We start from the raw sequence: 57,671 nt of genomic DNA, 5'->3' as shown, positions 1-57,671 counted from the left end.
ATTAGGATCTCAAGATTACAGTATTCAAGCTAAGTTAAATGATAATGCTACTGCTTTTTTAGTTATTTATCAGTTGTCTGATGCGAATGCTACAGAAGTGGCTGCTGCGGTAAAAGCACAAATGGAAATTTTATCAGAGCGTTTTCCTGATGGTTTAAAATATTCAATTCCATTTGATACGACTAAATTTATAGACAGGTCCATTGAAGAAGTGATTGTAACTTTATTTCAAGCGGTTGCTTTAGTTGTTCTTGTCGTATTTTTGTTTTTACAAAATTGGCGTGCAACACTCATTCCGTCGGTTGCGATCCCCGTGTCATTAATTGGTACTTTTGCCTTTATGATGTTGATGGGGTATTCAATTAATACAATTACTTTATTTGGTTTGGTTTTAGCGATAGGTATCGTTGTTGATGATGCAATTGTTGTTATTGAAAATGTAGAGCGACTACTTAAAGAAGAAAAACTGGAAATAAAGGAAGCTGTTACTAAAGCAATGCAGCAAGTTTCAGGGCCAATCATTGCAACTACCTTAGTATTACTGGCGGTATTTATTCCTGTTGGTTTTATGCCCGGCATAACGGGAGAGCTATATAAACAATTTTCAGTGACAATTTCTTTTGCTGTGATTATTTCGTCAATTAATGCTTTAACACTGAGTCCTGCATTATGTGTATTGTTATTAAATGAAAAAGCCATGCAGCCTATAAAATGGCTAGCACCTTTAGAGCGAGCTATAAAAGGTATGACGGGAAGTTATACCAATAAAATTGATTATTTATTAAAACGTTCAGCGCGAGTGGGTGTATTAGCTTTGATCATGTTTGCTGCAACTGGATGGCTTGCCAAAGAGGTACCAACAGGTTTTGTACCAGGAGAAGATCAAGGATATTTATTTGTTAATGTGCAATTACCTGATGCGGCTGCAAATGCCCGTACTGCTCAAGTAATGCATAAAGTCAAAGAGGTTATTTTAAAAGATCCTTCCGTTACTGATTTTATTAGTGTTGCCGGTACTTCGTTATTAAGTGGTGCGGGTTCAAATAATGGATTAGGTATTATTATTTTGAAAGACTGGGAAAATAGAACGACGAAAGAGCTAGGTTTACGGAGTACGATACAGCGTTTAATGGGTCAGTTGTGGACTATGCCTGATGCTCAAGTAATGATTTTTAATCCACCCCCTATACCAGGCTTAGGGAATAGTTCAGGTTTTGAATTTAGATTGCAAGATAGTGAAGGGCGAGATCCTATGCAGTTGGCTCAAGTGATGAATGGTTTAATTTATGACGCGAATCAAAGACCTGAATTAATGCGTGTATTCAGTACTTTTAGAGCGAATGTGCCCCAATACTTTTTAGAGATAGATCGTAATAAAGTAAAAGCACAAGGCGTGTCATTAAGTGATATATTTGTCACTTTACAGGCACAATTAGGATCTATGTATATTAATGACTTTAATCAATTCGGGCGTACTTATCGTGTGATGATCCAAGCTGAATCTAAGTTTAGGAAAGACCCGTCCGATTTACGTCATTATTTTGTTCGCAACTCAAACGAAGATATGGTGCCATTAACAACACTTGCTAAATTAAAGCCAATATTAGGCCCTACGAGTATGAATCATTTTAATCTTTATCGAAGTGCTAGCATTACGGGATCAGCAGCGCCCGGTTATTCAAGTGGTGAAGCAATTAAGGTGATGGAAGAGTTGGCTCAAGATTTACCTGATGGTTACATTTATGAATGGGCAGGGCAATCTAAGCAGGAGCTTGAGGCGGGAGACTTAGCACCTATGCTGTTTGGGTTAGCAATTATTTTTGTCTATTTATTCTTAGTGGCACAATACGAAAGTTGGACAATTCCTTTTTCAGTTATTTCAGCGGTGCCTTTGGCTATATTTGGCTCTATGTTAACTTTATATACATTAGGTATGGAAAATAATATTTATGCTCAAGTAGGATTAGTATTATTAATTGGTTTATCAACTAAAACGGCGATATTAATTGTTGAATTTGCAATGGAGTTAAGAGCGAAAGGGCTGAGTATTTATGATGCTGCACTTAATGCGTCAAAATTACGTTTCAGAGCGGTATTAATGACTGCACTATCCTTCATATTAGGTGTTTTACCACTCGTTTTTTCAACGGGTGCAGGTGCAAGTAGTCGCATTTTTCTTGGGATTACTGTATTAGCAGGTATGATAACGGCAACTTTGTTTGGCACTTTGTTTATTCCAATATTTTATTCTTTGATTCAGAGGATGAGAGAAAAGTTTAAGGGTGAAAAATCGATCGCTTAACTTTTAAATAAAATTAAACAACAAAAAGCCAAGTTTTTACTTGGCTTTTTGTTTGGCAACTATTTATTTTAAGTATAATAAAGGCAATTAATAATATGAGTAAAAAATTATGACTGATTCATCACATTTGTGGACCTTAGAAGAAATTTCAGGCCAAGCTTATGAGGTTTTTTTAGAATTAGCACCTGACAACCTTAAAGCGCAAGATATTGAAAAATTTAATCAAGATCGTGAAGAACATGGCTTTATTGAAGAGGATATCGCCGATGAAAGCTGGAATACTTTTGTTGAATTTGAAATTGAGCCAGAAGACTATGCACAGGTGATAGTCGGTTTGGAATATGACAGTGTTGGTATAGAAAATAAAGATATTATTTTTGCTAAAATTTTAATTAGTAGAGATAAAGCAGCCTCATTTTGTCATATTATCTGGAAAGACTAGGAAGGATAGATGTACTACCACGTATTACTTGCTGCATTTTTTTTTGTTGGTTTTACAACACATGCTAAAAAACCTTTATTTGAAATATTATCTGATTATGATCAATTAGATACTGATGAAATTCATGATAAAAAACCTTTATTTGAAATATTATCTGATTATGGTCAATTAGATACTGATGAAATTCATGATAAAAGGCGTGGTGAGTTATTCTATGGTGATACCGAATTTGGTTTGATCGTTACCTCAGGCAATACACAATCTTCAGCTGTTAAATTTAAAGGCAGTATATTTCAAGACCTTGATAATTGGCGGAATCAATTCAAATTTGATAGCTTGCTAAAAAAAGATAAAAATACTGACACAGATGAAAAAGAAAAATCAGCGGAACGTTATTTTTTATCATTACAGGGTAATTATAAACTTGGTTCTGCAGCAGAATCATTTTTTATTTATAGTGAATACGAAAAAGATAAGTTTGGTGGTTTTAAGTATCAAACGTCACTTTCATCGGGTTATGGCAATCGCTTGTATTCGGGCCATAAAAACACGTTAGACTTTGATATGGGACCTGGAGTCAATTATCAGGTAAGTGATGATGATTTATCTGAGTCTGGATTTTTGCTGCGATTAGCTTTGCACTGGCAAAGAAATATATCGCAAAGAACTCGATTTAATCAAACTTTAAGTAGTGAAAAGTCGTTATCGGGATTAAATTCAAGGCTAAAATCTGAGACGTCTTTAGTAAGTCAAATAAATAATGACTTATCTTTAAAATTTTCATATCTATATCGTTATAACTCAAGCCCTGAAGATAACAAAACAAACTATGATGGTGAAACCAGTACCACCATAGTATATAACTTTAATTAAAGTATATTATTTCATACTTGAAATTGTAATACGCTAAAATTAATAAACCCTATAGAGAATATATTTTGACTCAAAAACTTATTTATCAACATAAACAGTTTGCTTACATCATTTTTGTATTACTAGGCTGGATAGCCTCATTTGTTATCTTGGCTTTGGTATTATTAGGACCAAACGTGCCAATTATTTTGTTTGCAATTTCACTTATTGTGATTGGGTTTATATTTCATGGTTTAACAATTAAGGTATCGGATAAAGATATTTCCTGGGGATTTGGCCCTGGTGTGTTAGGTAAAAAAATTAAACTATCAGATATTGAGCAAGTAAAGGCTGTCACAAATTCATTTCGTCATGGTATTGGGATCAGAATTACACATGATGGTTGGGTATATACAGTACATGGGTTTAGTGCTGTAGCACTTGATTTAAAAGATGGTACTTCTATTAGGTTAGGAACTAATGATCAAGAAAACTTATTAACTGCCCTAAACTCTAGGTTAGATAATAATTAACAAAAAACCCATTTATTTAATTAAGATAAGTGGGTTTTTAATTTTTCACTCTGGTGACTAATGATTACAGTTTTCGTCATGTTCGTGATGGTCATGTCCATGATCGTGACCACACCCACCTGCTCCATGAACATGTCCGTGTTGTAGCTCTTCTTCAGTGGCATCACGTACTTCTAATACTTCAACGTCAAAAGTTAAATCTATGCCTGATAATGGGTGGTTACCATCAATGACGACATCGTCACCTTGAATTTCAATAACCGTTACAGATTGTTCCCCTTGGTCTGTTGTTGCGCGAAATTGCATGCCGATTTCTACATCAATACCTTCGAACATTGACATAGGAACAGCTTGCATTAAGCCTTCATGACGTTCACCGTAGCCATCAATAGCCGCAACCTCTACAGTGAATTTATCACCAATTGTTTTATCTAAAAGTGCTTTTTCAAGACCTGGGATTAAAAAACCACTGCCAATAATCATTTCTAATGGGTCGTTATCAAAAGAGCTATCGATAGAGTTTTGATCTTTATCCATCACGCTGTAGTGCATTTTAACGACTTTATTTTTAGCTATATTCATACTTTTATTCTCGTATATTTAAATTATTCTTCAATAAGGCTATAAGGTAATGGCTTTATTTCAATTGAAATTGGGTTTTCTTGTTTTGTGCGTAGAAGTGTATCTAACGCAAGATCATTGGGCATGATAGCTAAAGCATATGCTCTGTTTGTATCAATATCAAAACTGGTTTGTATTAATTTACCTGCACGACGCCAGTTTTCCCCAAGTTGTTGTTCAACTTCTGTAGCTTCAAATGGTTTGTTAGTGTTTGCTTCAAGTATATACATTGCACGTTTGTTTTTGCCTAAAAACTTCATTCTGGCAACTGTTTCCTGACCTTTATAGCAACCTTTTTTGAAACTTATGCCACCAATTGCTTGTAAATTAACCATTTGAGGGACGTATTCAGCAATGGCTTGATTGTTGAGTTTTGGTTCACCAGCTAATATTGAAAGGCTTTGCCATTTTTGCTCACTTTCCAATAGTGTAATACAAGAAGGAAGTTGTGCTTTTTTATCTATACATAAAATAAGTCGATTATTATCGAGTTTGATTGCTTTTCCAAATTTGAAATCAATGGTGCTATTATTTTCGGTTGGTAATATGATTTCGAGCTCAGATAATACAGCAGAAAGGTCATCCCCAAAAAGTCCAACCAGCTGGTGGTTTTTATTTTGTTCAATGTCTACTTTTGCAAAGACTGCGTATTTTTTGAATTCAGCCAAAGCATTTTCAATTTCATCTTTTGATGTGATTGCAAAATAATCATCTTGGAAATTGAATAAACGCAATATAGACCAAAGTTTTCCTTTGGCGTCACATTGACCTGCCCACAAAAGAGCATCGTTAGTTAATAAGTTTACATCTTGCGTAATTTGGCCATGTAAATAAGATTTTTTATCTGGTCCGGTAAATTGGATCAATTGATCCGACAAATGGCAAGCATATATATGAGGCATGGGCATATTAAAGTCAGTGAGTTTATCTGCATATAATAACGTATTTGAAGTGCTAAACATTATAAATTTGTTAGAATAACACCAATTAAATTTAATAACTGATGGTTATAAATGGCAAATTTAGATAGTAAGGCAAAATTACGCTGGGCATGTCGTCGTGGTATGTTGGAATTAGATGTATTATTTATGCCTTTTGTTGAAGATGCATATGATGCTTTATCAGAAAAAGATAAAGGTATTTTTCAGCGTTTACTAGAGGGGGATGATCCAGATCTATTTGCTTGGTTTATGGGTCATGAAAAAAGTGATGATGAAGAACTTGATTATATGGTTCAGTTAATTTTAAATCGTGTAAAAGTATAACTCTTTGTCAGAAACTGAACTTAGCTACAAAATCACCTTTAATGAAAATAAAAAAGAAATGTGGGTAGTTGCACTCTTTTTTATTTTTGTCTCTCTTATATTATTTATTTCAAGTACAAGCATTACGAGCTATCTCACCGGTTTTATAACTTGTATTTTAAGCTATATATTTTGTCATTATAAAATAGATTCAATATGGCCTGTGTCAGGATCTCTTTTAATATTTTCAAAAGATAAAGTTCAAATCGTAATATCCAATATCAACACTTCAAATAGTTATAATGAAAAACCTGTTATAGCCAAGGTTTTATCTTCAAGTTTACATTGTGAATATTTTATTGTTTTACGGCTTAAACCTGAAATTAAAAATTTAGGTATTAAAAATAGACTTGTTTTAAAAAAGCAAAGCATGACTGCAGCTGATTTTACTCGACTGCGTCGTATGTTAGTAAATTTGAAAAATAATAAAAACTAAGACGCTTTTTTTGGTGTTAATATTGTTGGCTTTGGCTTTTTTAACAATTCGGGATGATCTAACGTATAATGCAAACCTCTACTTTCTTTTCGTGACAGTGCGCATTGAATGATAAGTTCAGCGACCTGTACTAAGTTTCTCAATTCGAGTAAGTTATTGCTTACTTTAAAGTTAGTATAATATTCTTGAATTTCTTGTTGCAATAACTCAACACGTCTTTGAGCTCGTTCAAGACGTTTTGTTGTACGCACTATGCCGACATAATCCCACATGAATAATCTTAACTCATGCCAGTTATGGGTTATAACAACCTCTTCATCTGAATCAGATACGCGACTTTCATCCCATTCAGAAATGTGTTCTTGCTGGTGTGGTATTTGATCTAATTTTTCTAAGATATCTTTAGCGGCAGCATGGGCAAAAACAATACACTCTAGAAGTGAATTACTTGCCATACGATTAGCGCCATGAAGTCCGGTATAAGCGACTTCACCTATGGCATATAAATTATCTAAATCTGTTTTACCATTAAAGTCAGTAACAACACCGCCACAGGTATAATGTGCTGCAGGCACAACGGGTAAAGCTTCTTTGGTAATATCTAATCCAATACTTAAACATTTAGCATAGATAGTAGGGAAGTGCTCAATAATAAAGTCTTTATCTTTATGGCTAATATCAAGATAAACACAGTTTGCACCTAAACGTTTCATTTCAAAATCTATGGCTCGGGCGACAATATCTCTGGGTGCAAGTTCGGCTCGTTCGTCAAAATCAGGCATAAACCGCGTACCGTCAGGGCGTTTTAAATAAGCACCTTCACCGCGCATTGCTTCTGTAATTAAAAAATTTTGTAATTCGGGGTGATATAAACTGGTCGGGTGAAATTGATTAAACTCCATGTTAGCAATACGACAACCAGCACGCCAAGCCATTGCTATACCATCACCACTGGCAATATCAGGGTTTGATGTATATAAATATACTTTACTTGCACCACCTGTTGCTAATGAAATAAATTTCGCCGAAATCGTTTCAACACGTTCTTTATTTCTATTCCAAACGTAAAGCCCTTGGCAGTTATTTTTATTTTTTTTAGAACGAACTAAATCAATTGCGTTATATTTTTCAAGTAAAGAGATATTTTTGTGCTCTTTTACACGAGAAATTAAAGTTGTTTGAACTGCTTTTCCTGTTGCATCGGCTGCATGCAAAATACGCCTATGGCTATGGCCTCCTTCTCTGGTTAAGTGATACCTTTCATTACCAGAATTATCTCGTTCCATATCAAATGGAACACCTTGTTTAATTAACCATTTCATACATGACTTAGCATTGCTAGCGGTATAATGCACTGCATCGCGGCTACATAAACCTGCACCTGCGTCTAAGGTATCTTCAACATGCGAATCTATAGTGTCATTTTTATCAAATACAGCCGCAATACCGCCTTGGGCATATAAAGTTGAGCCTTCGTTAAGAGGACCTTTGCTTACAACTAACACCTTACAATGATTCGCTAATGTTAAGGCTAAAGAAAGCCCTGCTGCACCACTGCCTATAATTACGACGTCAGTACTATAATGTGAACTTGGATGTTTTTTTTGGTTCATGTATTAGTATCACTTAGGTTACAATGCATATACTTAAACAATCTAAAGTACGAATTTTTAAATCGTTTAAGTATACTTTTCGTTTATTTTAAAAAAAATTGTGAAAGAATAGAACTTTTTATTTATATCTTGGTCTGATTATTTGAATTTAGACTTATTGTATTAAAAAACAGTAATAAAAATAACTAAAATTTTGCAAATAATAATAGGAGTACCGGCTCGAATGAGCGAGCAGGAATTAGATTTAGCGTTAATAAGAAAGGTTCAGCAAGGAGACAAAAACGCCTTCAACCTATTAGTTAGGAAGTATCAGAATAAAGTGGCGAGTTTGATTTCACGTTATGTATCAAACCATGCTGATGTATCTGATGTTGCACAAGAAGCTTTTATTAAAGCATATCGTGCATTACCTGGCTTTCGAGGTGACAGTGCGTTTTATACTTGGTTATACCGAATTGCAGTAAATTGCGCTAAAAATTATTTGGTGGCACAAAAAAGAAAGCCACCTGCAAATGATGTTGATGTTGATGATGCTGAGTTTTATGACGGTGCACATGCTTTAAAAGTAAGTGCAACACCTGAAAATTTATTGTTAAGTGATGAAGTTAAAAAAGTAATCTTTTCTACTATAGAGACATTACCTGATGACTTGAAAATGGCAATCACTTTACGAGAGCTTGAAGGGATGAGTTATGAAGATATCGCTGTAATAATGGACTGCCCAGTTGGAACAGTCAGATCTAGAATATTCAGAGCACGTGAAGCAATTGATATCAAGTTAAATCCTTTAATCGAAAACGAATAAGCGTCTATACTTAAAAGATGCAAAAACAGGCGAGTTAGAATATGACTATTAAGCAGTTAACCGAACAAGATAAAGCCGAAATTTCAGCATTTTTAGATGCTGAAGAAGGTTTGAGTGAATTTATGATTCAATCTGAAGCGGGGAAAACGCTAGAAAAATATTCTTTAATTGGCGATGTGATGCGCGCTAATGATAAAGATTTCATACATTTAGATATAGCAAGTAAAGTAGCTAGTCAATTGGAACATGAGCCTATTTTTGCTGATTTCAATAAATCAGACGTTGTATCTAATGTTCAAGTTGACGCTGAAAAAACTGACAATGTAGTGGCATTCAACTGGAAAAAACCATTCAGCCAAATTGCAATTGCAGCAAGTGTTGCAATGTTCGCGATAGTTGGTGTGCAAAATTTACCAACAGATGATGTTCAAGTAACAGAGTCTTTACCCTTGTTACAATTACAAACAACGCCCTTTGGTGGCGTGGCATCACCGGTAAGTTATTCTTCTGAAAAGCCAGCTTTACAAAATGCATCATCAAACTTGAGAAAATTACAACAACAAAGAATTGGAGCTTTAGTAATGGAGCACCAAAGACAAACACGTATTGCTACTTCTGAAAAAAAACTGCAAAGTGACGATTTAAACAAAATTAAAAATGAGGATTCCAAATAAAATAATGAGAAAATTCACCTCTTTATGTAGTATTTTTCTTTTTATTGGTAGTATTGCGCCTGCTTACAGCGACACTTCTGAGGCGCAAAACCATGAAGTTACAAGCCAATTAAACAAAGATGTTAAACCTGAATCTGCAAAATCATTGCTTATCAAAATGTCAGAAACAATTCATCATAATAACTTTAATGCTTCTTTTGCCGTTGTTAAAGGCAATAATATGGAACCTTACCGCTGGTTACATGGCATAAGTGGTAATAATGAATTAGAGCATTTAAGTTTACTTAATGGAGCCGGACTAGAAATATTCAGAATGAATGATCAAGTTACTTATTTTGAACCTCAATCTGAACCTTATACAATAATTGCTAAGCATATATCAGGTCCAATTCCTGATGTGTTTTTCCAAGATGTTACTCTATTAGAATCAGCTTATAATTTTACCTTAGGTGGTAAAGGACGTATTGCAGGGCGTGCCGCACAGCTAGTTAAAATTGAAGCAAAAGATACTTCGAAATATAATTATTGGTTATGGTTAGATTTAGAGTCGTCATTATTGCTTAAAGCTGCGTATGTAAATCAACAAGGTGCTGCGCTTGAGCAGTTACAATTGACTCATGTTAGTATGACAAAAAATATAGCGCCTGAGCTTATCAAGCTAAGTCAGGCTAAATTTCCACCAGTAAATTTAAATAATGAAAAAAGCACTCTTGATAAGCTAAAAGGTACGCAAGGGAATTGGCATATAGGCTGGTTACCGGATGGTTTCACACTATTGAAATCTGATCGACATAAGTTGAATATAAATAACGAATTAGCTGATTATTATTTATATGGTGATGGACTAATTGAAATTTCAGTTTTTGTGCAGAGACCATTACCTGGAAATAGAAGAGGTGGAGGGCTATCGTCAGGTGCAACATCTATATTTGTACATAATGCCAAAGGATTTGATGTATCTGTGGTTGGTAATATACCAGGAGATACGGCAAAAATAATAGCGCAATCTGTTCAGCGTAAATAATTTTTATTGAGTATGGTTTAAATGATAGAGCAAACGTTAACCGTAACGTCAGTTGAAGGTTTAAGAGCTTTTTTAAAAGCAGATGAAAAACCCAGTTGCGAAGGTTGTAGCGGTCAATGTGGCAGTAAAATATTTAGTAAGCTTTTTGGTGATAAGTCACCTGAGCTTGCTTTTGTTTTTGATGAAGAACTTAAAATTGGTCAAAAGGTCAAAATGGCACTTGATGACAGTCATGTTCTGAAAAGCTCATTAATGATTTACTTATTGCCGTTAATTTCGGCTATGATTTTGGCTATTTTTAGTTCCCTTTTATTGTCATTGTCTGAAGGTTGGCAAATTATTTTTGCGCTTGTTGGTGGGGTAATTGGTTTTTTATTTGCAAAAAAACAGCTGGAAAAAGTTAATTATGATATAAAACTCATAAAAATTTACCCAAATAGCCTGCCATTAACGCAAATAGATGGTGATTAGCCGCATTTAATTGTAAAATTCCTCTTTCGCGCTATTGTCGGTATTAATAGTTGTCCTTATTTTTATAGTAGTATTGAATCCAGTTTATGAAAAACATTCGTAATTTTTCGATTATCGCCCATATTGATCATGGTAAATCAACTCTTTCAGATCGTTTAATTCACTTTTGTGGTGGTTTAACTGACCGAGAAATGCAAGCACAAGTTTTGGATTCAATGGATATTGAGCGTGAACGTGGTATTACCATTAAAGCGCAAAGTGTTACTTTGGACTATAAAGCTAAAAATGGTGAAACTTACCAACTAAATTTCATTGATACTCCTGGACATGTAGATTTTTCTTATGAAGTATCACGTTCACTCGCTGCGTGTGAAGGGGCGTTGCTTGTTGTTGATGCTGGGCAAGGCGTAGAAGCTCAAACGGTCGCTAACTGTTACACTGCATTAGAAATGGGTGTGGAAGTACTACCTATTTTAAATAAAATTGATTTACCGCAAGCAGAACCTGAACGCGTTTCTGAAGAAATTGAAGATATTGTTGGCATTGAAGCAACCGATGCGGTGCAATGTTCTGCTAAAACAGGTTTAGGTATTGAAGATGTTTTAGAAACAATCGTGGAAAATATACCTTCCCCTGAAGGTGATCCAGAAGCACCTTTACAAGCTTTAATTATTGATTCATGGTTTGACCCATACCAAGGGGTTGTATCATTAGTACGTATTAAGCAAGGTGTACTAAATTCTGGTGATAAAATTAAAGTAATGTCGACTGACCAAATACATGGCGCAGATAATATTGGTATCTTCACACCAAAACAAACTGCAACTAAAGTTTTAAAAACCGGTGAAGTTGGTTTTATTATTGCTGGCATAAAAGAAATTCATGGTGCACCAGTAGGTGATACTATTACTTTAGCCCGAAAAGGGGCTGAAGAACCACTTGAAGGTTTTGAAAAAGCAAAGCCACAAGTATATGCGGGCATGTTCCCTATTTCATCTGATGATTACGAAAATTTTAGAGACGCTCTGGCAAAGTTAAGCCTAAACGATGCTTCATTGTTTTATGAACCAGAGAGTTCAACTGCTTTAGGTTTTGGGTTTCGTTGTGGTTTCCTTGGTATGTTACACATGGAAATTATTCAAGAACGCTTAGAACGTGAATATGATATGGATTTAATTACCACCGCACCTACGGTAATTTATGAAATTGAAACTAAACGTGAAACTATTCAAATTGATAATCCGTCAGAGTTACCAGCAATAAATGATATTGTTGAAATTAGAGAGCCTATAGTCGAGGCACATATATTAGTGCCAAAAGATTATTTAGGTAATGTCATTACTCTATGTATTGAAAAACGTGGTATGCAGACCAATATGTCTTATCATGGTAATCAAGTTGCGTTAACGTATGAATTACCTATGGCTGAAGTTGTAATGGACTTCTTTGATAAATTGAAATCAACTAGTCGAGGTTTTGCATCGTTAGATTATAATTTCAAACACTTCCAAGCTTCTAATATGGTACGTGTTGATATCTTAATCAATGGTGAGCGAGTTGATGCGCTGGCAATTATTGCACATCATGAGGGGGCGCAGTCTCGAGGCCGTCAGTTAGCAGAAGCATTAAAAGAGCTTATTCCACGTCAACAATTTGATATTGCGATTCAGGCTGCAATTGGCGCTCATGTTATTGCACGTACTACTATTAAGCAACTACGTAAAAACGTAATTGCCAAATGTTATGGTGGTGATGTGAGTCGTAAGAAAAAACTACTTAAAAAACAAAAAGAGGGTAAAAAACGCATGAAGCAAGTGGGTAATGTAGAAGTACCACAAGAAGCGTTTTTAGCAATCTTAAAAGTCGGTAAATAAGGAATACTTTTATTATGGCAGGATATTTTTCAACTTTTTTGGTGATTTTAACTCTAGGAAGTGGCTTAATTTGGTTAGTTGATCATTTTATGTTTGCGCCAAAAAGAAAAGAACGTATTGCATTGGCGCAAGTTTCATCAGGTGTAGAACTTGATCAAGAAGCCATTGAGAAAATAGCGCCTTTGCCTGCTATAACTGAATCTGCAATTTCTATCTTTCCTATGATTGCGGCAATCACGATATTTAGATCCTTTATATTTGAACCTTTTCAAATACCTTCAGGCTCTATGATGCCAACACTTTTGGTTGGTGATTTTATACTCGTTCAAAAATTTACTTATGGTATAAAAGACCCTGTGTGGCGCACACAACTTGTTGAAATGGATGAACCAAAACGCGGTGATATTACAGTATTTAAGTACCCTTTAGATACGAATGTTGATTTTATTAAGCGTGTAGTTGGTTTACCTGGAGATACAGTCGTTTATCGAAATAAACAGCTTTATATAAAACCAAGTTGTGAAGTTGATGAAAAACAAACTGCGGGTTTAAAGTGTGGTGAGTTTAATAAAGTCGGTTTGAGCATAGTGAATGAAGATGAATTTTCAATGCAAGGCATGCCTTTACCTCGTTTAACTGAATCACTTTCAGGAATTGAACATGATATTTTAATTAACCCTATGGCACTTGAAACTAAAGGTCGTTATTTTCAACAACCTGGGACTAAAGTTGACGAATGGCGAGTTCCAGCCGATAGTTACTTTTTAATGGGTGATAATCGTGACAATAGCGCCGATGGTCGTTTTTGGGGATTTGTTCCTAAAGAAAATTTAGTTGGTAAGGCTGTATTTATTTGGATGAGTTTTGAATTTGATAATACTCCAGATGATTTTTTACCCGGTTGGATCCCAACAGGCGTTCGTTTTAATCGCTTAGGTTCAATTCAGTAAGCCTTTTAAGTATTACAGCGTAATTTATAGATATGAAAATTAGATAATGAAAAAAGACGCAAAAGATTTATATTCTAAAATTGGGTATACCTTTATAAATCCACAATTATTAGAACAAGCTTTAACACATCGAAGTCATAAAGGTCAGCATAATGAACGGTTAGAGTTTTTAGGTGATTCAATATTAAGTTTTGTAATTGCCGATAAACTCTATGAGCAATTTCCTAAAGCCCGTGAGGGTGACTTAAGTCGTATGCGGTCAACTTTAGTGAGAGGCCAAACTTTAGCTGAATTTGGCGTTGAATTTAAACTGGGTGACTTTTTACGTTTAGGTCCGGGTGAATTGAAAAGTGGCGGTTATCGTAGAGAATCAACACTCGCTGATGCCGTAGAGGCAATTATAGGTGCTGTGTTTTTAGACTCAGGTATTGGTAATTGTCAGGAATTAATTTTAGCTTGGTATGCATCTCGTTTAAATGCGATATCTCCTGAAGTTAACCAAAAAGATCCAAAAACTTTATTACAAGAGTATTTACAAGCACGTAAATTACAATTACCTAGCTATACTGTAATAGATACTAAAGGCCAGGCACATAATCAAATGTTCACAGTTGAGTGTGCTGTAGAAGGTTTGGATAGTTTCACTTGTGTTGGAACATCTCGTCGAAAAGCTGAACAAAAGTCTGCTGAGATGGCATTGCAAAAATTAAAAAATGAAGTAAAAAAATGATACCTGAAAACGATAAATCTCAAGATGAGATATTTGAAAGCATCTTATCTGAAAGCTTAGAACTTAACCATGAAGCACCTGACACGCATTGTGGCATGATTGCAATTGTAGGGAGGCCTAATGTAGGTAAGTCTACTTTGCTAAATGAGATCATTGAACAAAAGGTAAGTATTACTTCTCGTAAACCGCAAACAACTCGTCACCGTATTATGGGTATCCACACGGAAGACAAGTACCAGGCAATTTACATTGATACTCCAGGTCTGCATATTGATGAAAAACGTGCTATAAATCGTTTAATGAACCGTGCAGCAAGTAGCTCAATTGGTGATGTAGAGCTTATTTTATTTTTAGTTGAAGGCACACATTGGACTGAAGACGATGAAATGGTACTTAACAAAGTTATGTTAAGTGGAACACCTGTTTTATTAGTTATAAATAAAGTTGATTTGGTTAAAGATAAAGAAGAATTACTACCTCACCTTGAGTTTTTATCACAAAAAGGCAAATTTCTTGATATTTTACCGGTTAGTGCAACAAAAGGTAAAAATATTGATGTGATCAAAAAGCATGTAAGAGAGCATTTAGAACCTTGTGAGTTCTATTTTCCTGAAGATTACGTGACTGACAGGTCAATGCGATTTTTAGCCGCAGAAATTATTCGTGAAAAATTAATGCGTTTTATGGGTGATGAATTACCTTATTCAATTACTGTTGAAATAGAACAATTTAAATGGCAAGACAATGGTGTTTGGCAGGTCAACGGTTTAATTTTAGTTGAACGTGAAACACAAAAACGTATGGTCATAGGTAATAAAGGCGAAAAACTTAAAACCATAGGTCGTGAAGCACGAAAAGACATGGAAACCATGTTAGATAATAAAGTCTTTTTAGAACTTTGGGTTAAAGTGAAATCTGGTTGGGCCGACGACGAACGTGCATTACGTAGCTTAGGTTACGGCAGTGAATAATCAAATGTTCATTATTAAATTGTGCAGCCAAATGGCTGCATTTTTTTGGCTTTAACATAATCATAATGAATAACCAACTTTACCAAGCATACTTATTACATAAACGTCCTTTTAGTGACTCACAAGCAATGTTAGATATCTTGGTCGATGGCGTTGGACAAATACGCATGTTAGCGCGTTTAAGTGGTAAGCATAGCGTTAAACATAAAGCGCAATTACAACCTTTCCAAAAATTATTAATCAGTTTTTCTGGCAATAAAGATTTAAAATATCTTAACCAATTTGAATTAGCTGGGCCACTTAACTTATTATCGGGTAGGGCTTTATATTGCGGGTTTTACCTAAATGAGTTGTGTCAAAGGATCGTACCGCATAATGAACCTATTGAGCAGGTATTTGTGCTTTATAATAAACATTTGATGTTATTACCGCAATCTGATGATTATGAAGCTAATTTACGTACATTTGAGTTTCAATTATTAGAATTGTTAGGCTATGGCATCGATTTTGAGTTTGATGTTGAAGGCGATAAAATACAAGAAAAATCGTTTTATCAATATCATGATGAAATGGGCTGGTTAAAACTATCTAGGCAAGAAATAAATGAATATGCAGTTAATGGTAAGCAACTGCAAAACATCCATCAATTTAATTTTATAGACTCTGCAACTAGAAATTTGGCTAAACAGCTGAGTCGTTATTTATTAAAACCTTTATTAGGTAATAAGCCTCTCAAAAGTAGAGAGCTTTTCATAAAACCCTGATTAAAATAATAAGGCATAGACAATGAAAGAAATTTTGTTAGGCATTAATGTTGATCACATTGCAACTTTACGTCAGGCTCGAGGCACAACTTATCCTGATCCAGCTCATGCGGCAAGTGTTGCAGAACATGCTGGTGCTGATGGTATTACAATTCATTTAAGAGAAGATCGTCGTCATATCCAAGATAGAGATGTGACCGTTATGAAGCAAACCATTCAGACCCGCATGAATTTAGAAATGGCAGTAACTGATGAAATGCTAGCAATTGCACTTGAAGTTAAACCTGAGTTTGTATGTTTAGTGCCAGAAAAAAGGGAAGAACTCACAACGGAAGGTGGTTTGGATGTTGCTGGCAATAAAGAAAAAGTAGCAAGTGCTGTTAAGCAACTAACAGACGCGGGCATTAAGGTGTCTTTATTTGTTGATGCTGATGAAAGTCAACTTCAAGCATGTGCTGATGTTAAATCGCCTTATATAGAAATTCATACAGGTGCTTATGCGGATGCAGAAAACGATAAAGAGCAAAAAGCAGAGCTAAAACGTATTAAAAATGGTGTTACCTTTGCTTCTGAACTTGGTTTAATTGTAAATGCTGGTCATGGTTTGAATTACCACAATGTGAAACCTATTGCTGCAATCGAGGCTATCTATGAGTTAAATATTGGTCATGCAGTTATTGCACGTGCTGCAATAGATGGTTTAGATACTGCTGTAAGAGATATGAAGCGCTTGATGCTAGAAGCGAGAACATAATTTAAGCTTGTTGTTGTATTGTCACTTACATGATTAGATCATATGAAAGTGACATTACTAAAGTCTATTATTAACAACCACTAATTTTGATTAAACAGATTTATAAATACGTTTGTTTTCTGCTTTTGTTAAAGTAACCACTTCCGTTTTTGCAATATAATCTTGCAATGCACGCTTATTTTTAAAGTCTAAAATTACAAGTAAATTACCTAAACCGAACAGTGAAGTTATAGCACGAATAAATGCTTGTATAATGGTGATTTTTGAACCATCTAAATTTTGTACTTTTAAACGCCATGAACGCATGCCAATTGTTTGACCACCTTTAGTCCAGAAATAAACAAAAAAAGCACAATTAACAATTATGAGCAGTGCAGTTCGTATGCCTTCTAGAATAGGGCTTTTTTCAATATAGTCAGAAACATCAATTGCAGAATTTAATGTTAAATAATCCAAAGAAATTAACCCTTGAACCACAAATAAGAAAATGATTGTTGTTAACATAGAAAATGCGATCACAACTAAAGCATCATAAATCCAAGATGCAAACCTACGACCAAAACCGGAGCGTGGAAATATTTCTTTTTGCAAATTATTTAACGGCTCTTTCTCTAATGTTTTTTGCACTCTATATCGCTCATACTCTAACTCAATATTTCATTTTATCAAAGTCACATCGTTCGTACTAGGAAATTTGAAAAACAGAATTTTCACAGAAGTTATATAACATTAAAATTTTATATTATTTTAAGAGAAGTATCATATGTTTTTATTAGAACTTTATTTACAGAATATACGCTAAAGTAATTGGATTGAGCAATTACCGAGCAGTTGACGCATAGTTCGCAAAAAGTACTTGCTGCGGCTAACCATCTTTGTATAATGCTTGGCATAGAGACGAGAGCAACTAATAAAAATAATTGTTATAAAGCTTGAGCTCTGAAGTGGTTTTTCTTTATTTTTTCATCTGTTTTAATATTGATTAAAGCGAGAGAGTGAAAGAAAAATTATGCCAGTATGATGGAATTGGTAGACATAGGGGATTCAAAATCCCCCGCCTTCGGGTGTGGCGGTTCGAGTCCGCCTACTGGTACCACTTTTAGACCCTTGCCTTTGGCAAGGGTTTTTTTATGCCTGAAATAAGAGTTTAAAAATGCTGCAGCTAATATCATGCGCTATTTTAAATTTTCTGACTGGACTTTCCTAAATTTACTTGACCAACTTTAACCCAGAAACATAAACTTTCAAAAATGATTAACTAATACTTCCTTTGCCAGTTGGAAGGTATTTTTACTGCGCTATAAAAGCAGTCATCTATATAGAGAGATTATAGGGAATCGCTTTTAATATCAGGCCAGACTTGTGAATCGGGTTTAGTTCGCCTATTGATAGCACTTTTGAATTTAGGCCTCTGGCAAGTTTTTTTATGCTTGAAAGAATCATTTAAACGGTTAAGCTTACCGCTGAAGCGATAATTGAAGACGCGATTGTTTCAACCATTTATTAATAGGATGAAGTTCTAGAATAGGCAGGTTAAAGATGTTTAATGGCACTATATTTAGCATATAATTTTTTAGATGAGGCTGAGTTATTAAAATTTTGTTTTTCTTTTGTTTGTTATTTATTTCTCCTTTAAAGTCAGAAACTTTAATAGTAGTTTTTGAGCATAACCCGCCATTTCAAATGATAGATGATAATGGGAAAGGTTATGGGCCTGTTTATGATTTTGCTGTTAAATTATTAAAATTTAGCCAATTGAAAGTGAAGTTCAGTGCTGAACCTTGGGCTAGGATCATGCAAAAGGAGTCTCAATTACCAAATCGTTTAATTTTGTCCATTTCAAAAACACCGCAAAGAAAAGAGCGCTTTATTTGGTTAACATCTCTATATTCAGGGCAGCAATACATATGGAAAAAAAGAGACGCTATCGATCCTACTAGAATTTTTGTCGGTATGGAAAGAAACTCTCATAAGGCGAGAAGTATTAAGGAGTACTTTAAACCTCAAAATGTATTTGAGTTTTTAAATTCAGCGAATGCGTTAGAGGCTTTAATTAAAGGACGAGTGCAGCGTTTTGTAGGCACAACTTTTGCTGTTTCTGGAAAATTAAATTCTTTAGGTTATCAAATAAATGAATTAGAGCGATTATCGTTATTTAATGAGTCAGGCTATGAAAGTCAGGGGCTGTATTTAGCTTTAACGCATGGAACGGAAAGTGAGATTAAATTTGCATTAAATAAGGCGTTAAAAACTCCTGAAATTCTTGCCGTCCAAAAAGATTTAGTTCAAAATTTTCAATTGGCAGAGATAGGGTTGTTGAATGACCAAAATTAAAGAGTTTAACTGAAAGTGCTAATTTAGCACTCTCAGTTAAATTTAATTAGGCGTCAACGGATCTTAATAAGGCATTAATACCTACTTTATCACGAGTTTGCTTATCTACTTTTTTCACTATAATTGCGGCATATAAGCTATGAGTCCCATCCTTTGATGGAATAGAGCCAGGAACAACAACTGCACCTGCTGGTACTCTGCCATAATGCGTTTCGCCAGTTTCTCTATCGAAAATACGTGTGCTTTGACTAATATAAACACCCATAGAAATCACAGCACCTTGCTCAACTACAACGCCCTCAACAATTTCAGAACGTGCGCCAATAAAACAATCATCTTCTATGATGGTGGGGTTTGCCTGTAGAGGCTCTAATACACCTCCAATGCCAACACCACCTGAAAGATGCACATTTTTACCTATTTGTGCACATGAACCTACAGTTGCCCATGTATCTACCATAGTGCCTTCATCTACGAAAGCACCTATATTGACGTAAGAAGGCATCAAAACAACATTTTTACCAATAAAACTCCCTTTACGCGCAACGGCATTGGGAACCACTCGCATGCCTTCTTGTTGAAACTGTTCAGGTGTATAATCGGTAAATTTAAGCGGTACTTTATCCCAATATTGATTTACACCATCATTTAAAACTTGATTATCATTTATTCTAAAAGAGAGTAATACAGCTTTTTTTAGCCATTGATGTACAACCCATTCATCTGATATTTTTTCTGCTACCCGTGCTTTTCCTGAATCTAGTAATGCAAGTGCAGTTAAAATTGCATTTTTTATATCCGTTTTGACCGTAGCGGGTGTGATATTATCGCGGTTATCCCACGCATTTTCTATTATGTGTTTTAAATCTGACATTATTTGTCCTTCTAATTATTCAGTTTCTTTATTTAAACTTTCTAATAATGTGTGGCTTATTTTTGCCTGTATCTCAGGAGCTAAAGCTTGATATTGTGCATCAGATACAACAAAAAAATCTTCTGCACGTTCGCCTATTGTAGTGATCCTAGCCGCATGAATATGTAATTTGGTTTTTTGAAATACATTGGCTATTTTTGTTAATAAACCTGGAATATCTACAGCTTGTATTTCAATTAATGTTCGATCTTTTCTACCGTGTGATCTGATAATAACCTGAGGTTTAATGTTAAACCCTTTAAAGCGTTTTGAGCGTGTTTTTTTTATTCTTATTTTTTTATTGGGTTCTTTAAGTGATTGTTCAATGCCACGTTTAATTGAACTTATTCGACTTGGTGATTCTATTGCTGAACCATTTTTTTCAAGTATTACAAAACTATCTATCGCGTAACCGTCTTTCGACACCATAACCTGCGCATAGTGAATATGTGTTTTTTTATTCCCTAAAAAGCTAACTAATCGCGCAAATAAATTAATTTTATCTGGGCTATATACAAAAACCTGCGTACCACCATGCATTGCTTTTTCAGAAACAATCACAACAGGTTGTGATAAATCTTTTGCTTCAAGTAAATGTTGGCTATGCCATGAAATTTGTAATGCACTAAAGCGAGTAAAATAATCGGCTTTAAAGCGATTCCATAAAAAATCAATTTGCGCTTCATTAAAGTTTAAATTTAATAGATCTTGTTTAGCTTGACGTTTTTTATCTCTAATTTGATCTCTTAAATCCATTGGATTTTCAAGACCTAATCGCAATGCTCTACGTGTAGATAAAAAAAGTTCTCGTAATAAAGTATTTTTCCAGCTATTCCAAAGGTTATCGTTGGTAGCACGAATATCAGCTAACGTAAGACAGTACAAATAGTTTAATCTTTTTTCATTTTTAACACGTTTGGCAAATTCGTTTATCACATCAGGATCTGTAATATCTTTTCGTTGTGCGGTTACTGACATTAATAGGTGGTTTTCAACTAACCAAGCAATAAACTTACCTTCAAAATCAGAAAATTGATGTAATTTTGCAAACTCTATAGTATCTAATGCACCTAATTCAGAATGATCGCCGCCTCTACCTTTAGCGATATCATGAAATATTCCCGCTAAATAGAGTAGTTCAGGTTTCTCCATTCGAACAACAATTTCACGACATAAAGGAAACTCAGTTTCACTTTGGGGTGAAAAATAATGATGAATATTTTGAATGACTTTATGTGTATGTTCATCAACTGTATAGGCATGAAATAAATCAAATTGCATTTGACCAAATATATTACGCCATTGAGGTAAATATGCCGCTAAAATACCGTGCTTATGCATTAAGGTAAATGCACGGCCCATACCATTTGGATGTTTAAGAAGCCTTAAAAAAGCAGTTCGGCATGCGGCATAATCTTGTAAATCACCTAACAAACGTCTACGAACTTGGCGCAGTGTTCTTAATGTGCTTGGATGAATGTGTGTAATTTTAGGGTTGTTGGCTATATGCTCAAATAACTCAAATATTTTCTCTCGGTTGAAGAAAACAGATGGGTCTTCTACTTTAACTTGATGATCAACTCGAACAAAATCATCATTTAATTGTTCAATTTTATGAGTATTTCTATCAGGTAAAATACTATGATCAAAATACCTTAACAGCATTTGATTTAACTCTCTGATCCGACTCATAATCCTAAAGAGTCGTTTCATCATACGCTCTACAGAGGCTTTTCCATCTGAACCAAAACCTAATAATTCAGCTGCGAGGGGTTGATGATCAAACAACAGTCTATTTTCAGCTCTTCCTGAGGCAAGATGCAGTGCGAACCTGATATTCCAAAGATTTAATAAGCACTCTAATAATTCTTGGTGTTCTTCATAGGTCAAATATCCATCAGTGATCAAATCACTTAAAGATTGGGATTTAAAATGTTTTTTTGCGACCCAAATAATCGTTTGAATATCTCTTAAACCACCTGGGTTTTCTTTTAAATTAGGTTCTAAATTATAAGTAGTTCCATGGCACTTTTTGTGGCGTAAGTCTTGCTCTTGTGTTTTTGCTAAAAAGAAGTCTTCAGAGTTCCAGGTTTTAGTTTGAATAAGCTTGGTTTGAAAGAGGTTAAAATTTTCCTCTGACCCATAAATTAAACGACTTTCTAAGAGACTAGTCGCAAAAGATACATCTTGTTTTTCATAATCAATCGTTTGTTCTAAAGTACGGACACTATGACCTATATCTAATCCTAAGTCCCATAACATAGTCACAAATTGACTTATTTTTTCGCATTCAGTTGTTGTTGGTTCTTTTTGAACCAATAATAAAAAATCGATATCAGAATAAGGGTGTAATTCCCCGCGTCCATAGCCGCCCACTGCAATTAAGGTCAAATTGTTATTATTGGCTAGCCCAAAACCTTGGAATAACTTGCAAAGTAATTGATCTATATAACAAGCGCGCGCTTTAATTAATCTTTCTACAGGTTGATATGAGAATTCTTGCTTAAGCCAAAGATAAAAATCTGCTATGGCATTTTTATAATCTTCGAGCAACTCACATTGAGCAAGTTGCTTGATTTGTATTTCGGGAACAGCCATAAGGTATTTACTAATGTTCGATAATTTTATCTATCGTATCATCAGCCCTAAGCGTTAAAATTTCAACTCCATTTTTAGTTACTAAAAGAGTATGCTCCCATTGTGCCGATAAACTTCTGTCTTTTGTGACTACAGTCCAATTGTCTTTTAATACTTTACATTGGCGTTTTCCGGCGTTAACCATAGGCTCTATTGTAAAGCACATACCTTCTTTGAGTATTTCACCTGTTCCAGGCTTTCCGTAATGCATTACTTGAGGTTCTTCATGAAACTCTGCGCCGATACCATGACCACAATATTCTCTGACGATAGAGTATTTAAAGCTTTCGGCATACTTTTGAATTGCAGAACCAATATCACCTAATCGGGCTCCTGGTTTTACCATTTTTATCGCTAGGTATAGGCTTTGTTGTGCAACTTCTGACAAGCGTTTACCTTGTATATTGGGTGTTCCAATATAAAACATCTTAGAAGTATCGCCATGGTAACCATCTTTAATTACAGTAATATCAATGTTTATAATATCGCCATCTTTTAGTGGTTTTTCATTTGGAATTCCATGACAAATAACTTGATTCACAGATGTACAAATAGATTTAGGAAAACCATGATAATTTAAAGGGGCTGGAATCGCTTTTTGTACATCAATAATATAATTGTGACAAATCGTATCTAACTCTAGCGTGGTAATCCCTTCTTTTACGTGAGGGGCTATCATTTCTAATACATCAGCAGCCAAACGGCCAGCAATGCGCATTTTTTCTATTTCAGCAGGTGTTTTTATGACTGCGCTCATTTATGCTCCGAAGCAAATTTCTATTCAAAAATTGAACAATTATTTTGAGAAAGATTGGAATTATACATGGCGTTATGGTATAAAGCGCGCGTCCTTTTTACAATTAAAATCTTCAGTTTTCGTTTTTTTAAATAAAAACGTCGTTTTAACTCATGATTTTATTGTAAATAAGAGGCACTAAACCGATATATTTTAATATATTAACTAAAAACACACACACATCGTCACATACGTTTGGGTGCATTGTTACATTAACAATGTTAGCGCTATGGGATGTGTGGAGGCTTAACCCTAAACTAAATTAAGGAATAAAAAAATGGCAAACGTTTCAATGCGCGATATGCTTCAAGCTGGTGTTCACTTTGGTCACCAAGCACGTTACTGGAATCCAAAAATGAAGCCTTTCATTTTTGGCGCTCGTAATAAAGTTCATATCATCAACTTAGAGCAAACTGTACCAATGTTTAATGATGCACTTTCTTTTATCGAGAAAACAGCTTCAAACAAAGGTAAAATTCTTTTTGTTGGTACTAAGCGCGCAGCAAGCGAAGCAGTTAAAGAAGCTGCTATTCGTTCTGACCAGTACTTTGTAAATCACCGTTGGTTAGGTGGTATGCTTACTAACTGGAAAACAGTTCGTCAGTCTATCAAGCGTTTAAAAGACCTTGAAACAATGAGCCAAGACGGTACTTTTGAAAAGCTTTCTAAGAAAGAAGTATTAATGCTTACTCGTCAAATGGAAAAGCTAGATAAGAGCCTTGGTGGTATCAAAGATATGGGCGGTTTACCTGACGCTATCTTTGTAATCGATGCTGATCACGAGCATATCGCTATTCGCGAAGCTAACAATCTTGGTATTCCAGTTGTATCTATTGTTGATACTAACTCTAACCCAGATGGCGTTGATTTCATCGTACCTGGTAACGATGATGCGATCCGTGCAGTACAACTTTATACTGGCGCAATTGCTGATGCTGTTATCGAAGGCCGTGAAAGCAACATCGTTGTTCAAGCTGAAAAAGACGACTTCGTAGAAGTTGAATAAGTATTAAATAATTATTTAATACTCAATAGGGGTTCGAGTTATAGCTGTATCGCTAAAGCTGAACCCCTGTTTATTTAATTTTAATTGTTTTAAGGAATTTAAAATGGCTGTAACTGCTGCCCTAGTTAAAGAATTACGCGAGCGCACTGGCGCTGGCATGATGGATTGTAAAAAAGCTTTAGTTAAAACTGATGGCGACATCGAGTTAGCGATTGAAGATATGCGTAAAAGTGGTGCTGCTAAAGCTGCTAAAAAAGCAGGTAACATCGCTGCTGAAGGTACAATCCTTATCAAGAAAGGCGAAGGTTTCGCTGCATTACTTGAAGTTAACTGTCAAACTGACTTTGTTGCTAAAGATGAAAGCTTCTTAGCATTTGCTAATTCAGCACTAGACGTTGCTGCAGCTTCAAAAATAGCTATCGCAGATTTACAAGCACAGTTCGAAGAAGCACGTGTTGCTTTAGTTGCTAAAATTGGTGAAAACATAAACGTACGTCGTGTTGAATACATCGACGGTGCAACACTTTCAACTTACCGCCACGGTGAGCGTATTGGTGTTGTTGTAGCTGGTGAAGCTGACGAAGAAACACTTAAGCATGTTGCAATGCACGTTGCAGCATCAAACCCAGAGTTTGTTAACCCTGAAGATGTGCCAGCTGACGTAGTTGAAAAAGAAAAAGCAGTTCAAATCGATATCGCTATGAACGAAGGCAAACCAGCTGAAATCGCAGAAAAAATGGTTGTAGGTCGTATGAAGAAATTTACTGGTGAGATCTCTCTTACTGGTCAAGCTTTCATCATGGAACCTAAGAAAACTGTTGGTGCTATTCTTAAAGAAAAAGGCGCAACTGTATCTAACTTCGTACGTTTAGAAGTTGGTGCTGGTATCGAGAAGAAAGAAGAAGATTTTGCTGCTGAAGTTGCTGCAACTGTAGCTGCTGCTAAAGCTTAATCCTATAATTTGTCTATATGTAGAGCGTTTTTGCTTTGCTTCATTAGGTAAAATTATTTAGAATAGCCGCGTTGTCATTTTTATTAATGAGCGCGGTTATTTTTTTGCCCGTTTTTATCCCTATTTCTAGTCAGGTAACTTATGAATATAAATCGAAAGCCAGTTTTTAGACGTGTTTTATTAAAACTAAGTGGTGAAGCTTTAATGGGCGATGAAGGATTTGGTATTGACCCAAAAGTACTTGATCGCATGGCTCAAGAAATTAAAGAGTTAGTAGAATTAGGAATAGAAGTTGGTTTAGTGATTGGTGGTGGTAACTTCCTTCGTGGTGGCACCTTAGCAGAAACTGGAATGAACCGTGTTGTTGGTGATCATATGGGAATGCTTGCAACAGTTATGAATGGCTTAGCAATGCGTGATGCACTTCATCGTGCGTTTGTAAATGCTCGCCTGATGTCGGCAATTCCGCTTAATGGCGTATGTGAGGCATATAACTGGTCTGAGGCTATCAGCTTGTTGAAAACTGGTCGAGTTGTAATATTTGCCGCTGGAACAGGAAACCCATTTTTTACGACAGATTCAGCTGCGTGTTTACGTGGTATTGAGATTGAAGCCGATACTGTGATCAAGGCAACAAAAGTAGATGGTGTTTATAATGATGACCCGGCTAAAAACTCAGATGCGACATTATTTAATAATTTAAGTTATGATGAAATTATTGAAAAAGAATTAAAAGTAATGGATTTAGCTGCATTTACATTGGCTCGAGATCATAATATGCCAATCAGTGTATTTAATATGAATAAACCTGGTGCACTAAAACGTGTGATCATGGGTGAAGATGAAGGTACACTTATCTCAGATAAGAGCTCAATTGAACCAGTAGAATAACTTGATTTCAGAAATAATACTCTAGTTTCAAAAAATATAGGAATAACACTGTGATTAACGAAATAAAAAGCGATGCTAAAACGCGCATGAAAAAAAGTGTTGATGCATTAGCGAATCAGTTAGCTAAAATTAGAACTGGTCGTGCACATCCAAGTCTTCTTGATAGCATTGTGGTGCCTTATTACGGCGCAGATACACCGCTAAATCAATTAGCTAATATTGTTGCTGAAGATGCGCGTACATTAGCCATAACAGTTTTTGATAAAGAGCTTACAAAAGCGGTTGATAAAGCAATTATGATGTCTGATTTGGGTTTAAACCCAATGTCTGCTGGTACCGTTATTCGTGTACCTCTACCGCCATTAACAGAAGAGCGCCGTAAAGATTTTATCAAGGTAGTGCGTGGTGAAGTTGAAGGTGGTCGAGTTGCTATTAGAAATATACGTCGAGATGCAAACAGTGATTTTAAGTCATTGTTAAAAGATAAAGAAATCTCTGAAGACGAACAACACCAAGCTGAAGATGAAATTCAAAAACTAACTAATTTGTTTATTAAAGAAATGGATGAACAATTAGCAGCCAAAGAAAAAGAATTAATGGAATTTTAATCTCAAGATACGTTTTATATAACGTAAAATATTAGAGATTAAACGTCGCCTAGGGTATACTAGTCGGCGTTTTTTTATGGAATTTATATTGTTAATGGTTCATCAATGAATGAAATAACACAGCAAACTTTACCTAAACACATTGCAATTATTATGGATGGGAATGGACGATGGGCGCAAGCTCAGGGTAAACCACGTGTTTTTGGTCATAAAAAAGGTGTTGATGCTGTTCGTAATGCGGTGACATTCTGCCAAAAACTAGAAATACAATCGCTTACGTTATTTGCATTTAGTAGTGAAAACTGGCAACGCCCAGAGCAAGAGGTTACTACCTTGATGGAGTTGTTTATGTTTGTGCTTACCAAGGAAGTTAAGAAGTTACATAAAAATAATGTAAAACTAAGGATTATGGGGGAGTTATCCCGTTTTTCTGATAAGTTACAGAAGCGCGTTATTGAGGCTGAATGTTTAACAAAAGATAATACAGGTCTTTGCCTTAATATAGCCGCTAACTATGGAGGGCGCTGGGATATTACGCAAGCAACTCAAAAAGTTGCAGCATTGGTATCTGAAGGTAAAGTAAAAAACGAAGACATTAATGAAGAACTCATTTCAAAACATATTATGATGGCTGAGCAACCCGCGTTAGATTTATTGATCCGAACCGGTGGTGACTTACGTATTAGTAACTTTTTGTTATGGCAAGCAGCCTATGCAGAACTCTATTTTACTGATACCTTATGGCCTGATTTTAATGATGAAGCATTTGCTGATTCAATTGCGTGTTATGTATCAAGAGAGCGACGTTTCGGTTGTACCGGCGAACAAATAAAACAATTACTCGCTTAATGAAATAATAAGAACTCACGCAAGTGTTCAATTTAAAAGGTAAACAGTTTGCTTAAACAAAGAATTATAACTTCAATGGTTTTAGCGCCAGCGGCTTTGGCACTTGTATTTTATACACCACTGATGATATTTAGCTATATTGCAGCACTTATTGTATTAGTTGGCGCTTGGGAATGGTCCGGCTTTATGGGACTAAAAAAAATCACATCTCGCTTTGTATATGTTACTTTCATTGCACTTATTCTTACCGTATTACATTTTCATTGGCCTATAGAATTATTATGGCAAAATAATAAACTTTTAGCTGATGCTAATTATTTATTCACTTTATCAGTTGCTTGGTGGTTAGTTGCCTCAGCTTTGGTATGGCAATATCCCTCTCTGTCTAAATCTTGGAATAAAGGTATATTAATGAGAGCTTTGGCTGGATTTTTAACCTTAGTTCCTTTGTGGTTAGCACTAAATGCGCTTAGGAGTGCGTCTTACTCTGAGTCTAGTTTACATGGTTCGATTTTAATCATGATTGTATTGGGCATAGTTTGGAGTGCGGACATTGGGGCATACTTTTCAGGTAAAAATTTTGGCAAACATAAATTAATGCCAAATGTCAGCCCAAATAAAACCATAGAAGGTTTAGCCGGTGGTGTTATAGCAAGTACGCTCTTTATTTTAATTTTTTGTTACTTTGCTGGAATAGAGCAGAATAAGTGGTTTTTATATGTATGTATCACTGTATTTATTGCTATTTTTTCTGCCGTGGGTGATTTATTAGAAAGCATGTTTAAACGTGAAGCAGGTCTTAAAGATAGTGGCCGTTGTTTACCTGGTCATGGTGGTATTTTGGATCGAATTGATAGCTTAACAGCTGCAGCACCGATATTTGTAGCGTTTTATGCTTGGACATTAAATTCATGAGTTCAGATGAGAACTTTATGACGTCAGATTTTAAAAGTGTTTATATATTGGGCTCTACAGGCTCAATAGGTGTTAGCACATTAGATGTTATCCGCCAAAATCCTATATTTAAGGTTTTTGCATTATCAGCTGGTAAAAATGACACTAAAATGCTTTCGCAGTGCATTGAATTTAAACCTAAATATGCTGTTATGTTTGATGCTGTTAAGGCTCGTAAGCTAAAAGATGCATTGCGTTCTCATAATACATCAACAATTGTTTTATCAGGCACTCAGGCTATGTGTGATTTAGCACAGGTGGATGAAGTTGATATTGTGATGTCTGCAATTGTTGGAGCCGCTGGTTTGTTGCCCACATTAGCTGCTGTTGAAGCAGGAAAAAAAGTATTGCTGGCAAATAAAGAGTCCTTAGTTATGTCTGGGCAATTATTTATTGATAAAGTTAAAAAACATAATGCGACTTTGTTACCAATAGATAGCGAGCATAATGCAATTTATCAATGTCTACCAGCAGCCATGCAAAATAATGCTCAAAACACTTCTTTAATTGAGCAGGGCATAAATAAAATTTTACTAACGGGCTCTGGTGGACCATTTTTAAATCGTGATATTAATACTTTTTCTCAGGTAAGTGTTGATGAAGCTGTAACTCATCCAAATTGGAATATGGGTAGAAAAATATCAGTAGATTCAGCGACTATGATGAATAAAGGTCTTGAATTCATTGAAGCTAAATGGCTGTTTAATGCAAGTGTTGATGACATTGATGTCGTCATACATCCACAAAGTATTATTCACTCTATGGTGCAATACAAAGACGGCTCAGTGCTTGCTCAAATGGGAAATCCTGATATGAGAACACCTATCGCACATGCGCTTGCTTATCCAAAACGTATTGAATCAGGTGTTAAAGCGTTAGACTTTACAAATATGGCTAACTTTTCTTTCACTGCGCCAGACTTTTCCCGTTACCCAAATTTAAAGCTTGCTATGGATGCGTGTCGCTTAGGTCAAGCTGCAACTACGACTATCAATGCCGCCAATGAAATTGCTGTAGGTGCTTTTTTATCAAATAATATTTCTTTTACTGATATTTATAAAATAAACTCCCAAGTGTTGAATATGATGCCAAATAATCATGCTGACTCATTAGAGGATATTTTAAATATTGATGAAATAGCGCGAAATTATGCAAATGAAATCATTAACAAGGAAATAAAAGATGTTTGATTTTATATGGAATTTAGCATCATTTGTGCTTGCTTTAGGGATTTTAGTCACAGTTCATGAATATGGTCATTTTTGGGTTGCACGAAAAGCAGGTGTAAAAGTACTTAGGTTTTCAATTGGTTTCGGTAAGCCATTAATAACTTGGAATGATAAGTTAGGCACTGAGTATGTTATTGCGGCTATTCCATTAGGTGGTTATGTCAAAATGCTTGATGAGCGTGTTGAAGCTGTTGATGAAAATGAAAAACATTTGTCATTTAATAGTAAACCCGTGCTTTCTCGTATTGCCATTGTTGCCGCGGGCCCTTTAGCTAATTTTGCTTTTGCGATTATTTTGTTGTGGACAATGTACATGATAGGTGTGCAATCAATTAAGCCTGTAATTGGTGATGTTGAGCCCGATAGTCGCGCATTTTTAGCTGGAATTAAAGCAGACCAAACCCTTATCTCTATTGCCGGTGAGACTGTTTTTGACTGGCGTGAAACCACTTTTTCGCTCATGCAAAATATGGGAGAGGAAAAAGTTGAAATTATTGTTAATGATCCCATTGAAGGTCAGATAGTAAAAAATTTAAACCTTAAAAGTTGGACGTTAGATGATAATGTAAAATCCCCCATTCATGCTATTGGCATTACGCCATATAGGCCGCTTATTACGACAGAGTTGGCGCATATTGCTGAAGATTCTGCTGCAAAAAAATATGGCTTGAAAGTGGGTGATAAAATTTATTTAATCGATGGTGAAAAAATTTCAAACTGGCCACAATTAGTTAAGCTTATACAGGCATCAGCAAATAAACCATTACTTATGACAATCAGTCGTGGTAGTGAAAAATTAAACATAAAGGTTGTACCTGATAACAAACCAACAAAGGATGGGTTTAGCCAAGGTTACTTAGGTGTGATACCTTTAGCATCAAAATGGCCTGAAAGTTATATATCAACAAGGCAATATGGCTTAATTGATGGGTTTTTTCTCGGTGTAGATAAAACTTGGCAGATGGTTTCTTTAAGTTTTGAAATGATTGGAAACTTGTTAACAGGGCAGGTTTCAGTTAAAAACTTAAGTGGTCCTATTGGTATTGCACAAGGTGCTGGTGCAAGTGTAAGTTATGGTTTAGTTGCTTTTTTGAGCTTCTTAGCCTTGATCAGCGTTAATTTAGGTGTTTTTAACTTATTGCCCTTGCCAATTCTTGATGGCGGGCATTTAATGTATTACATAATTGAACTTATCAGAAAAAAACCAGTCTCTGAAAAGACACAAGAATTTGGTTTTAGAATTGGCGCATTAGTTTTATTATTGTTGACTGGCTTTGCGTTATTCAATGATTTTATGCGGTTGTAAAGGGTAAAAGATAATAAAATGGCTATAAAAAAATATTTGGCTGCAACAAGTTTAATTGGGGCGAGTTTTACCTCGTTAGGCCAAACTGCTTTTATCGTAGACGATTTAAAAGTTGAAGGGCTGCAAAGAGTTGCCTTAGGTGCAGCATTAACACATATCCCTATTAATGTAGGCGATAATCTAGATGACTATACAATAGCAAAAACGATTAAGTCATTATACAGCTCAGGTCACTTTGATAATATCAAAGCTTATCGAGATGGTCAGACATTAATATTTAAAGTAAAAGAACGTCCGACAATTAGTTACATTGAGTTTGATGGTAATAAAGATATTAAAGATGAGCAGCTTGATGAATCTCTCGAAGGTAAAGATATTCGAAAAGGTGAACCTTTAGATAGAACCGTTATAGATAATATTGAAAAGGGTCTGGTTGAATTCTTTCATAGTATTGGTAAATACAATGCGACTGTTGATGTAAGCATAACTAATTTACCACGTAATCGCGTTAAGCTAAAATTGAAATTTGATGAAGGTGAAGCAGCTTCTGTTCGTCAAATCAATTTAGTCGGTAATCAGTTATTCTCAGATGAAGAGTTATTGCAACAAGTAGAATCACAACAAGATTTATCTTGGTGGGATTTTATGGGCAATGATCGTTACCAAAAGCAAGCAATTCAAGGCGATCTAGAAAAGATACGCAGTTATTATTTAGATCGTGGTTACTTGCAATTTAATATTGATTCCACACAAGTATCTGTCAGCCCAGATAAAGAAAATGTATATGTTTCAGTTAACCTCACCGAAGGTGAGAAATTTAAAGTGAGTGGTTTTGACTTTATAGGTGATTTGTTAGATAGAGAAGAGCTTATTCGCTCAGTCATACCTCTAAGAGCTGGCGAACTTTATAATGGCTCTGTTGTTACTTCCTCTGAAGAATTTATTAAAAGTTACTTAGCACGTTTTGGTTATGCGAATGCTGAAGTAAGAACAATTCCAGAAGTTGATGAAGAAAAAAAAGAAGTTAAGCTTACTTTATCAGTTAATCCTGGGAAACGTGTTTATGTAAGACGTATCAATGTTTCAGGCAATGCAATTACCGCAGATGAAGTGGTTCGCCGTGAAATGACTCAGTTAGAAGGTGGTTGGTTATCAAATCAATCATTAGAGCGTTCAAAAATTCAAATGCAGCGTTTGATGTATATGGAAAGCGTTGAGTTTGATGTGACACCTGTGCCTGGCTCTGATGACCAAGTTGATGTAGATTTTACAGTAAAAGAACAATCAGCTGGTAGCTTTAATGCAGGCTTAGCGTATGGCTCTTATAATGGTTTACAATTTAATATCGGCATTAGTGAATCTAACTTTTTAGGTTCCGGTAACCAAGTCGCTTTTAATATTAATACATCAACAGGTTCAGAGTCGGTTAGTTTATCTCATACGGACCCTTACTTTACACCTGATGGCGTTAGCTTAGGAAACCGTATATTTTATCGTAATTATGATGCTAGTAAGTTTAGCCTTGTTGATTATAAAAGTACGTCTTATGGTATTGGTAGTAGTTTAGGGTTCCCAATTGATGCGATTAATCGTATTAATTTTGGCGCTACTTTAAGTAAAGAAGAGTTATCTCAATTATCTGAATATGAGCAAACACGTATAATGCGTGAAACCTTCTTAGACCCTGAAGATCCTGATGCAGGCTTTGATTTTACAAAAGTAGAATTGAGTATTGGTTGGTCAAGATTAACACTCAACCGAGGTTTATTCCCAACAGCTGGTTCTCGCCAATCATTAACGCTAAAAGCAACAACACCGGGATCAGACCTTACTTATTTTAAAGTCAATTATGACTCTAAATTTTACTGGCCTATTAGTAATGATCATAAATGGTCATTTATGACACGTGCAGCATTTGGTTACGGTAATGGGTTTGGCACGACAAATGGCTATGATCAAATTTTGCCGGTTCAAGAGTTCTTTAGAATTACAGAGTCAGAATTACGTGGCTTTGATAGAAATACAATATTACCTAGAGCTGTACAGCGTAACCCAAGTCCATTACCTGGTTCGCCAACACCAGATGGCAATGCGAGTAATATTGGTGGCGATCCTGAATTTGACCAAATAGGCTTGGCTGGTCGTATTGGTGGTAATGCTAAAGCACTTGCCGGTTTAGAATTAATTGTACCAACACCTTTTTTAGATGATGAAAATACAAGTTCAGTTAGAACAAGTTTTTTTGTTGATGCTGCTAATGTTTGGGATACAGAATTTGATGTGAACCGCTTTTCTAACTTATCTGTAGATCAAAGGGCTAAACTAGATGATTTTTCTGACGCTTCGAGGTTTAGGGTAGCAACAGGTATGTCAATTCAATGGGTATCTCCAATGGGGCCTATGGTGATTAGTTTTGCTTATCCACTTAAAAAAGAAGAAGATGACAAGACTAAATCAATTAGCTTTAATATAAGTAATACTTTTTAGATAGAATTTCAAAGGAATTTATTGTGAAAAAAATAATTAAATCAAGCATATTCGCAACTATGATGTTAAGTACTTCATCAACCGTTTTAGCACACAATGTTGCTGTAATTGATATGCAAAAGATTTTTAGTCAGCTGCCTCAAATGAGCACAATCGAACAAACTTTACAAACAGAGTTTTCTGAACGTCGCCAAGAAATTGAAAAATTACAAGGTGATATCCGTTTTGAAGCTGAGAAGTTTAAGCGTGAAAGTGCAACAATGAGCAAAGCGCAAAAAACGGCTTTGACTGAGAAGTTACAAAAAATGCAACAAGATTTTGCTGCAAAAGCACGCCCTCTAGAGCAAGAAATAAAAACACGTCAAAATCAAGAGCTATCAAAAGTACAAGCTTTAGTATTAAAAGCTGTAGAGTCTGAAGCTAAAGCGAGTAAAATTGATGAAGTTAAAAGAAAAGAAGCTTTAGTATATTTTGATGCTAAAAAAATAAAAGATATATCAGCTAAAATCGTTGAAAGAGTAAGTAAACTTAAATAATGCAGCATTTTACACTTGCCTATTTGGCTGAATACTTAGGTGCTGAACTTGTTTTTAGCGAACATGAAGAAGACTCTAATAATGCAAATGTATTAGAAATAACACGTATTGCAACTTTAGAGTCAGCTCAGAGCGGACAAATTAGTTTTTTAGCCAATAAAAAATACCGAAAGCAACTTGAAACTACACAAGCAAGCGCTGTTATTTTAACGCAAGCAGATGCTAAGTATTATACTGGTAATAAATTAGTACTGGCAGATCCCTACGTGGCTTATGCAAAATTAGCACAGCTAATGGATACAACACCAAAATCGGCGAGTGGTATTCATTCATCAGCTGTTATCCATGCAGATGCGATTGTGAGCGAAAGTGCTTCAATTGGCGCTAATGCGGTTATTGAAGTAGGCGCTATTATTGGCGATGATTGCCAAATTGGCCCTGGTTGTTTTATTGGCAGAAATGCTAAATTAGGCTCAAATTGTAAAATTTGGGCAAATGCAACTATTTATCATGAAGTCGTGCTAGGTGATAACTGTATTATTCATGCTAATGCAGTTATAGGTTCTGATGGGTTTGGTTTTGCTAATGAGCAAGGTAAATGGATTAAAATTCCTCAGCTAGGCTCTGTTGTTTTAGGGTCAAATGTTGAGATAGGTGCAAGCACCACAGTTGATAGAGGGGCATTAGGTGATACTGAAATACATTCTAATGTCATTATTGATAACCAATGTCAGATTGCACATAATGTTGTTATTGGGCAAGGCACTGCTATGGCTGCGTGCTCAGTAATTGCAGGAAGTTCCAAAATTGGACAATATTGTCAAATTGCAGGCTTATGTGGCATTAATGGCCATATCGAAGTGTGTGATAAAGTCATTTTAACCGGAATGGCGATGGTAATTTCGTCAATTACGGAACCTGGAGTGTATTCTTCGGGTATTCCCCATAGTAAAAATAGAGATTGGCGTAAGCAAATGACACATTTACGTCATATTGGCGATATGAACAAAAAAATTAAAGAGCTTGAAAAACTCTCAGCTTCTTTAGTTAAAGTTGAATAAAAGGAATAATATTTTGGCTGAAGAATTAAATGGCTTAGATATCCAAGAAATTATGGCTCTATTGCCACATCGCTATCCAATGCTTTTAGTTGATAAAGTTGTCGATTTTGAAGCGGGAAAGTATTTGCATGCAATTAAAAATGTTACTGCAAATGAACCTATATTTACAGGACACTTTCCTGGACAGCCTATTTTCCCAGGTGTAATGATATTAGAAGCTTTAGCGCAAGCGACAGGACTATTAGGATTTAAAACCACAGAAGGTCGTGCTGAGAATGAACTATACTTGTTTGCAGCAATAGATAACGCTCGGTTTAAACAGCCTGTTTATCCTGGTGATACGTTACATTTACATGTAGATTTTATTAAAGAACGTCGTAATTTATGGAAGTTTTATGGTGAAGCAAAGGTAGACGGCAAGGTTGTTTGTTCTGCTGAATTAATGTGTGCAAGAAGAGAGTTATAAGCGTGATCCATCCCTCTGCGATTATTGAGCCTGGTGCTCAACTTGGTAAAAATGTAAAAGTAGGTCCTTGGACTTATATTGGCAATGATGTTGTGATTGGTGATGATTGTATTATCGAATCACATGTTGTTATAAAAGGGCCATCTGAGATAGGCTCTGGAAATCATATTTTTCAATTTGCGTCTGTAGGCGAAGCTTGCCAAGACAAAAAATATAATAATGAACCAACAAAACTGATTATTGGAAATAATAATGTCATTCGTGAGAGTGCAACAATACATCGTGGTACGATCCAAGATGAAGGTATTACAAAAATAGGCAGTAATAATCTATTTATGGCATATACCCATGTTGCACATGATTGTATTGTAGGTGATAACTGTATTCTTGCTAATAATGCGAGTCTTGCAGGACATGTACATGTTGGTAACTGGGCTATTTTAGCGGGTAATTCAGGTATACATCAATTTTGTCATATCGGAGATCATGCTTTTGTTGGCATGTATTCGGGTGTGAATAAAGATGTACCGCCATTTGTTACTACTATTGGCACACCAGCAAGAACCGTTGCAATTAATACAGAAGGCATGAAGCGCAGAGGCTTTGAATCTGATGAAGTGATGGCAACTCGTCGCGCATACAAAACATTATATCGCAAAGGTTTAACTGTTGAAGAAGCGTTGATACAAATGGCTGATGATATTAATAATTATCCAGCTGTTAAAACCTTTGCCGAGTTTGTCAAAAATTCAGAGCGTGGTGTTGTGAGATAAACCTGTTAAGTAGCTTTGCTTAAATTATTATTTTCAGGGTACTGATAAAGCTAGCCTATAAGTTTTAATTCATTATAAATGCAATAATTCACTGAAGTTATTGCATTTATAATAGCTAATGACTTCAAAAATGATGCTGTATCATTTATAAATCAGTTTAGTGCATTTAATTTGGAATACATTCATCTGGAGCATCATTACCTGTTCTAGCACTAGATAAATAACGTTCACTGCCACCACCTACTTTTGCTGTCATATCTATTGGAAATACTCTTTTGTCTTTAGATAAATTTTTAAGTTTCTTTTTATTTAGTTTTAATATCATTTTACTTCCTAATCTATATTAATACTTGAAGCTGCCAATATAGTGTAAAATTTTAATATCCGTAAATAGCTTTAAGACAGTTCATAGTTCATTTCAAGATAGACATAGTAACTTAGAAACTAATTCTCTTATTGTTAAGCATATAGCTGTAAAAAAACTTTGAATGCCAGGTTATTTATAGCAAATATGTAACGATCTTTTTTGTTAAGTCATTACCAAATAATCTTTGTTGTAACTTATGAAAATTGTATTTAATGCTTATCAGAGCAGTTCAAAAACGATAAACTATTCAAAAGTTGCTAAAGTCGTTTTACATAAAAAGCACACAGAAAAGTACAAAAGGTAAATAAAGATTGTTAGAGAATACAAATGTGAATAATAAGGTATTACGTATTGGCATCATAGCTGGAGAACATTCAGGTGATATTTTAGGTGCAGGGTTAATTAAAGCGATTAAGGCTATTAATCCTAATGTTCAATTCGAAGGCATTGCTGGACCAAGAATGAAAGCATTGGGTTGTCATTCTTATTTTGCAATGGAAGAATTGGCTGTAATGGGAATATTTGAAGTATTGCCTAAACTAAAGCGCTTACTGAATATAAAGAAAGAAATTGTTCAGCATTTTGTGAATAACCCCCCAGATGTATTTATTGGAATAGATGCGCCAGATTTTAATTTAAGAGTCGAAAAACCTTTAAAAGAAGCGGGTATAAAAACAGTACAGTATGTGAGTCCTTCAGTTTGGGCATGGCGTAAAAAACGTATTTTTAAAATAGCTGATGCAACAAATCTAGTTTTGGCTTTATTACCATTTGAAAAAGCATTTTACGATGAACATCAGGTACCTTGCAAATTTGTTGGTCATACATTAGCAGATGAACTGCCATTGGTTGTTGACCAAGATGAAGCTCGTAATAAATTAGGTTTATCTCAAACGGATAAAGTTTTAGCTTTATTACCCGGAAGTCGAGGTTCAGAAGTTAAAGTATTAAGCGAACCTTATATTCAATCTGCTAAGTTACTTAAGAAAAAAATCCCAGAATTAAAAATTGTAGTCCCTTTTGTTAATGATAAAAGAAAAACTGAATTTTGTGATTTTGCACAAAAATTAGCACCTGAACTCGATTTTATTATGTTAAATGGTCAATCTCGTGAAGCTATGCAAGCTGCAGATGCAATTTTGTTGGCATCAGGAACCGCAACTTTAGAGGCTATGTTTTTTAAAAAACCTATGGTTGTTGGTTATAGGTTGAAGCCGTTAACGTATCATTTGTTAAATACTTTTTTTACCTTTGATATTAAATATTTCTCATTACCTAATTTATTAGCTGATGATGCTTTGGTACCAGAGTTGTTTCAAGCACAATTAACCGCTGATAATTTGGTTGAAAAATTAGAGCCATACTTGCTAGAAGATCAAACAAAGTTAAAAAAGACCTTTATGAAAATGCATGAAACACTACGTTTAGACGCAAGTAATGAAGCAGCAAAAGCTGTGTTGGAATTAATTAAGCAAGGTGCGTATTAATGGAAATACACCGTCCAGATACCGATTTTATAGCTGGTGTTGATGAAGTTGGCCGAGGTCCCCTTGTTGGAGACGTGGTAACGGCTGCTGTTATTTTAGATCCTAAAAAGCCCATTGATGGTTTAGCAGATTCAAAAAAACTCACAGATAAAAAACGCCAAGCACTCGCCTTAGAAATTAAAGAAAAAGCTTTATGCTATTGTATTGCCCGAGCAAACATTGATGAAATTGATGAGCTCAATATTTTGCATGCCACTATGCTTGCAATGAAGCGCGCAGTTGAAGGTTTAGCAATACCAGCTGAGTTTGTTTTTATTGATGGTAATCGATTACCAGATATAAGTGTTCCTGCACAAGCAATAGTTAAAGGCGACAGCTTAGTTGCTGAAATAAGTGCAGCTTCTATTTTAGCAAAAGTAGCGCGTGATGATGAAATGATTCAGTTAGATAAAGTTTATCCACAATATGGATTTGCAGGACATAAAGGTTATCCTACCAAAGCACATATAGCAGCTCTTGAAGAACATGGAATAACGCAGCATCATAGAAAGAGCTTTAAACCAGTTAAAAAAATTATTGAAAGCACCTTTTCTACAAAAAATGCTAAATAGGACCTCTCAAACAATATGAATCCCCCTAATTTTGTTCATTTACGCGTCCATAGTGATTTCTCTTTAGTTGATGGGTTAGGTAAAACTAAGCCTATTGTTGCTAAAGCCGCTGAATTAAACATGCCTGCATTAGCAATTACAGATCAAATGAATTTATGTGGCTTAGTGCGTTTTTATGGTGCAGCACATGGGGCAGGTATAAAACCAATCGTTGGAGCTGATTTATGGGTGCAATCACCTGAATTTGAAGGTGAAGTGTGTCGTTTAACCGTTTTGGCAAAAAACAACGTAGGCTATAAGAATTTAACCGTATTAATTTCTAAAGCCTATCAAAGAGGCCATGTTTTAAATCGTGCTATGGTTGATAGGGAATGGTTAATTGAACATAAAGAAGGTTTAATTTTACTTTCTGGGGCAAAAGATGGTGATTTAGGTAAAGCACTACTTAAAAATCAAATTGAACAGATTGAGTCGATCACGCAATTTTATCAAACTCATTTTCCAGATCATTATTATATTGAACTAATTAGATCAGGGCGAGCAACTGAGGAAGAGTACTTACATTATGCTGTTACTCACGCCAGTCAAACTCATTTACCCGTCGTTGCGACTAATGAAGTTGTATTTATAGAGCCTTCAAAGTTTGAAGCTCATGAAATTAGGGTTGCAATCCATGATGGTTTCACTATTGATGATAAACGCCGACCAAAGCGCTTCTCCCAACAGCAATTTTTTAAATCTGCAGATGAGATGGCTGAGCTTTTTAGTGATATTCCTGAAGCACTAAAAAATACAGTTGAAATTGCAAAAAGATGTAATGTGACAGTTAAGTTAGGCGAATATTTTTTACCTGATTATCCAACTGGTGATTTAAAGATTGAAGATTTTTTGGTTCGTGTTTCAATTGATGGTTTAGAGGAACGTTTAGGTATTTTATTCCCTGATGAACACGTTAGGGCTGACAAACGAAAACCATATGATGATCGTTTGAAAGTAGAACTTGATGTGATAAACAACATGGGTTTTCCTGGTTATTTCTTGATCGTAATGGAGTTTATTCAATGGAGTAAAGATAATAATATTCCTGTAGGGCCTGGTCGTGGTTCAGGTGCCGGTTCTTTAGTTGCATATGCATTGCAAATTACAGACTTAGACCCGTTAGAGTTTGAGCTTCTATTTGAACGATTTTTGAACCCTGAGCGTGTTTCTATGCCGGATTTTGATGTCGATTTCTGTATGGATAGACGTGATGAAGTTATAGATCATGTTGCAGCGCTATATGGGCGTGATGCGGTATCACAGATAATTACTTTTGGAACTATGGCAGCAAAAGCCGTAATTCGTGATGTAGGACGTGTATTGGGGCATCCTTATGGTTTTGTAGATCGCATATCGAAACTAATACCAGGTGATCCTGGCATGACTTTAACAAAAGCATTTGAGGTAGAGCCAAGATTACCAGAAGCATACGATGGTGATGATGAAGTAAAAGACCTTATAGATATGTGTCGTATCTTAGAAGGGTGTAACCGAAATGCCGGTAAGCATGCTGGTGGTGTTGTTATATCACCAACAACGATTACAGATTTTGCAGCATTGTATTGTGACGATGAAGGTAAATTTCCGGTTACACAGTTTGATAAAAATGATGTTGAAACAGCTGGCCTTGTTAAGTTTGATTTTTTAGGTTTACGTACCTTAACTATTTTACAGTGGGCCATAGATATGGCCAACGAACGACTCACTCGCGAAAATAAAGATCACATCGATATTACAGCGATCCCGTTGGATGATAAAAAAAGTATTGAGTTGTTATTAAGGGCTGAAACAACTGCGGTATTCCAATTGGAATCTCGTGGCATGAAAGACTTAGTTAGAAGATTACAACCAGATTGCTTTGAAGATATGATAGCCCTCGTTGCGCTATTTAGGCCCGGCCCATTACAGTCAGGCATGGTAGATAACTTCATTGAACGTAAGCATGGCCGAGAAGAGGTTTCATACCCTGATTCAACTTGGCAACATGATTCATTGCAACCAATATTAGAACCTACCTACGGTATTATTTTATATCAAGAACAAGTAATGCAAATTGCTCAGGTTTTATCTGGTTACTCTCTTGGTGGTGCAGATATGTTACGCCGAGCCATGGGTAAGAAAAAACCTGAAGAAATGGCGAAGCAGCGTGCAACCTTTGAAGAAGGTGCTGTTAATAATGGTGTCGACGGCGAGCTGGCGATGAAGATCTTTGATCTGGTTGAAAAATTTGCCGGATATGGATTTAATAAGTCTCACTCAGCCGCATATGCATTAGTATCGTATCAAACACTTTGGATGAAAACGCATCACCCTGCGGAGTTTATGGCTGCGGTAATGTCGGCAGATATGGATAATACCGACAAGATAGTGACACTTGTTGATGAATGTGAAAACATGAATATGCCTTTATTACCACCAGATGTAAATTGTGGTTTATTTAAGTTTAATGTAAATCTTCAAGGGCAAATAGTGTATGGCTTAGGGGCGATTAAAGGAGTAGGTGAGGGGCCCGTTGAAACTATTTTAGAGGCGAGGTCTCGAATAGGTCAGTTTAAAGATCTTTTTGATTTTTGTGCCAACATTGATTTAAAGCGATTAAATAAGCGTGTTATTGAAAAATTGATAATGGCGGGAGCGCTTGACAGTTTAGGGCCTAAAGTAACTGATAAAAAAGACAAAAGTGCTGTGCAAGGTGCCAGAGCAACATTAATTGCCAGTTTACCTGATGCAATTAAATCGGCTGCTCAACATAATAAAGCACAAGAATTAGGGCAAGATGATTTATTTGGTTTATTAGCTACAGAGCCTGAAGATGTTGCTCAAGCATTTATACATGTACCTCGTTTTTCTGATAACGAATGGTTAGAAGGTGAAAAAGAAACCTTAGGGCTTTATCTAACGGGCCATCCAATTAATCAATATCGTAAAGAATTAAAACATTATACCAGTGGGCGTTTAGTCGATCTGCAGCCAACTGACCGTGATGTGCAGACAACTGCTGCAGGTTTGGTCATAAGTACACGAGTATTGATCAATAAAAAAGGAAAACGTTGGGGTTTAATTACACTTGATGATAAAAGTGCTCGAATGGATGTGCGTTTTTTTCCTGAACAGTTTGAAACTTTCGAAGAATTGTTACAAAATAACAATATCTTGGTGATAACCGGACAGGTCAGCTTTGATAACTTCTCTGGAGGCCTTACAATGACGGCTCGAGAAGTATGTAAGATAGAACAGGTACGTGAAAAACGCATTCGAAATATAAAAATGAAAGTGAAAATGCAAAATATTGATGATAAATTCTTCGATAAGTTGCAAAATGTACTTGAACCTTATAAATATGGTACTTGTCCTATCATTATAGAATATGAACGCCCGGATATAATCACGGAGCTTTCACTAGGTACCCAATGGTGCGTGACGCCAAGCGATGACTTATTACATAGGTTAGGTCAATTGGCAGCGCAAGATATAGATTTAGAATTTAACTAGTTAGGTTTTTTAGAGCATGAGTCTCAATTATCTGGATTTCGAACTTCCAATCGCAGAATTGGAAGCAAAAATTGAAGAATTACGTAGTATTGGTAACGTTGGTGAATTAGACCTAAGTCTTGAAGATGAAGTCAGTCGCTTAAAAGAAAAAAGCACAGAGTTAACACATAAAATTTTCTCTGATTTAGGAGCATGGCAAGTTCAACAACTTGCGCGTCATCCTTTACGTCCATATACACGTGATTATATAGATCATATTTTTACTGAATTTGATGAGTTATGTGGTGATCGTGCTTTTGCAAATGATCCTGCAATCATAGGTGGTATTGCACGTTTAGATGGCGAACCAGTAATGGTTATTGGTCATCAAAAAGGGCGTGATACTGCTGAAAAAATAAAACGTAATTTTGGTATGCCAAAACCTGAAGGTTACCGTAAAGCATTACGCTTAATGGAAATGGCTGAACGTTTTAATATGCCTATTATCACCTTCATTGATACTCCTGGTGCTTACCCTGGTGTTGGCGCTGAAGAGCGTGGGCAAAGTGAAGCCATTGCTAAAAATTTAAAAGTAATGGCAGGCCTAAAAGTGCCCACTATCTGTACTGTTATTGGTGAAGGTGGATCTGGTGGTGCGTTAGCTATTGGTGTTGGTGATCGTGTAAATATGCTGCAATATAGTACTTACTCTGTTATTTCGCCTGAAGGTTGTGCCTCTATTCTTTGGAAAAGCGCTGAAAAAGCATCTTTAGCTGCTGAAGCTATGGGTGTAACTGCTGACCGTGTTAAAGAACTTGATCTAATTAACAATATCGTTGATGAACCTTTAGGTGGTGCGCATCGTAACCACGAAGGCATGGCCAAAAATTTAAAAATGCAATTAAAACGTGATTTATCAGATCTTAAAGCATTATCAACAGATGAAATGCTTGAACAGAGATATGATCGTTTAATGTCATTTGGTTATTGCTAATGATTAGGCTGCTAGAGGCAGCCTTTTGATGAAAGCTTCCAAAGTTTATAAAGCATTCAGTAATGTGCTTGTACATAATTTGAAAACTATAAAGCCACAATCAAAAACTTTGACTGTGGCTTTGTCTGGTGGAGTAGATTCAGTTGTACTACTTCATTTATTACACACCTTTAATAAGTTACATCCTGAATTTAAATTAGAAGCAATTCATGTTGATCACGGTCTTAGCTTAAATGCTAAAAATTGGCAGACCTTTTGCTCAAATCTATGCAATGAACTTGATATTCCATTAAAAATTGCTGAAGTAGAAGTTAAGAAAAAAGCGAGACAAAGCCTTGAAGCTATAGCTCGGGAGCAAAGATATCTGGCTTTATTCAAACTATCGGAGCCTACAAGTGTCATTTTTCTTGGTCAGCATCAAGATGATCAAGTTGAAACTTTTTTATTGCAGCTTAAAAGAGGGTCTGGTTTAACAGGGCTAAGTGCAATGTCGATGTTAAGCCAACAGCAAGGGCGGAGTTTATTTAGGCCATTATTAAATACTTCAAGGGAGCAGATTGAAGCCTTTTCAGCCCAGTTTGGTATTCAGCACATTATTGACGAGTCAAACGAAGACACAATCTTTGATCGTAACTTTTTACGCCATGAAGTTGTGCCATTATTAAATCAAAGGTTTAATAATTTTAACGCCTGCGTTTCAAGAAGTGTCGATTTATTGCAGCAGCAGCAAAGCTTAATTGACGAAATATCTCAATCAGATTTGATACAAGCTAATAAAAAAGCACACTTTAAAAGTAGTAACTCCTTGCCAATTTCATTTTTAGCATCACTTACACACGCCAGACAAGCTAATTTAGTTAGGCATTGGTTAGCACAACAAAATAGCTTAATGCCGTCTAAGATGATGTTAGAACAGATACTCAATCAGGCTATTAATGCAAAACAAGATGCTAAAATATGTATTCAAATAGGTCTTAATACACTACAAAGGTTTAGAAATGAATTGTATTTTGTTTCCCCTAAGCAGATACCTGAAAACGTATTCAATTGCATAGGAAGTAAAGTTGATTTAAGTAATGGTGATGTATTAGAGAAGCACTGTGGAAAAGGCGTTCGTGAGCTACATTTTGATGAAAAATTAAGTATTCAGTTTGGAGTGCTAAAAGCACGTATAAAACCAGTTAATAAACCAGGGAGTAATACCGTTAAACATTGGCTTAAAGATGCAAAAGTCCCCACTTGGGAAAGAAATTTAGTACCTTTAGTTTTTTACAATGACACTTTAGTTCAAATTGTTGGTTATTTTATAAATCAAAATTATGCGCATGATCAAGGTGTTTTTTGGCAACGTATAGAAGAAAATAAAATATGAGAACAAGTCCACAAGTTGGAAGCTCTATTATCTCACAAGCTTACATAGGCTTTATTTTATCATTACTGATTATTGTACTTTTGTGTATTACGACTGAAATATATATTTTTTCGATAATGAACGGTTTGATTTCAGGTGCATTCACTTCCACATTGTTATTATGTTATTGGCGGGGAAAAGGCGGAGTATTTTTTATTTTAGCCTTAATGTCTCCGCTATTTTTAATTGTTTTTACAGTTTTACCTAGTTTTATCGCTTTGTTTCAGTTGATAGCATCATACTTTTTTGGAACGTCTACTTTATTAATGTTATATGGTTTTGCAAACAAAAAATAAATCATAAGCTGTAACAAAGAAAAATCACTTTGTTACAGTATTTTAAAGCAATCTCTACCAGCTCCTTTTGCTTGATATAGTGCTTTGTCAGAACGTTCAAAAACACTTATCTGATCATCTTTTACTTTTGCTAAAGTAAACCCAATACTTGTAGTAACATTATGTTTGGCTAATAAAGCATCTTTATGTACTAATCTTTGTATTCGATCGGCAATGATATTACAAACTCCTTCCTGGTTATCGTCAATTAAAATTGAAAATTCATCTCCCCCAAACCTAAATACAGTATCTATTCCACGGATACTTTGCATTAAAAGAGCTGAAAACTGAACCAAAACTTGATCACCTAATAAATGTCCATGAGTATCATTTACCTGTTTAAAGTTATCTAAATCTAATAACATTAAACCAAATCTTCTGTGATGACGGCGACAGCGATCCAATTTTTTATTTAAATAGTCATTAAAGTGGCTGCGGTTACTCAGGCCTGTAAGCGTATCTTTTGTTGCCAGTTTTTTTACGCGATAAAACATTAATGCATTTCTTAATGGATATGCCAGTACATTATGCAAAAGTTGTAGTTTTTCTTTTATAAAAATACTGATTGGCTTTTGACTAAAATAAACTAATTGGCCTAAACGTTCACTTTCTACTTCTAAATCAAAAGCAAATGCTTTTCCTTGATGTTTGCTGCCAGACATTTCAATAACACCATCTGTGCTATGAAACTGTAATCCAGAAATTGGAAATAACTTCGTGGCTTCCAATGAAAAAATATTAATTAACTTTGTTAACTCTAAAGTCTTTTGTAATTGAGAAACTAAACTTTGAATATTCTCATCATTTAGAGGACGGTAATAATCGGCCGTGGTTGGCAAGTATTCTCCTCTACTTGAAGCAGATTGTGTTAAAACATGTACATTTTCCACTTGTTTTCCCCACTAATGAAATTATCTAAAATGCATTGATGAAATAAAGCACAAATTATGCCAGTTATGTATTTGTGATTTTTATTGCCAGAATTACTTCAATAACTAAAATTAAAACAAATAGTTGCTATATTTAATTTGATATATCAGATTTTTGATAAATAAAAATAAGAAGGAAGTCTTACTTGCAAAGTGTTTTCAGTGAAATTTTCAGTCTCTTGGTAATTGCTGTATTACTTGTTTGGATATTCAAAAGAATTAATTTACCACCTATATTAGCCTACCTTGCTACGGGTCTCATTGCTGGTCCCTATGCATTAGGCTGGATCACTGATTATCAAGAAATTCATTTAGTTGCAGAGTTTGGTATTGTATTTTTATTGTTTTCATTAGGTTTAGAATTTTCAATACCTAAATTAGTTGCTATGCGCCATGTTGTATTTGGCTTGGGTACTGCACAAGTTCTTATTTCTACTTTTCTATTAATGTTAGTTGCAATCATGTTTGGCACCAGCTGGCTGAGTGCTTTTAGCATTGCCAGTTTATTGACACTTTCATCAACAGCAATAGTTGTGAAACAACTTAGTGAATCAGGAGAGTTGCATACCAGAAGAGGACAATTAGCGATTGGTATTTTATTATTCCAAGATATTGCCGTTGTGCCTCTATTAATTGCGTTACCACTTTTAGCTGGAAGTGGTGATCAACATCTCCTTATTGCTTTACTTATAGCACTGGGTAAAGGGGCCTTAGTATGTGGTTTATTATGGGGAATAGGAAAGTGGATTTTACCACGTATATTTAATGAAGTGGCAGAAGTACGAACTGATGAATTATTTGTTTTAACGACTTTGTTAGTGACATTATTTGCGAGTGCATTGACCCATTTTTTTGGTTTATCTATGGCATTAGGTGCATTTTTAGCTGGGATCATGTTAGGTGAAAGTCAATATCGCCATCAATTAGAAGCAGATATACGACCTTTCAGAGATATATTAATGGGATTGTTTTTTGTCACAGTTGGTATGCAGCTGGACATGACGTTTGTATTAATGAATGCGAGTTGGGTTATTTTAGGTTTGTTAGGGCTTATTTTAATAAAGTGTTTAGTCATAAAGTTATTAGCTCGTTTTATGGGGGAAAGCCATAAAGATTCATGGTCAACGGGTTTAATGTTATGCCAAATGGGGGAGTTTGGTTTTGTATTAATAGCGCTTGCTTTACAGCATGAGTTAATCGCTTCATCTTATGCCTCTTTATTAATTGCTGTTGGGGTACTCTCGATGGCAGTGACACCATACCTAGTTGATAACAATCAAAAAATTGCTAGGCTTCTTTCTCATTCAGAAAAAAACAAACAAAGTAACAATGAAAATCCAACATTTAAATCCGAACTTGAAAATCATGTTGTTATATGTGGATTTGGTCGTGTAGGGCAAACGGTTGCACGTTTTCTAAAAACAGAAGCGATTCCTTATATTGCACTGGATGTTGATCCTGTTCGTATACGAGAAGCACAGGCCGCAGGTGAAAATGTACATTTTGGACATGTAAAACATAAAGAAGTATTAAAAGCTGCTGGTATTGCAAATAGTAGATTGGTGATAATTACCTTTGCTGACTTTGATAAATCTATGACAATAATCAATGTTATTAAACAAATTGCAGATAAAGTTAAAATTTTAGTCAGAATGAAAGATGATAGCCACTTAGGTGAGCTAAAAGATGCTGGTGTAACTGAAGTTGTACCTGAGTCATTGGAAGCCAGTTTAATGCTCGTATCGCATGTTTTGTTTATGTCGGGCGTTCCTGTGAAACGGATTTTGAGAAGAGTACAGCAAGAGCGAAAAAATAGATACGGGCTATTACACGGTTATTTTCCTGGTGAAAACTCAGATATTGCGTCAAGTTCAAGTGAAAGGTTAGAGTACTTACATGCCGTTGCTTTAACTGATGATGCATTTGCAATAAGTAAAACCTTAGAGCAACTAGCACTAGATAAAAAGCGTGTTGATGTTATGGGACTACGTCGGGAAGGTAGAGAGATTTCACAGCCTCTACCAGGTATGATTTTACAATGCCAAGACATTCTCGTAATCAGAGGGAAGCCTAGACAAGTAGAGAGAGTTGAAAGATACTTGTTAGAAGGGGATTAAAAAAGGCTATTAGTGAAAGGTATTTATGTATTTGGCATTAGTTAATTTAAGATTTATTTACATTTTATATCTAAAAATTCCAAAATTTCATCTAGTTGATTTAAACCATCTTGATAACCAATCTCAATTAAGTGGCGAGTATAAGACTTTTCAAATAAAAGGTAGCTAGTTAAACTAGACTCTGAATGCGCTTTAACCCCAATCAACCTTAAAATCATTTTTATTGCCAATGGCATTTTATCGTAGTGCTCACAGGCAATGGCATTAAAGTTTTTAGAAGGGTTAATAACAAAAGTTTCAACACGCTTGAGTTCTTGATGTTTATCTCTTGCTGGCAGTAATGAAACAGTTCGATTTACTCGTTCAAGTCTTTCAATATCAGAATGTAATGTATCTGAAAATATCGTATCAAGCAGATGACCTGCAATGCTAGAAATACCAGGGTAATGAGGTTGAAAACCAAGGTATTTATTATCGGTTGGTTGATCAACCCCAATAATAAAAATTTTATTTGCACCTAAGTGAATAGGGGGACTTAATGGAGAGAGTTGATGTATTGAGCCATCTCCAAAATAAGCCTGATTTATTTTGATACTTGGAAATACCATAGGAATGGCACTTGAAGCCATTAAGTGCTCAATATTAATTTGAGACTGCTCACCACATCGTTTAGCTCTTTTCCATGGAACGCTATCTTTAGCTTGGTAAAATGCGACTGACTCCCCACTTGAGTAGCTAGAAGCGGTAACCGACAAGGCACGTAAATAACCGTTAGCAATATTTTTATCTATTCTTTTAAGCTCCATAATACTTTTTAAGTAACTTCTTAAAGGTTGATTATCAAGTAAACTTGCCGGTGGATGGTTTAGATGATCCGATTGAAAACTAGAAAGCATGTTAGTTAATATGTGCCCAAACACATGACGAAAATCGCTGTGATATACCTGTTTTGTGCTAAAGTTTTTCCACACCCACTCAAGCTTTTTTACACCTAAGTGAAAACACGAAGCATAACTGGCAACAGCAGTTGCATTTATAGCACCTGCTGACGTACCATTTATAATACCAAAAGGTGAAGGACAATTACGCGGTAGTTTAGTTGCTATAGCTTTGAGTACGCCAACTTGGTAAGCTGCTCGTGCGCCGCCTCCAGTCAGTAACAAGGCTGTTTTATTTGCGGGTACTATATTATGCTGTGTTGTTTTTTTTATCATGCAGGCATAATCAACTTTAGTTGAGTTGTTTTCTTTAATTTAGAAGATATTGAATTAAAAAGAAATTATTTATTTGAATATGAGTGAAATATGACTGAAAAAATGGATCAAGAAGACTCTAAAGTGACTAAAAAACGTATTTATATGTTTGCATTAGTAATTATGTTAATCGTAATCGTTATTGCGAGTATTAAGCTATTTTCTAAATTGAACACCAATGAAAGCACAGCACCAGTTGCTGTTGTAATACCAAAATCAGAAGTCATCGTTCCTGAAGTAACTGAATCTCAAATTGATGATATTGTATCACCAGAAGTCAAAGAGCAGCCAATATCTGTTATTGAGCCTGTAGAAACAAAAGCTTTACCCATTGCTGTTGTTAAAACTTTGCCACAATTGAATGACAGTGACCTGAGTATACAAACTGAGTTAACTCAGTATTTTGCAAAACAAACCTTAAAATTATTTGTTAAAGATGACATGGTTAGACGTTTTGTTGTATATGTTGACAATATTGGGAAAGGTAAAATAGCAAAAAAGCATAGTCCACTGATAGAGCCTCAATCAAGCTTTAGTGTTATAGATGGTGATATTTTAACGATTGCACCCCAAAGTTATGATCGCTATACACCTTACGTAGAATTATTCACTAGTATGACACCACAGCAAGCAGTGAGCTTTTATAAAGAATATAAGCCATTATTTGATGAAGCTTATGAAGAAATTGGTTACCAAGAACGTGACTTTGATGAAGCTATTTTAGATGCAATAGACATGATACTAACAACGCCAATAGTAACAGGAAATGTACCTTTACTGACTGAAAGTGTTGTTTATAAATACGCATACTCAGAATGGGAACAATTACCGCCAGCACAAAAGCAATTATTAAGAATGGGTGCTCGGAATGTTAAAAAAGTTAAAAGTGCACTTAAAGGAATAAAAAAATATTTAGAAGTGCCAGAGTAGAGAGCTAGATACACTAGATAAAATGTAAATAACAATACAAAAAGCTGAGTTTTATACTTAGCTTTTTCATTTTGTACAATAACCATGCAAACAGTTGGATATTTTAAATTTTAACTTGAATTAATCTACATAAATAGTGATAATCCGTTCCGCGTCTAACAAGACCCTCTATGGTAGTCTTATTGGTCCTCTCGCAACAATAGTTCGTGAACTTGGTCAGGCCCGGAAGGGAGCAGCCACAGCGAATGACTTGTGTGCCGGGATGTGGCTGGTAAGACTGCCACCCAATCTATGATATTTGTAGTTTTCACCATAAGTTGACATAAAGTGAAATCAACTATCAACTATTCACCAAAACCTGCACCATAAGATGGCATAACCTTGCATATTTCCACTATTAGTTTACATAAAGTTACGACTAAACTGAACACTTAAAATTAAACTAACAATACGATACAACTGGTTAAAGTTTAAATGCCTCATGGCAACTTAGAGCCTATTGCGATCGTTGCCCTGCAGGTAATGAAATGTGGTGTAGTGGTACAAATTTAAAAAGTGGCGAACGGCTCTACACACGGTTTGCGGGTTATTTAAAGGATTGTAAAAGCTGCCAGTCACAACAGCAGTGTTTGTGAAAAACGCCCATAAAAACGGGGCGACATGTCCAATTTTTAAATGACAGTGAATTAATAACACCACCAATAAAGGCATTAATAAGTTCACCTTGCGAGGATAAGATAAGTGAATGCTCAGTGAAAAATTTACTGTTTAGTTCATAACATAGAAAAGTTAAGAAATAGCCTACTTTAAAGATGAAACCCACAACCCTCCCCAAATATCATTCAAATAGGGTCTTTTTACTTATAAATTTCATTCTAGTTATAAAAATAAAAAATCAGCAGAAACGTAAACGTTTTTGATTGTTAAAACAATTTAATATCAGTAGAGTGTCTCGATTGAAAAATATAAATAAAAACGGGTAATTCTACAGGCTCGTTACGCGTACGAGGTGTGCAGATAAATGAAAGTCTATCTATATGATGAGAGGAATACACCTGAGGGGGGGGGGTTAGAGTTTATTGGCCTGAAGAAGCGATTGATCTTCTTAAATCGGGTAAAGTTACTGAATTAAGTCTTGATCATGACCTTGGCGATGATGTCGTGCTTTGGGTTGAAGAGGCCGTGTTTACTCAAGGGTTTGTTCCACCAAAGATAAAAGTACATTCTGCTAATACTTCTGCTCGTGAGAAAATGGAACTTGGTCTCATGAATATTGACGAAAAGTAAATGAATAAAGCACGTAGCATAAGCCAGCAATCAGACTCCGTAAACTGTGGTTGGCGTTTTATTCTTATGGAGAGTTGATGAATATAAATCAAGAGTTGATGTTCTTTTGGCTTGTGATTGTCTTGATGATAGTATCAGGTCTCTCAGGAGCATATTGTAGTTATAAACTGAAACCTATGTCTGTGACTACAAGGCTTATAAAAGCAATAGCTCTGGTTTCTGGTATTGCTGTTAGTATTATAACTATTTATTTATTAATTGAATATCCAAAAACAACGTATAATTAATTATTTAACGAACATAACAAGCAATTTTATCAGGTCTAAAAACTGTGCGGGCTATTTTCGATTCGCTACATTTTAGCCCACAACTATGGGCCTCTTAATGAGGAGTTATTTTTTTCTTAGGATTAGTGAATGGACGTCATAATTCCAATATTTATCTTTAGCCTAGTTCTTCTTGCTACTTTTTTAGTATACAGAAAGTTAATTATTCAACGGCAAATATCATTTATCAAAAACTATAAATTTCCTGAAACAGTAAAAAGTAAAGTTAGTGAAATTTATCCCCATTTAGACTCATCAGAACTGCAACAAGTTATGAGAGGGTTGAAAGATTACTTTTACTTAATTCATATTGCTAATAAAGAGTCTGTAGCTATGCCGTCCCAAATTGTAGATGTAGCGTGGCATGAATTTATTTTGTTTACTCGTGAATATGATAAGTTTTGCTCAAAAGCTTTTGGATATTTTGTTCATCATACCCCAGCTGAAGGAATGAAAAGCCCAATTGAAGCTCAGATTGGGATAAAAAGGGCTTGGGAGCTATCTTGTAAAAGAGAGTTAATTAATCATTTCGAACCGAAAAGACTGCCTGTTATTTTCGCATTAGATGCAAGGCTTAAAATCAAGAATGGGTTTTATTATGAGCTTAACTGTATCTCTTCGGTGTCCGATAAAAATGATAATATTCAAAAAGAGCTTCGATATTGTGCGGGTCATATAAGTATATCAGCAGACTACGCTCCTACACTTGATGGTAAACCTGCTGAGGGAGGAAGAGGTTGCAGTGGTGGAGGGCATTACACTGGATGCAGTGGCTCTGGAGGTTGTAGTAGCAGCGGAGATTAGAAAGTATAAAAATGTGTCAAACGCTTGATTCGCATTCATTATTCGCATAATTTTAGCCAAGCTTAATCAGCATATTATGCGGGCGTTGGTATGAGGATATATTTAGTAAAAATGAAATATTTTTTAGCATGCGCCATTTTGTTTTTTTCTGTCTCATCTTTTTGTGAAGATATTAATATTGAAGTTAAAAAATTAATGGGTTGGTTGGATTCTGCTAATGCTAAAATTAATGCAACAGAAGCATTAGCAAATGGTGATATAAGGTTATGGGCCGTAAAAGGGTTTACGCTTTACATTCCTAGTGTAAAAAACGAGCAAAAAGAAATTATAGAAAGAACAGCAATAGTTAAAAAACATAGTTTTCGTATAATTAAAGGAACAAGTGATGCGTTAGTAAGTGAAGAGCATCAAAGGTTAAATCATCTAGCTTGGCAATACGCGAAAGAATACAATAAATTCATATTAGCTAATTACATTGATGATTCGCTATAAAAATGCGTTAAACACCTATAGGAATTATTAACTTGCCCGTAGAGATTGTAGGAGATGTTTTTTCTGGTATTTTTCGATTTATATTAAGAATATTTGTTGAAGTAATATTTGAATTTTTGATTAAAGGCGTCGGATATCTATTTTGTCGGATGTTTGGCAGAAAAGTTGATCCTGATGGTCTCACCGTAATAATTGTTGGGCTGGTTATTTGGGGGCTGGTAATCTTTGGAGGTTATCAATTATTGTCTTTTTTAGAAATTGATAGTTGCTTAGATACTGGTGGAAAGTATAATTACGAGCTCAAAGAGTGTGTTTTAAGTGATTAATAATATTGATGTAAAGTGTGTGTCGGTGCTTAACAAGTACCATCACTCAGAAATTTACTCCCTCCGCTCCCAAATTTCCGGTGTAGTAAACGTTAACCCTCATTGGAGAATAAATTGACTATTGAAGTTTGGATTTCATTCATTGCCGCATCAATCATTTTATGTTTTTCACCTGGACCAACCGTATTTTTGGTTATGGGACAAGCATTAGAGTACGGAAAAAAATCAGTTACTCCTTTGGTGGCAGGTACCTTATCTGGTGATGTCATTGCAATGAGTTTCTCATTTGTAGGGATGAGCGCTCTTTTAGCAACATCCGCAACATTATTTAGTATTTTAAAATGGGCTGGTGCACTATATTTATTATATTTAGGTATCAAAGCTTTTCGTACAAAATCTAGTGCCACAGACGTTGAATCGAAGCAGATGGAAAAAGGCTCTGTTTATTTTAACGCTTTATTGGTAACTGCTTTAAATCCAAAAAGTATTATATTTTTCATGGCTTTTTTCCCTTTATTTATAAACGCTCATGCCCCTATTTTACCACAAATGCTAATTATGGCTGTAACCTTTCTTACAGTATCAACTTTGAGCGTTACGTTTTACGCTACATTTTCAGGCATATTGCGTAATAAAGTTAGTTCGGTTAAATTTCAAAATGGTTTTAATAAGGTTAGTGGTGGTATGCTTGTTGGAGCTGGTGCTATTACGGCAACAATACAAAAATAAAGGCTTACAAGCCTCTAAATCAAGATTCACCAAGGGTGTCTGCCAATAGCTGCGCAAACTCACTTATTAGCGGGGTGTTGCACACCAAAGGATAGGGTATGGATATCATTACAATAATTCACGTTACTCTTGCTGTCACTGCGACCATAAGCGGGGCTATTGTTATGTCTCGTAACAAAGGTGATATTTTTCATACTCAGTTGGGCAAATTATTCGTAGCAAGTATAGTCTTAGTAAATATTACAGAATTCGCTTTTTTACCTAAATATGGTTTTTCTATTTTTCAGCCCCTCGCTTTATGGAATTTAGTTTGGGTACTTTGTGGTTATTATTATGCGGCTAAAAAACCAAATAAAAATTGGCTAATTACCATTTTTATTTTATGACATATGCTTATGTCGGTGTTGTAGCAGCGGCTGTTGCAAGAATACCTTTAAGTTTTGGTTTTCTCCCTAATGAATCCGCTTTTATTGCAATTGCGTTTGTTTTTGGTATTTCAGTTTATATCATCGAAAAACAAGGAAAGAAGTTACGCACTATCGGTGAATAACATACAAGAGACGATGGCTTAAAAGCCCCTTACTTAAGCCTACTTTTTAGGTCAGTTGAATGCCTGCTTTGTTTAGATCTTTAGATCCCAGCCAGTACAACTAATTTAGCTGCAACTCATAACTTGAGGACTGGTGTCGAAAAAGCCTACATTGAGTAAGCCACGGGGAATTGGCTCTGAACTATGGGGATTGTTCCACCGGTTTATTCCGCTGTTGTATTATTGTCTCGCTGTGGAGTTCTTATAAAAATAACTGCTTATTCTTGCCTCTATACTATACTTTTGATTAGTTTCTATTTCACAAAACATTGTACTGGTTGTTAATTTCATTATTAGTCCCAAATCGTACTTTCAATAATCAGATAATTCGACACTGGCTTCAGGGGGTTATAAGTGTCAATACCCATCATTTTCAATGTGAAATAAATAAAACTTAACCTAGTGCTTGCACCATTTTATCAAATGGCTTGTTAGGGGGGGATATGAGGTTACTTGGAATAAGTTTAGTAGTACTAATGTCTACTAACGCTTTTGGATATGAGCTACCAATAAAAGCCTGTTTTACAGAATGGTATCCGTACTCTTATATTAAAGATAACCAACCTACTGGTTTATCCATTGATATTTATAGCGCTCGTTATCAAACGAGCGGGATTAACTATATCTTATGAAATGAAACCTTGGGCAAGATGTAAGTTAGAATTTTCAAGTGGAAAATTTAATGCCCTTGTGGATGGAGATTTAGATATTCCCAATTCACTCAACGCAAAACATGGGCCCATTTCTTGGGTGATATTGTTTTGGGTTCATGAAAAGAGTTCCTATCAAAAGTATTTAGGCTATTCTCAATTTGACAATAAAAATATAGGCTATGTCCGAGGCTATGCTTACCCTAAGGAATTTTTGGACTATCGGCGGTATTATCATAAAGTTGATGTCACAAATGACTTAAAAGGATTAGAAATGTTAGATAAAGGACGTTTCGATGCTTTTTTGGGAGATCTGGTTAATAATGATCAATTGGTTAAAGAGAAAAACTTAAACGTCAGAGCACTAGCCCCTGTAGTTGAACACAGTTATTTAACTTTAAGTTTTTCTGAAAGCTTGCCTGATCAACATCATAAATTTGAGACGGCACTAAATCAAATGTATCAAGATGGAAGCATTGATTTTTTTTATAAAAAATATTTGGGTATTACTTATAAAAAATTTATTAAAAAATATGTGGAGAAGTGAAAACAATATAAATGTGAATACATATACTGATCCCTGCTTATATTTCAATAGTGCGCTAAACATGGGGCTATGTTAACTCATAACTTTGGTCTTTAAAGTCGCAAAACTGACTCTTTTCATAAATCTTATTTTGGATATTTTGGACCTATAGTAGATCTTTGCATGATTTTAACAAACAAACCTTGTTGAGTAGTTTAGTTATAAATAGGCGGCTGTTCACCGTTTTAGGCTCGAGCTGCTGTTAAGATTTGTATTATAATTCAAACCGCTTAAATCGGTTCTGGCTAATACCATTAGAAAAAACTTCTGAATGTGTACATCGAAATTCAAGTGTATCCTTTAGTTGACCAAACAACGAGATCCCACTTCCCAATAAAACAGGAATAGTCGTAATTATCATCTCATCGATCAAATCTTCATTTAGAAAACTCTGAATTGTAACACCACCATCAATATATAAATTTGTATAACCGTTACTTTTTAGTTTCTCAGTTAATTCTTTTAAATCACCATTCACTAAAGAAACTTTGTCTTCGTAACCCTTTGGCACTGAATTAAGCGTATTACTTAAAACAAATACAGGCTTTGAATACGGCCAATCACACTCTAGTGTTAGCACTAGCTCTAAGGTGATTTATTAGCCTTTAAACATAATGCTAAAGGTGAAATTATTGCGTTACTCAAAACAGATAATATGCAGCAATGTCGGGGATAATACTATTATTGTTAACTAACCTGAGATCTGGTTAAGCATCGCCATTTATTAGTCTGGCATCATACCAAATACATCTGCTGATAGTTTTATACACGGCTTCTGTTTCTTTAAGCAATAAGCCACTATTCCAGATATCAAGTTGAGCATGAAACTTGTTTCACTGCGATGGCGGCTATGTTCTATTTGAGATATATTTTTCAACTGGTCATTGATAGTTTCAATGATGTATCTCTTTGATAACATGGCTCTATCGAAGGCTGACATGGCTTTCGACTTCATGTTTTTTCGAACTGTTGTAATCAAATCTACATCGAGTTCCTTTAGTTTTTCATTTAACTCTTTGC

58 protein-coding genes, 1 tRNA gene, 1 other RNA gene and 2 pseudogenes (1 of these 62 running past the window's edge) are annotated in these 57,671 nt (G+C 35.3%); 50 read left to right on the top strand and 12 right to left on the bottom strand.

Annotated features, from left to right (window positions below; all coding sequences use genetic code 11):
- The 4 genes from BM088_RS05790 to BM088_RS05775 form a co-directional block, all read left to right on the top strand.
- Positions 1-2,302, top strand: the 3' portion of a protein-coding gene (locus BM088_RS05790) for an efflux RND transporter permease subunit (protein WP_091981433.1). It extends 812 nt beyond the left edge of the window; 2,302 of the gene's 3,114 nt are visible here — the last part of the coding sequence; its start codon lies beyond the left edge, outside the window; it ends in the stop codon at positions 2,300-2,302.
- A gap of 109 nt (positions 2,303-2,411) precedes the next feature.
- Positions 2,412-2,744 (top strand): DUF440 family protein, encoded by a 333-nt coding sequence (locus BM088_RS05785; RefSeq protein WP_091981430.1) that lies wholly within the window; start codon positions 2,412-2,414, stop codon positions 2,742-2,744.
- 9 nt (positions 2,745-2,753) lie between these two features.
- Complete coding sequence (locus BM088_RS05780; RefSeq protein ID WP_091981427.1) at positions 2,754-3,617, top strand: DUF481 domain-containing protein; 864 nt, start codon at positions 2,754-2,756, stop codon at positions 3,615-3,617.
- Between the two features lie 80 nt (positions 3,618-3,697).
- Entirely contained in the window at positions 3,698-4,129 is a 432-nt protein-coding gene (locus BM088_RS05775) for a hypothetical protein (RefSeq protein ID WP_091981896.1), read from the top strand.
- Between the two features lie 57 nt (positions 4,130-4,186).
- Here the strand turns inward: BM088_RS05775 and BM088_RS05770 are convergent, their stop codons facing one another.
- Together BM088_RS05770 and ygfZ are read right to left on the bottom strand one after the other, a co-directional pair.
- Positions 4,187-4,711 (bottom strand): FKBP-type peptidyl-prolyl cis-trans isomerase, encoded by a 525-nt coding sequence (locus BM088_RS05770; RefSeq protein WP_091981424.1) that lies wholly within the window; start codon positions 4,709-4,711, stop codon positions 4,187-4,189.
- Positions 4,712-4,734: 23 nt separating this feature from the next.
- Positions 4,735-5,652, bottom strand: a complete 918-nt coding sequence (ygfZ, locus tag BM088_RS05765; protein WP_091981892.1) for a tRNA-modifying protein YgfZ — start codon at positions 5,650-5,652, stop codon at positions 4,735-4,737.
- A 111-nt stretch (positions 5,653-5,763) separates the two neighbouring features.
- Between ygfZ and BM088_RS05760 the strand changes: the two genes are divergently transcribed.
- Both BM088_RS05760 and BM088_RS05755 read left to right on the top strand, forming a co-directional pair.
- The gene (locus BM088_RS05760; RefSeq protein WP_091981421.1) at positions 5,764-6,015 is read left to right on the top strand and encodes an FAD assembly factor SdhE; all 252 of its coding nucleotides are present in this window, start codon (positions 5,764-5,766) and stop codon (positions 6,013-6,015) included.
- A 4-nt stretch (positions 6,016-6,019) separates the two neighbouring features.
- Positions 6,020-6,490 carry a hypothetical protein gene (locus BM088_RS05755; RefSeq protein ID WP_091981417.1) on the top strand — a complete coding sequence of 157 codons (471 nt, stop codon included), beginning with the start codon at positions 6,020-6,022 and terminating at the stop codon, positions 6,488-6,490.
- Here the strand turns inward: BM088_RS05755 and nadB are convergent.
- Positions 6,487-8,103 carry an L-aspartate oxidase gene (gene nadB, locus BM088_RS05750; RefSeq protein ID WP_091981413.1) on the bottom strand — a complete coding sequence of 539 codons (1,617 nt, stop codon included), beginning with the start codon at positions 8,101-8,103 and terminating at the stop codon, positions 6,487-6,489. The two genes, BM088_RS05755 and nadB, sit on opposite strands and share 4 nt — an antisense overlap.
- Before the next feature lie 223 nt (positions 8,104-8,326).
- Between nadB and rpoE the strand changes: the two genes are divergently transcribed.
- From rpoE to pdxJ, 10 genes are all read left to right on the top strand, one after another.
- Entirely contained in the window at positions 8,327-8,908 is a 582-nt protein-coding gene (gene rpoE, locus BM088_RS05745; protein ID WP_091981409.1) for an RNA polymerase sigma factor RpoE, read from the top strand.
- Between the two features lie 41 nt (positions 8,909-8,949).
- On the top strand, positions 8,950-9,582 hold the full coding sequence (locus tag BM088_RS05740; RefSeq protein ID WP_091981405.1) for a sigma-E factor negative regulatory protein: 633 nt from the start codon (positions 8,950-8,952) through the stop codon (positions 9,580-9,582).
- A gap of 4 nt (positions 9,583-9,586) precedes the next feature.
- Entirely contained in the window at positions 9,587-10,606 is a 1,020-nt protein-coding gene (locus BM088_RS05735) for a MucB/RseB C-terminal domain-containing protein (RefSeq protein WP_091981402.1), read from the top strand.
- Between the two features lie 21 nt (positions 10,607-10,627).
- The gene (locus BM088_RS05730; RefSeq protein ID WP_091981399.1) at positions 10,628-11,077 is read left to right on the top strand and encodes a SoxR reducing system RseC family protein; all 450 of its coding nucleotides are present in this window, start codon (positions 10,628-10,630) and stop codon (positions 11,075-11,077) included.
- A gap of 86 nt (positions 11,078-11,163) precedes the next feature.
- Entirely contained in the window at positions 11,164-12,951 is a 1,788-nt protein-coding gene (gene lepA / locus BM088_RS05725) for a translation elongation factor 4 (protein WP_091981395.1), read from the top strand.
- Positions 12,952-12,965: 14 nt separating this feature from the next.
- A complete protein-coding gene (lepB, locus tag BM088_RS05720) occupies positions 12,966-13,901 on the top strand; it encodes a signal peptidase I (RefSeq protein ID WP_091981391.1) in 936 nt (311 codons plus the stop codon).
- Between the two features lie 46 nt (positions 13,902-13,947).
- Positions 13,948-14,631, top strand: a complete 684-nt coding sequence (gene rnc / locus BM088_RS05715) for a ribonuclease III (RefSeq protein WP_091981386.1) — start codon at positions 13,948-13,950, stop codon at positions 14,629-14,631.
- Positions 14,632-14,726: 95 nt separating this feature from the next.
- Entirely contained in the window at positions 14,727-15,602 is an 876-nt protein-coding gene (gene era / locus BM088_RS05710; RefSeq protein ID WP_245763770.1) for a GTPase Era, read from the top strand.
- A 65-nt stretch (positions 15,603-15,667) separates the two neighbouring features.
- Positions 15,668-16,366 (top strand): DNA repair protein RecO, encoded by a 699-nt coding sequence (recO, locus tag BM088_RS05705; RefSeq protein ID WP_091981378.1) that lies wholly within the window; start codon positions 15,668-15,670, stop codon positions 16,364-16,366.
- Positions 16,367-16,388: 22 nt separating this feature from the next.
- A complete protein-coding gene (gene pdxJ / locus BM088_RS05700) occupies positions 16,389-17,120 on the top strand; it encodes a pyridoxine 5'-phosphate synthase (RefSeq protein WP_091981374.1) in 732 nt (243 codons plus the stop codon).
- 90 nt (positions 17,121-17,210) lie between these two features.
- On the opposite strand, the gene BM088_RS05695 is transcribed toward pdxJ, so the two are convergent.
- Positions 17,211-17,747 carry an RDD family protein gene (locus tag BM088_RS05695; RefSeq protein WP_245763764.1) on the bottom strand — a complete coding sequence of 179 codons (537 nt, stop codon included), beginning with the start codon at positions 17,745-17,747 and terminating at the stop codon, positions 17,211-17,213.
- 384 nt (positions 17,748-18,131) lie between these two features.
- Here BM088_RS05695 and BM088_RS05690 point away from each other — a divergent pair.
- Positions 18,132-18,216: transfer RNA gene (locus BM088_RS05690), tRNA-Leu, on the top strand.
- Positions 18,217-18,719: 503 nt separating this feature from the next.
- The gene (locus BM088_RS05685; RefSeq protein ID WP_342742230.1) at positions 18,720-19,454 is read left to right on the top strand and encodes a substrate-binding periplasmic protein; all 735 of its coding nucleotides are present in this window, start codon (positions 18,720-18,722) and stop codon (positions 19,452-19,454) included.
- A 46-nt stretch (positions 19,455-19,500) separates the two neighbouring features.
- On the opposite strand, the gene dapD is transcribed toward BM088_RS05685, so the two are convergent.
- Genes dapD through map form a run of 3 tightly spaced genes read right to left on the bottom strand, consistent with a single transcriptional unit; the run spans position 19,501 to position 23,761 of the window.
- Positions 19,501-20,328: a 2,3,4,5-tetrahydropyridine-2,6-dicarboxylate N-succinyltransferase gene (gene dapD, locus BM088_RS05680; protein ID WP_091981368.1), complete on the bottom strand. Its 828-nt coding sequence runs from the start codon at positions 20,326-20,328 to the stop codon at positions 19,501-19,503.
- 15 nt (positions 20,329-20,343) lie between these two features.
- The gene (gene glnD / locus BM088_RS05675) at positions 20,344-22,965 is read right to left on the bottom strand and encodes a [protein-PII] uridylyltransferase (RefSeq protein ID WP_091981364.1); all 2,622 of its coding nucleotides are present in this window, start codon (positions 22,963-22,965) and stop codon (positions 20,344-20,346) included.
- Positions 22,966-22,975: 10 nt separating this feature from the next.
- A complete protein-coding gene (gene map, locus BM088_RS05670) occupies positions 22,976-23,761 on the bottom strand; it encodes a type I methionyl aminopeptidase (protein WP_091981363.1) in 786 nt (261 codons plus the stop codon).
- Between the two features lie 316 nt (positions 23,762-24,077).
- Between map and rpsB the strand changes: the two genes are divergently transcribed.
- From rpsB to lpxA, 13 genes are all read left to right on the top strand, one after another.
- Positions 24,078-24,806, top strand: coding sequence for a 30S ribosomal protein S2 (gene rpsB, locus BM088_RS05665; RefSeq protein WP_091981359.1), 729 nt, complete (start codon positions 24,078-24,080; stop codon positions 24,804-24,806).
- A gap of 103 nt (positions 24,807-24,909) precedes the next feature.
- Complete coding sequence (tsf, locus tag BM088_RS05660; protein WP_091981356.1) at positions 24,910-25,758, top strand: translation elongation factor Ts; 849 nt, start codon at positions 24,910-24,912, stop codon at positions 25,756-25,758.
- A 141-nt stretch (positions 25,759-25,899) separates the two neighbouring features.
- The gene (gene pyrH, locus BM088_RS05655; RefSeq protein WP_091981352.1) at positions 25,900-26,649 is read left to right on the top strand and encodes a UMP kinase; all 750 of its coding nucleotides are present in this window, start codon (positions 25,900-25,902) and stop codon (positions 26,647-26,649) included.
- Positions 26,650-26,699: 50 nt separating this feature from the next.
- The gene (frr, locus tag BM088_RS05650) at positions 26,700-27,257 is read left to right on the top strand and encodes a ribosome recycling factor (RefSeq protein ID WP_091981348.1); all 558 of its coding nucleotides are present in this window, start codon (positions 26,700-26,702) and stop codon (positions 27,255-27,257) included.
- 105 nt (positions 27,258-27,362) lie between these two features.
- Positions 27,363-28,106 carry an undecaprenyl pyrophosphate synthase gene (locus BM088_RS05645; protein ID WP_091981344.1) on the top strand — a complete coding sequence of 248 codons (744 nt, stop codon included), beginning with the start codon at positions 27,363-27,365 and terminating at the stop codon, positions 28,104-28,106.
- Between the two features lie 48 nt (positions 28,107-28,154).
- Positions 28,155-29,021, top strand: a complete 867-nt coding sequence (locus BM088_RS05640) for a phosphatidate cytidylyltransferase (RefSeq protein ID WP_091981340.1) — start codon at positions 28,155-28,157, stop codon at positions 29,019-29,021.
- Positions 29,018-30,250 (top strand): 1-deoxy-D-xylulose-5-phosphate reductoisomerase, encoded by a 1,233-nt coding sequence (ispC, locus tag BM088_RS05635; protein ID WP_245763763.1) that lies wholly within the window; start codon positions 29,018-29,020, stop codon positions 30,248-30,250. Before BM088_RS05640 ends, ispC begins: the two co-directional genes overlap by 4 nt.
- Positions 30,243-31,595, top strand: coding sequence for a sigma E protease regulator RseP (rseP, locus tag BM088_RS05630; RefSeq protein ID WP_091981337.1), 1,353 nt, complete (start codon positions 30,243-30,245; stop codon positions 31,593-31,595). The genes ispC and rseP overlap by 8 nt, the downstream gene beginning before the upstream one ends.
- Before the next feature lie 18 nt (positions 31,596-31,613).
- Positions 31,614-34,082 (top strand): outer membrane protein assembly factor BamA, encoded by a 2,469-nt coding sequence (gene bamA / locus BM088_RS05625; protein WP_091981333.1) that lies wholly within the window; start codon positions 31,614-31,616, stop codon positions 34,080-34,082.
- Positions 34,083-34,105: 23 nt separating this feature from the next.
- Positions 34,106-34,618 carry an OmpH/Skp family outer membrane protein gene (locus tag BM088_RS05620; protein WP_177207961.1) on the top strand — a complete coding sequence of 171 codons (513 nt, stop codon included), beginning with the start codon at positions 34,106-34,108 and terminating at the stop codon, positions 34,616-34,618.
- Positions 34,618-35,679, top strand: a complete 1,062-nt coding sequence (gene lpxD / locus BM088_RS05615; RefSeq protein WP_091981330.1) for a UDP-3-O-(3-hydroxymyristoyl)glucosamine N-acyltransferase — start codon at positions 34,618-34,620, stop codon at positions 35,677-35,679. Before BM088_RS05620 ends, lpxD begins: the two co-directional genes overlap by 1 nt.
- A gap of 13 nt (positions 35,680-35,692) precedes the next feature.
- Positions 35,693-36,145, top strand: a complete 453-nt coding sequence (gene fabZ / locus BM088_RS05610) for a 3-hydroxyacyl-ACP dehydratase FabZ (protein WP_091981326.1) — start codon at positions 35,693-35,695, stop codon at positions 36,143-36,145.
- 2 nt (positions 36,146-36,147) lie between these two features.
- On the top strand, positions 36,148-36,918 hold the full coding sequence (lpxA, locus tag BM088_RS05605; protein ID WP_091981323.1) for an acyl-ACP--UDP-N-acetylglucosamine O-acyltransferase: 771 nt from the start codon (positions 36,148-36,150) through the stop codon (positions 36,916-36,918).
- 166 nt (positions 36,919-37,084) lie between these two features.
- Here lpxA and BM088_RS27140 read toward each other — a convergent pair whose 3' ends face one another.
- The gene (locus tag BM088_RS27140) at positions 37,085-37,243 is read right to left on the bottom strand and encodes a hypothetical protein (RefSeq protein WP_177207960.1); all 159 of its coding nucleotides are present in this window, start codon (positions 37,241-37,243) and stop codon (positions 37,085-37,087) included.
- A gap of 353 nt (positions 37,244-37,596) precedes the next feature.
- Here BM088_RS27140 and lpxB point away from each other — a divergent pair, with 353 nt between their 5' ends.
- Genes lpxB through BM088_RS05575 form a run of 6 tightly spaced genes read left to right on the top strand, consistent with a single transcriptional unit; the run spans position 37,597 to position 45,594 of the window.
- Entirely contained in the window at positions 37,597-38,772 is a 1,176-nt protein-coding gene (lpxB, locus tag BM088_RS05600) for a lipid-A-disaccharide synthase (RefSeq protein ID WP_091981319.1), read from the top strand.
- On the top strand, positions 38,772-39,383 hold the full coding sequence (gene rnhB / locus BM088_RS05595; RefSeq protein ID WP_091981316.1) for a ribonuclease HII: 612 nt from the start codon (positions 38,772-38,774) through the stop codon (positions 39,381-39,383). The genes lpxB and rnhB overlap by 1 nt, the downstream gene beginning before the upstream one ends.
- Positions 39,384-39,398: 15 nt before the next feature.
- Positions 39,399-42,914, top strand: coding sequence for a DNA polymerase III subunit alpha (dnaE, locus tag BM088_RS05590; protein WP_091981312.1), 3,516 nt, complete (start codon positions 39,399-39,401; stop codon positions 42,912-42,914).
- A gap of 16 nt (positions 42,915-42,930) precedes the next feature.
- Complete coding sequence (gene accA / locus BM088_RS05585) at positions 42,931-43,887, top strand: acetyl-CoA carboxylase carboxyl transferase subunit alpha (RefSeq protein WP_091981308.1); 957 nt, start codon at positions 42,931-42,933, stop codon at positions 43,885-43,887.
- Positions 43,888-43,915: 28 nt separating this feature from the next.
- The gene (gene tilS, locus BM088_RS05580) at positions 43,916-45,259 is read left to right on the top strand and encodes a tRNA lysidine(34) synthetase TilS (protein ID WP_091981304.1); all 1,344 of its coding nucleotides are present in this window, start codon (positions 43,916-43,918) and stop codon (positions 45,257-45,259) included.
- Positions 45,256-45,594, top strand: a complete 339-nt coding sequence (locus tag BM088_RS05575; protein WP_091981301.1) for a hypothetical protein — start codon at positions 45,256-45,258, stop codon at positions 45,592-45,594. The genes tilS and BM088_RS05575 overlap by 4 nt, the downstream gene beginning before the upstream one ends.
- A gap of 32 nt (positions 45,595-45,626) precedes the next feature.
- On the opposite strand, the gene BM088_RS05570 is transcribed toward BM088_RS05575, so the two are convergent.
- Entirely contained in the window at positions 45,627-46,523 is an 897-nt protein-coding gene (locus BM088_RS05570) for a GGDEF domain-containing protein (RefSeq protein ID WP_091981298.1), read from the bottom strand.
- A gap of 185 nt (positions 46,524-46,708) precedes the next feature.
- On the opposite strand from BM088_RS05570, the gene BM088_RS05565 reads away from it, so the two are divergent.
- The gene (locus BM088_RS05565; RefSeq protein WP_091981295.1) at positions 46,709-48,679 is read left to right on the top strand and encodes a monovalent cation:proton antiporter family protein; all 1,971 of its coding nucleotides are present in this window, start codon (positions 46,709-46,711) and stop codon (positions 48,677-48,679) included.
- Between the two features lie 53 nt (positions 48,680-48,732).
- Here BM088_RS05565 and BM088_RS05560 read toward each other — a convergent pair whose 3' ends face one another.
- Complete coding sequence (locus tag BM088_RS05560) at positions 48,733-49,893, bottom strand: patatin-like phospholipase family protein (RefSeq protein ID WP_091981291.1); 1,161 nt, start codon at positions 49,891-49,893, stop codon at positions 48,733-48,735.
- A gap of 90 nt (positions 49,894-49,983) precedes the next feature.
- Between BM088_RS05560 and BM088_RS05555 the strand changes: the two genes are divergently transcribed.
- The 12 genes and pseudogenes from BM088_RS05555 to BM088_RS05500 all read left to right on the top strand — a co-directional run bounded on the left by BM088_RS05555 (position 49,984) and on the right by BM088_RS05500 (position 56,612).
- Entirely contained in the window at positions 49,984-50,862 is an 879-nt protein-coding gene (locus BM088_RS05555) for a DUF3014 domain-containing protein (RefSeq protein WP_091981288.1), read from the top strand.
- Between the two features lie 180 nt (positions 50,863-51,042).
- Positions 51,043-51,139, top strand: an RNA gene (gene ffs / locus BM088_RS05550) — signal recognition particle sRNA small type.
- A 229-nt stretch (positions 51,140-51,368) separates the two neighbouring features.
- Positions 51,369-51,618, top strand: a pseudogene (locus BM088_RS28070) (transposase); the annotation flags it as partial.
- Between the two features lie 324 nt (positions 51,619-51,942).
- A pseudogene (locus tag BM088_RS28065) lies at positions 51,943-52,149 on the top strand (cyclic-phosphate processing receiver domain-containing protein); the annotation flags it as partial.
- A 77-nt stretch (positions 52,150-52,226) separates the two neighbouring features.
- Positions 52,227-52,436, top strand: a complete 210-nt coding sequence (locus tag BM088_RS05535; protein WP_091981280.1) for a hypothetical protein — start codon at positions 52,227-52,229, stop codon at positions 52,434-52,436.
- A gap of 129 nt (positions 52,437-52,565) precedes the next feature.
- Positions 52,566-53,279, top strand: a complete 714-nt coding sequence (locus tag BM088_RS05530; RefSeq protein ID WP_091981276.1) for a glycine-rich domain-containing protein — start codon at positions 52,566-52,568, stop codon at positions 53,277-53,279.
- Positions 53,280-53,390: 111 nt separating this feature from the next.
- Positions 53,391-53,771: a hypothetical protein gene (locus tag BM088_RS05525; protein WP_091981272.1), complete on the top strand. Its 381-nt coding sequence runs from the start codon at positions 53,391-53,393 to the stop codon at positions 53,769-53,771.
- A gap of 32 nt (positions 53,772-53,803) precedes the next feature.
- Positions 53,804-54,097: a hypothetical protein gene (locus BM088_RS05520; protein ID WP_091981268.1), complete on the top strand. Its 294-nt coding sequence runs from the start codon at positions 53,804-53,806 to the stop codon at positions 54,095-54,097.
- Between the two features lie 114 nt (positions 54,098-54,211).
- Positions 54,212-54,826 (top strand): LysE family translocator, encoded by a 615-nt coding sequence (locus BM088_RS05515; protein WP_091981264.1) that lies wholly within the window; start codon positions 54,212-54,214, stop codon positions 54,824-54,826.
- A gap of 98 nt (positions 54,827-54,924) precedes the next feature.
- A complete protein-coding gene (locus BM088_RS05510) occupies positions 54,925-55,212 on the top strand; it encodes a DUF2306 domain-containing protein (RefSeq protein WP_091981260.1) in 288 nt (95 codons plus the stop codon).
- Entirely contained in the window at positions 55,209-55,376 is a 168-nt protein-coding gene (locus BM088_RS27135; RefSeq protein WP_177207959.1) for a hypothetical protein, read from the top strand. The genes BM088_RS05510 and BM088_RS27135 overlap by 4 nt, the downstream gene beginning before the upstream one ends.
- A 618-nt stretch (positions 55,377-55,994) precedes the next feature.
- On the top strand, positions 55,995-56,612 hold the full coding sequence (locus BM088_RS05500; RefSeq protein WP_143085037.1) for a substrate-binding periplasmic protein: 618 nt from the start codon (positions 55,995-55,997) through the stop codon (positions 56,610-56,612).
- Between the two features lie 253 nt (positions 56,613-56,865).
- Here BM088_RS05500 and BM088_RS05495 read toward each other — a convergent pair whose 3' ends face one another.
- Together BM088_RS05495 and BM088_RS05490 are read right to left on the bottom strand one after the other, a co-directional pair.
- Positions 56,866-57,231, bottom strand: coding sequence for a dihydrofolate reductase family protein (locus BM088_RS05495; protein ID WP_245763762.1), 366 nt, complete (start codon positions 57,229-57,231; stop codon positions 56,866-56,868).
- Positions 57,232-57,375: 144 nt separating this feature from the next.
- Positions 57,376-57,671 (bottom strand): transposase (locus BM088_RS05490; protein WP_281247148.1); only part of this gene is annotated, 296 nt, incomplete at its 5' end.

The organism is Pseudoalteromonas denitrificans DSM 6059 (assembly GCF_900112265.1).
GTDB classification, from domain to species: domain Bacteria; phylum Pseudomonadota; class Gammaproteobacteria; order Enterobacterales; family Alteromonadaceae; genus Pseudoalteromonas; species Pseudoalteromonas denitrificans.
Note: the sequence above shows the minus strand (reverse complement) of the source record. Positions and strands in the feature narration are given on the sequence as shown.

Coding starts and splice junctions, on each gene's coding strand:
- BM088_RS05785 (WP_091981430.1), top strand. CDS start 2,412: ATGACTGATTCATCACATTTGTGGACCTTAGAAGAAATTTCAGGCCAA.
- BM088_RS05780 (WP_091981427.1), top strand. CDS start 2,754: ATGTACTACCACGTATTACTTGCTGCATTTTTTTTTGTTGGTTTTACA.
- BM088_RS05770 (WP_091981424.1), bottom strand. CDS start 4,711: ATGAATATAGCTAAAAATAAAGTCGTTAAAATGCACTACAGCGTGATG.
- ygfZ (WP_091981892.1), bottom strand. CDS start 5,652: ATGCCTCATATATATGCTTGCCATTTGTCGGATCAATTGATCCAATTT.
- BM088_RS05760 (WP_091981421.1), top strand. CDS start 5,764: ATGGCAAATTTAGATAGTAAGGCAAAATTACGCTGGGCATGTCGTCGT.
- nadB (WP_091981413.1), bottom strand. CDS start 8,103: ATGAACCAAAAAAAACATCCAAGTTCACATTATAGTACTGACGTCGTA.
- rpoE (WP_091981409.1), top strand. CDS start 8,327: ATGAGCGAGCAGGAATTAGATTTAGCGTTAATAAGAAAGGTTCAGCAA.
- BM088_RS05740 (WP_091981405.1), top strand. CDS start 8,950: ATGACTATTAAGCAGTTAACCGAACAAGATAAAGCCGAAATTTCAGCA.
- BM088_RS05735 (WP_091981402.1), top strand. CDS start 9,587: ATGAGAAAATTCACCTCTTTATGTAGTATTTTTCTTTTTATTGGTAGT.
- BM088_RS05730 (WP_091981399.1), top strand. CDS start 10,628: ATGATAGAGCAAACGTTAACCGTAACGTCAGTTGAAGGTTTAAGAGCT.
- lepA (WP_091981395.1), top strand. CDS start 11,164: ATGAAAAACATTCGTAATTTTTCGATTATCGCCCATATTGATCATGGT.
- lepB (WP_091981391.1), top strand. CDS start 12,966: ATGGCAGGATATTTTTCAACTTTTTTGGTGATTTTAACTCTAGGAAGT.
- rnc (WP_091981386.1), top strand. CDS start 13,948: ATGAAAAAAGACGCAAAAGATTTATATTCTAAAATTGGGTATACCTTT.
- era (WP_245763770.1), top strand. CDS start 14,727: ATGATTGCAATTGTAGGGAGGCCTAATGTAGGTAAGTCTACTTTGCTA.
- recO (WP_091981378.1), top strand. CDS start 15,668: ATGAATAACCAACTTTACCAAGCATACTTATTACATAAACGTCCTTTT.
- pdxJ (WP_091981374.1), top strand. CDS start 16,389: ATGAAAGAAATTTTGTTAGGCATTAATGTTGATCACATTGCAACTTTA.
- dapD (WP_091981368.1), bottom strand. CDS start 20,328: ATGTCAGATTTAAAACACATAATAGAAAATGCGTGGGATAACCGCGAT.
- glnD (WP_091981364.1), bottom strand. CDS start 22,965: ATGGCTGTTCCCGAAATACAAATCAAGCAACTTGCTCAATGTGAGTTG.
- map (WP_091981363.1), bottom strand. CDS start 23,761: ATGAGCGCAGTCATAAAAACACCTGCTGAAATAGAAAAAATGCGCATT.
- rpsB (WP_091981359.1), top strand. CDS start 24,078: ATGGCAAACGTTTCAATGCGCGATATGCTTCAAGCTGGTGTTCACTTT.
- tsf (WP_091981356.1), top strand. CDS start 24,910: ATGGCTGTAACTGCTGCCCTAGTTAAAGAATTACGCGAGCGCACTGGC.
- pyrH (WP_091981352.1), top strand. CDS start 25,900: ATGAATATAAATCGAAAGCCAGTTTTTAGACGTGTTTTATTAAAACTA.
- BM088_RS05645 (WP_091981344.1), top strand. CDS start 27,363: ATGAATGAAATAACACAGCAAACTTTACCTAAACACATTGCAATTATT.
- ispC (WP_245763763.1), top strand. CDS start 29,018: ATGAGTTCAGATGAGAACTTTATGACGTCAGATTTTAAAAGTGTTTAT.
- rseP (WP_091981337.1), top strand. CDS start 30,243: ATGTTTGATTTTATATGGAATTTAGCATCATTTGTGCTTGCTTTAGGG.
- bamA (WP_091981333.1), top strand. CDS start 31,614: ATGGCTATAAAAAAATATTTGGCTGCAACAAGTTTAATTGGGGCGAGT.
- lpxD (WP_091981330.1), top strand. CDS start 34,618: ATGCAGCATTTTACACTTGCCTATTTGGCTGAATACTTAGGTGCTGAA.
- BM088_RS27140 (WP_177207960.1), bottom strand. CDS start 37,243: ATGATATTAAAACTAAATAAAAAGAAACTTAAAAATTTATCTAAAGAC.
- rnhB (WP_091981316.1), top strand. CDS start 38,772: ATGGAAATACACCGTCCAGATACCGATTTTATAGCTGGTGTTGATGAA.
- dnaE (WP_091981312.1), top strand. CDS start 39,399: ATGAATCCCCCTAATTTTGTTCATTTACGCGTCCATAGTGATTTCTCT.
- accA (WP_091981308.1), top strand. CDS start 42,931: ATGAGTCTCAATTATCTGGATTTCGAACTTCCAATCGCAGAATTGGAA.
- tilS (WP_091981304.1), top strand. CDS start 43,916: ATGAAAGCTTCCAAAGTTTATAAAGCATTCAGTAATGTGCTTGTACAT.
- BM088_RS05575 (WP_091981301.1), top strand. CDS start 45,256: ATGAGAACAAGTCCACAAGTTGGAAGCTCTATTATCTCACAAGCTTAC.
- BM088_RS05560 (WP_091981291.1), bottom strand. CDS start 49,893: ATGATAAAAAAAACAACACAGCATAATATAGTACCCGCAAATAAAACA.
- BM088_RS05555 (WP_091981288.1), top strand. CDS start 49,984: ATGACTGAAAAAATGGATCAAGAAGACTCTAAAGTGACTAAAAAACGT.
- BM088_RS05535 (WP_091981280.1), top strand. CDS start 52,227: ATGAATATAAATCAAGAGTTGATGTTCTTTTGGCTTGTGATTGTCTTG.
- BM088_RS05530 (WP_091981276.1), top strand. CDS start 52,566: ATGGACGTCATAATTCCAATATTTATCTTTAGCCTAGTTCTTCTTGCT.
- BM088_RS05525 (WP_091981272.1), top strand. CDS start 53,391: ATGAAATATTTTTTAGCATGCGCCATTTTGTTTTTTTCTGTCTCATCT.
- BM088_RS05510 (WP_091981260.1), top strand. CDS start 54,925: ATGGATATCATTACAATAATTCACGTTACTCTTGCTGTCACTGCGACC.
- BM088_RS27135 (WP_177207959.1), top strand. CDS start 55,209: ATGACATATGCTTATGTCGGTGTTGTAGCAGCGGCTGTTGCAAGAATA.